At 63.7% G+C, this 55511-nt stretch carries 57 protein-coding genes, 5 tRNA genes and 2 pseudogenes (1 of these 64 cut by a window edge); 32 read left to right on the top strand and 32 right to left on the bottom strand.

Annotated features, from left to right (window positions below; translation table 11 throughout):
- Positions 1-448, top strand: partial view of a chorismate mutase gene (locus tag G5S42_RS02170; RefSeq protein ID WP_176105330.1) — the 3' portion only. 149 nt of this gene lie to the left of the window's left edge; the window shows 448 of its 597 coding nt (coding positions 150-597); its start codon lies beyond the left edge, outside the window; it ends in the stop codon at positions 446-448.
- A 38-nt stretch (positions 449-486) separates the two neighbouring features.
- Here G5S42_RS02170 and G5S42_RS02165 read toward each other — a convergent pair whose 3' ends face one another.
- Positions 487-1635 (bottom strand): exonuclease domain-containing protein, encoded by a 1149-nt coding sequence (locus G5S42_RS02165; RefSeq protein ID WP_176105329.1) that lies wholly within the window; start codon positions 1633-1635, stop codon positions 487-489.
- A gap of 312 nt (positions 1636-1947) precedes the next feature.
- Positions 1948-2151: a cold-shock protein gene (locus G5S42_RS02160; RefSeq protein ID WP_176105328.1), complete on the bottom strand. Its 204-nt coding sequence runs from the start codon at positions 2149-2151 to the stop codon at positions 1948-1950.
- Positions 2152-2549: 398 nt separating this feature from the next.
- Here G5S42_RS02160 and G5S42_RS02155 point away from each other — a divergent pair, with 398 nt between their 5' ends.
- The gene (locus G5S42_RS02155) at positions 2550-2792 is read left to right on the top strand and encodes a hypothetical protein (protein ID WP_246391779.1); all 243 of its coding nucleotides are present in this window, start codon (positions 2550-2552) and stop codon (positions 2790-2792) included.
- A 524-nt stretch (positions 2793-3316) separates the two neighbouring features.
- A complete protein-coding gene (locus G5S42_RS02150; RefSeq protein WP_176105326.1) occupies positions 3317-4480 on the top strand; it encodes a porin in 1164 nt (387 codons plus the stop codon).
- A 108-nt stretch (positions 4481-4588) separates the two neighbouring features.
- Here G5S42_RS02150 and greB read toward each other — a convergent pair whose 3' ends face one another.
- The gene (gene greB / locus G5S42_RS02145; protein ID WP_176105325.1) at positions 4589-5158 is read right to left on the bottom strand and encodes a transcription elongation factor GreB; all 570 of its coding nucleotides are present in this window, start codon (positions 5156-5158) and stop codon (positions 4589-4591) included.
- Positions 5159-5281: 123 nt separating this feature from the next.
- Between greB and G5S42_RS02140 the strand changes: the two genes are divergently transcribed.
- Together G5S42_RS02140 and G5S42_RS02135 are read left to right on the top strand one after the other, a co-directional pair.
- Positions 5282-5358 (top strand) — tRNA-Arg (locus G5S42_RS02140).
- 75 nt (positions 5359-5433) lie between these two features.
- Positions 5434-5510: transfer RNA gene (locus tag G5S42_RS02135), tRNA-Arg, on the top strand.
- 67 nt (positions 5511-5577) lie between these two features.
- Here the strand turns inward: G5S42_RS02135 and G5S42_RS02130 are convergent.
- The 5 genes from G5S42_RS02130 to G5S42_RS02110 all read right to left on the bottom strand — a co-directional run bounded on the left by G5S42_RS02130 (position 5578) and on the right by G5S42_RS02110 (position 10534).
- On the bottom strand, positions 5578-6063 hold the full coding sequence (locus G5S42_RS02130; protein WP_176105324.1) for a phage protein NinX family protein: 486 nt from the start codon (positions 6061-6063) through the stop codon (positions 5578-5580).
- Positions 6064-6183: 120 nt separating this feature from the next.
- On the bottom strand, positions 6184-8544 hold the full coding sequence (locus G5S42_RS02125) for a RelA/SpoT family protein (protein WP_176105323.1): 2361 nt from the start codon (positions 8542-8544) through the stop codon (positions 6184-6186).
- Positions 8545-8643: 99 nt separating this feature from the next.
- The gene (gene rpoZ / locus G5S42_RS02120; RefSeq protein WP_008921215.1) at positions 8644-8847 is read right to left on the bottom strand and encodes a DNA-directed RNA polymerase subunit omega; all 204 of its coding nucleotides are present in this window, start codon (positions 8845-8847) and stop codon (positions 8644-8646) included.
- 60 nt (positions 8848-8907) lie between these two features.
- Positions 8908-9591 (bottom strand): guanylate kinase, encoded by a 684-nt coding sequence (gene gmk, locus G5S42_RS02115; protein ID WP_176105322.1) that lies wholly within the window; start codon positions 9589-9591, stop codon positions 8908-8910.
- A 19-nt stretch (positions 9592-9610) separates the two neighbouring features.
- Positions 9611-10534, bottom strand: a complete 924-nt coding sequence (locus G5S42_RS02110; protein WP_176105321.1) for a YicC/YloC family endoribonuclease — start codon at positions 10532-10534, stop codon at positions 9611-9613.
- A 337-nt stretch (positions 10535-10871) separates the two neighbouring features.
- Between G5S42_RS02110 and rph the strand changes: the two genes are divergently transcribed.
- From rph to G5S42_RS02085, 5 genes are all read left to right on the top strand, one after another.
- Positions 10872-11609, top strand: coding sequence for a ribonuclease PH (rph, locus tag G5S42_RS02105; protein WP_176105320.1), 738 nt, complete (start codon positions 10872-10874; stop codon positions 11607-11609).
- Positions 11606-12268 (top strand): RdgB/HAM1 family non-canonical purine NTP pyrophosphatase, encoded by a 663-nt coding sequence (gene rdgB, locus G5S42_RS02100; protein WP_376776860.1) that lies wholly within the window; start codon positions 11606-11608, stop codon positions 12266-12268. The genes rph and rdgB overlap by 4 nt, the downstream gene beginning before the upstream one ends.
- Complete coding sequence (gene hemW, locus G5S42_RS02095) at positions 12265-13494, top strand: radical SAM family heme chaperone HemW (RefSeq protein ID WP_176105319.1); 1230 nt, start codon at positions 12265-12267, stop codon at positions 13492-13494. Before rdgB ends, hemW begins: the two co-directional genes overlap by 4 nt.
- A gap of 55 nt (positions 13495-13549) precedes the next feature.
- Positions 13550-13639, top strand: a tRNA-Ser gene (locus G5S42_RS02090).
- A gap of 451 nt (positions 13640-14090) precedes the next feature.
- A complete protein-coding gene (locus G5S42_RS02085) occupies positions 14091-14510 on the top strand; it encodes a DUF4279 domain-containing protein (RefSeq protein WP_176105318.1) in 420 nt (139 codons plus the stop codon).
- A 185-nt stretch (positions 14511-14695) separates the two neighbouring features.
- Here the strand turns inward: G5S42_RS02085 and G5S42_RS02080 are convergent, their stop codons facing one another.
- The 3 genes from G5S42_RS02080 to G5S42_RS02070 form a co-directional block, all read right to left on the bottom strand.
- Positions 14696-15100 (bottom strand): RidA family protein, encoded by a 405-nt coding sequence (locus G5S42_RS02080; RefSeq protein WP_176105317.1) that lies wholly within the window; start codon positions 15098-15100, stop codon positions 14696-14698.
- A gap of 68 nt (positions 15101-15168) precedes the next feature.
- Positions 15169-15399 (bottom strand): hypothetical protein, encoded by a 231-nt coding sequence (locus tag G5S42_RS02075; protein ID WP_176105316.1) that lies wholly within the window; start codon positions 15397-15399, stop codon positions 15169-15171.
- Positions 15400-15614: 215 nt separating this feature from the next.
- A complete protein-coding gene (locus tag G5S42_RS02070) occupies positions 15615-16835 on the bottom strand; it encodes a Bcr/CflA family multidrug efflux MFS transporter (protein ID WP_176105315.1) in 1221 nt (406 codons plus the stop codon).
- Positions 16836-17038: 203 nt separating this feature from the next.
- Between G5S42_RS02070 and G5S42_RS02065 the strand changes: the two genes are divergently transcribed.
- The 4 genes from G5S42_RS02065 to G5S42_RS02050 all read left to right on the top strand — a co-directional run bounded on the left by G5S42_RS02065 (position 17039) and on the right by G5S42_RS02050 (position 20822).
- Positions 17039-17515: a hypothetical protein gene (locus tag G5S42_RS02065; RefSeq protein WP_176105314.1), complete on the top strand. Its 477-nt coding sequence runs from the start codon at positions 17039-17041 to the stop codon at positions 17513-17515.
- A gap of 157 nt (positions 17516-17672) precedes the next feature.
- Positions 17673-18956: a glutamate-1-semialdehyde 2,1-aminomutase gene (hemL, locus tag G5S42_RS02060; protein WP_176105313.1), complete on the top strand. Its 1284-nt coding sequence runs from the start codon at positions 17673-17675 to the stop codon at positions 18954-18956.
- A 63-nt stretch (positions 18957-19019) separates the two neighbouring features.
- Positions 19020-20171: a bifunctional diaminohydroxyphosphoribosylaminopyrimidine deaminase/5-amino-6-(5-phosphoribosylamino)uracil reductase RibD gene (ribD, locus tag G5S42_RS02055; protein ID WP_176105312.1), complete on the top strand. Its 1152-nt coding sequence runs from the start codon at positions 19020-19022 to the stop codon at positions 20169-20171.
- Positions 20172-20186: 15 nt separating this feature from the next.
- Positions 20187-20822 (top strand): riboflavin synthase, encoded by a 636-nt coding sequence (locus G5S42_RS02050; RefSeq protein WP_176105311.1) that lies wholly within the window; start codon positions 20187-20189, stop codon positions 20820-20822.
- An 81-nt stretch (positions 20823-20903) separates the two neighbouring features.
- Here the strand turns inward: G5S42_RS02050 and G5S42_RS44015 are convergent, their stop codons facing one another.
- From G5S42_RS44015 to G5S42_RS02000, 11 genes are all read right to left on the bottom strand, one after another.
- Positions 20904-21287 (bottom strand): hypothetical protein, encoded by a 384-nt coding sequence (locus tag G5S42_RS44015; protein WP_246391778.1) that lies wholly within the window; start codon positions 21285-21287, stop codon positions 20904-20906.
- Positions 21215-22483 carry a GTPase gene (locus G5S42_RS02045; protein WP_246391777.1) on the bottom strand — a complete coding sequence of 423 codons (1269 nt, stop codon included), beginning with the start codon at positions 22481-22483 and terminating at the stop codon, positions 21215-21217. The genes G5S42_RS44015 and G5S42_RS02045 overlap by 73 nt, the downstream gene beginning before the upstream one ends.
- On the bottom strand, positions 22480-23736 hold the full coding sequence (locus G5S42_RS02040) for a GTPase (protein WP_176105310.1): 1257 nt from the start codon (positions 23734-23736) through the stop codon (positions 22480-22482). Before G5S42_RS02040 ends, G5S42_RS02045 begins: the two co-directional genes overlap by 4 nt.
- A gap of 103 nt (positions 23737-23839) precedes the next feature.
- Positions 23840-24775 (bottom strand): catechol 1,2-dioxygenase, encoded by a 936-nt coding sequence (catA, locus tag G5S42_RS02035; RefSeq protein WP_176105309.1) that lies wholly within the window; start codon positions 24773-24775, stop codon positions 23840-23842.
- 79 nt (positions 24776-24854) lie between these two features.
- Positions 24855-25145: a muconolactone Delta-isomerase gene (gene catC, locus G5S42_RS02030; protein ID WP_176105308.1), complete on the bottom strand. Its 291-nt coding sequence runs from the start codon at positions 25143-25145 to the stop codon at positions 24855-24857.
- Between the two features lie 27 nt (positions 25146-25172).
- Positions 25173-26309 carry a muconate/chloromuconate family cycloisomerase gene (locus tag G5S42_RS02025; RefSeq protein WP_176105307.1) on the bottom strand — a complete coding sequence of 379 codons (1137 nt, stop codon included), beginning with the start codon at positions 26307-26309 and terminating at the stop codon, positions 25173-25175.
- Positions 26310-26571: 262 nt separating this feature from the next.
- Positions 26572-26961: a VOC family protein gene (locus G5S42_RS02020; RefSeq protein WP_176105306.1), complete on the bottom strand. Its 390-nt coding sequence runs from the start codon at positions 26959-26961 to the stop codon at positions 26572-26574.
- Between the two features lie 31 nt (positions 26962-26992).
- Positions 26993-28636, bottom strand: a complete 1644-nt coding sequence (locus tag G5S42_RS02015; RefSeq protein ID WP_176105305.1) for a GMC family oxidoreductase — start codon at positions 28634-28636, stop codon at positions 26993-26995.
- Positions 28626-29291: a gluconate 2-dehydrogenase subunit 3 family protein gene (locus tag G5S42_RS02010; RefSeq protein WP_176105304.1), complete on the bottom strand. Its 666-nt coding sequence runs from the start codon at positions 29289-29291 to the stop codon at positions 28626-28628. The genes G5S42_RS02015 and G5S42_RS02010 overlap by 11 nt, the downstream gene beginning before the upstream one ends.
- Complete coding sequence (locus G5S42_RS02005) at positions 29288-30292, bottom strand: hypothetical protein (RefSeq protein ID WP_176105303.1); 1005 nt, start codon at positions 30290-30292, stop codon at positions 29288-29290. The genes G5S42_RS02010 and G5S42_RS02005 overlap by 4 nt, the downstream gene beginning before the upstream one ends.
- A gap of 28 nt (positions 30293-30320) precedes the next feature.
- Entirely contained in the window at positions 30321-31442 is a 1122-nt protein-coding gene (locus G5S42_RS02000; protein WP_176105302.1) for an enolase C-terminal domain-like protein, read from the bottom strand.
- Positions 31443-31709: 267 nt separating this feature from the next.
- Here G5S42_RS02000 and ribBA point away from each other — a divergent pair, with 267 nt between their 5' ends.
- From ribBA to G5S42_RS01980, 4 genes are all read left to right on the top strand, one after another.
- Positions 31710-32843, top strand: coding sequence for a bifunctional 3,4-dihydroxy-2-butanone-4-phosphate synthase/GTP cyclohydrolase II (ribBA, locus tag G5S42_RS01995; protein WP_176105301.1), 1134 nt, complete (start codon positions 31710-31712; stop codon positions 32841-32843).
- A 48-nt stretch (positions 32844-32891) separates the two neighbouring features.
- Positions 32892-33404, top strand: a complete 513-nt coding sequence (gene ribH, locus G5S42_RS01990; protein WP_013090228.1) for a 6,7-dimethyl-8-ribityllumazine synthase — start codon at positions 32892-32894, stop codon at positions 33402-33404.
- Positions 33401-33835: a transcription antitermination factor NusB gene (gene nusB, locus G5S42_RS01985; RefSeq protein WP_176105300.1), complete on the top strand. Its 435-nt coding sequence runs from the start codon at positions 33401-33403 to the stop codon at positions 33833-33835. Before ribH ends, nusB begins: the two co-directional genes overlap by 4 nt.
- Positions 33836-33968: 133 nt before the next feature.
- Positions 33969-35165 (top strand): pyridoxal phosphate-dependent aminotransferase, encoded by a 1197-nt coding sequence (locus tag G5S42_RS01980; protein WP_176105299.1) that lies wholly within the window; start codon positions 33969-33971, stop codon positions 35163-35165.
- 95 nt (positions 35166-35260) lie between these two features.
- On the opposite strand, the gene G5S42_RS01975 is transcribed toward G5S42_RS01980, so the two are convergent.
- Entirely contained in the window at positions 35261-36478 is a 1218-nt protein-coding gene (locus tag G5S42_RS01975; protein ID WP_176105298.1) for a transglycosylase SLT domain-containing protein, read from the bottom strand.
- 617 nt (positions 36479-37095) lie between these two features.
- On the opposite strand from G5S42_RS01975, the gene G5S42_RS01970 reads away from it, so the two are divergent.
- Together G5S42_RS01970 and G5S42_RS01965 are read left to right on the top strand one after the other, a co-directional pair.
- On the top strand, positions 37096-38670 hold the full coding sequence (locus G5S42_RS01970) for a UbiD family decarboxylase (protein ID WP_176105297.1): 1575 nt from the start codon (positions 37096-37098) through the stop codon (positions 38668-38670).
- A gap of 47 nt (positions 38671-38717) precedes the next feature.
- Complete coding sequence (locus tag G5S42_RS01965; protein ID WP_176105296.1) at positions 38718-39395, top strand: LysE family translocator; 678 nt, start codon at positions 38718-38720, stop codon at positions 39393-39395.
- A 69-nt stretch (positions 39396-39464) separates the two neighbouring features.
- Here G5S42_RS01965 and G5S42_RS01960 read toward each other — a convergent pair whose 3' ends face one another.
- From G5S42_RS01960 to G5S42_RS01950, 3 genes are all read right to left on the bottom strand, one after another.
- Positions 39465-40430, bottom strand: coding sequence for a threo-3-hydroxy-L-aspartate ammonia-lyase (locus G5S42_RS01960; RefSeq protein ID WP_176105295.1), 966 nt, complete (start codon positions 40428-40430; stop codon positions 39465-39467).
- Positions 40431-40636: 206 nt separating this feature from the next.
- Complete coding sequence (locus G5S42_RS01955) at positions 40637-40951, bottom strand: hypothetical protein (protein WP_176105294.1); 315 nt, start codon at positions 40949-40951, stop codon at positions 40637-40639.
- 387 nt (positions 40952-41338) lie between these two features.
- Complete coding sequence (locus G5S42_RS01950; protein WP_013090236.1) at positions 41339-41500, bottom strand: hypothetical protein; 162 nt, start codon at positions 41498-41500, stop codon at positions 41339-41341.
- Between the two features lie 275 nt (positions 41501-41775).
- On the opposite strand from G5S42_RS01950, the gene G5S42_RS01945 reads away from it, so the two are divergent.
- The 3 genes from G5S42_RS01945 to G5S42_RS01935 all read left to right on the top strand — a co-directional run bounded on the left by G5S42_RS01945 (position 41776) and on the right by G5S42_RS01935 (position 43849).
- Positions 41776-42711 carry a Rossmann-like and DUF2520 domain-containing protein gene (locus tag G5S42_RS01945; RefSeq protein ID WP_176105293.1) on the top strand — a complete coding sequence of 312 codons (936 nt, stop codon included), beginning with the start codon at positions 41776-41778 and terminating at the stop codon, positions 42709-42711.
- A 96-nt stretch (positions 42712-42807) separates the two neighbouring features.
- On the top strand, positions 42808-43128 hold the full coding sequence (locus tag G5S42_RS01940) for an EthD family reductase (RefSeq protein ID WP_176105292.1): 321 nt from the start codon (positions 42808-42810) through the stop codon (positions 43126-43128).
- A 157-nt stretch (positions 43129-43285) separates the two neighbouring features.
- Entirely contained in the window at positions 43286-43849 is a 564-nt protein-coding gene (locus G5S42_RS01935) for a YggT family protein (RefSeq protein ID WP_176105291.1), read from the top strand.
- Positions 43850-43982: 133 nt separating this feature from the next.
- Here G5S42_RS01935 and G5S42_RS01930 read toward each other — a convergent pair whose 3' ends face one another.
- A complete protein-coding gene (locus tag G5S42_RS01930) occupies positions 43983-45701 on the bottom strand; it encodes a methyl-accepting chemotaxis protein (protein ID WP_176105290.1) in 1719 nt (572 codons plus the stop codon).
- Between the two features lie 224 nt (positions 45702-45925).
- On the opposite strand from G5S42_RS01930, the gene G5S42_RS01925 reads away from it, so the two are divergent.
- Positions 45926-45999 (top strand) — tRNA-Gly (locus G5S42_RS01925).
- Positions 46000-46125: 126 nt separating this feature from the next.
- Complete coding sequence (gene trmB, locus G5S42_RS01920; protein ID WP_176105289.1) at positions 46126-46932, top strand: tRNA (guanosine(46)-N7)-methyltransferase TrmB; 807 nt, start codon at positions 46126-46128, stop codon at positions 46930-46932.
- Positions 46933-47001: 69 nt separating this feature from the next.
- Here trmB and G5S42_RS01915 read toward each other — a convergent pair whose 3' ends face one another.
- The 3 genes from G5S42_RS01915 to G5S42_RS01905 form a co-directional block, all read right to left on the bottom strand.
- Positions 47002-47838 (bottom strand): undecaprenyl-diphosphate phosphatase, encoded by an 837-nt coding sequence (locus tag G5S42_RS01915; protein WP_176105288.1) that lies wholly within the window; start codon positions 47836-47838, stop codon positions 47002-47004.
- A 90-nt stretch (positions 47839-47928) separates the two neighbouring features.
- Positions 47929-48522: a DUF1439 domain-containing protein gene (locus G5S42_RS01910; RefSeq protein ID WP_176105287.1), complete on the bottom strand. Its 594-nt coding sequence runs from the start codon at positions 48520-48522 to the stop codon at positions 47929-47931.
- Positions 48523-48605: 83 nt separating this feature from the next.
- Positions 48606-48908 carry a YkgJ family cysteine cluster protein gene (locus tag G5S42_RS01905; protein ID WP_176105286.1) on the bottom strand — a complete coding sequence of 101 codons (303 nt, stop codon included), beginning with the start codon at positions 48906-48908 and terminating at the stop codon, positions 48606-48608.
- A gap of 179 nt (positions 48909-49087) precedes the next feature.
- Between G5S42_RS01905 and hemN the strand changes: the two genes are divergently transcribed.
- The 3 genes and pseudogenes from hemN to G5S42_RS01890 all read left to right on the top strand — a co-directional run bounded on the left by hemN (position 49088) and on the right by G5S42_RS01890 (position 52052).
- Positions 49088-50473: an oxygen-independent coproporphyrinogen III oxidase gene (gene hemN, locus G5S42_RS01900; protein WP_176105285.1), complete on the top strand. Its 1386-nt coding sequence runs from the start codon at positions 49088-49090 to the stop codon at positions 50471-50473.
- Positions 50474-50594: 121 nt separating this feature from the next.
- Positions 50595-50679 (top strand) — tRNA-Leu (locus tag G5S42_RS01895).
- Between the two features lie 169 nt (positions 50680-50848).
- A pseudogene (locus tag G5S42_RS01890) lies at positions 50849-52052 on the top strand (tyrosine-type recombinase/integrase).
- A gap of 534 nt (positions 52053-52586) precedes the next feature.
- On the opposite strand, the pseudogene G5S42_RS45660 reads toward G5S42_RS01890, so the two are convergent.
- Positions 52587-52729: pseudogene (locus G5S42_RS45660) on the bottom strand (IS256 family transposase); the annotation flags it as partial.
- 284 nt (positions 52730-53013) lie between these two features.
- On the opposite strand from G5S42_RS45660, the gene G5S42_RS01885 reads away from it, so the two are divergent.
- The 4 genes from G5S42_RS01885 to rpsU all read left to right on the top strand — a co-directional run bounded on the left by G5S42_RS01885 (position 53014) and on the right by rpsU (position 54824).
- Positions 53014-53217: a cold-shock protein gene (locus tag G5S42_RS01885; protein ID WP_008919208.1), complete on the top strand. Its 204-nt coding sequence runs from the start codon at positions 53014-53016 to the stop codon at positions 53215-53217.
- A gap of 280 nt (positions 53218-53497) precedes the next feature.
- Positions 53498-53722: a hypothetical protein gene (locus G5S42_RS01880; protein WP_152853742.1), complete on the top strand. Its 225-nt coding sequence runs from the start codon at positions 53498-53500 to the stop codon at positions 53720-53722.
- A 513-nt stretch (positions 53723-54235) separates the two neighbouring features.
- Positions 54236-54502, top strand: a complete 267-nt coding sequence (infA, locus tag G5S42_RS01875) for a translation initiation factor IF-1 (RefSeq protein ID WP_129961077.1) — start codon at positions 54236-54238, stop codon at positions 54500-54502.
- 109 nt (positions 54503-54611) lie between these two features.
- On the top strand, positions 54612-54824 hold the full coding sequence (rpsU, locus tag G5S42_RS01870) for a 30S ribosomal protein S21 (RefSeq protein WP_013090247.1): 213 nt from the start codon (positions 54612-54614) through the stop codon (positions 54822-54824).
- Positions 54825-55003: 179 nt separating this feature from the next.
- Here rpsU and G5S42_RS01865 read toward each other — a convergent pair whose 3' ends face one another.
- Entirely contained in the window at positions 55004-55288 is a 285-nt protein-coding gene (locus G5S42_RS01865) for a hypothetical protein (RefSeq protein WP_176105284.1), read from the bottom strand.
- Positions 55289-55511: the final 223 nt, after the last annotated feature.

Genomic DNA, 55511 nt, shown 5'->3' with positions numbered 1-55511 from the left:
GCCGGTCGCGCGCTGGAAATGGGCGAACCACCAGCCGATCACCGATACGCCGCGTGAAAACGCGCTGCTCGCCGATGTGGAAAAGCGCGCTGCGGCGGCAAACGTCGACCCGGCGTTCGCGCGCGCGTTCTTCCAGGACCAGATCGATGCGAGCAAAGACGTGCAGAACGCGCTGTTCGCAAAATGGCGCAGCACGCAGCCACCGCAAGGTCCCGCACCCGATCTCGCAACCAGCACGCGACCACAGCTCGACAAGCTGACGCAATCGTTGATGTCGAGTCTGGCGCGCGTGCAGCCGCTGCGCGCAGCGGACGATTGCCCGTCGCGCATCGCGCAATCGCTGGCTAACTGGAAAACGCTGACGCGCTATGACTCCGCGCATTCGAGCGCGATGACGCGCGCGCTAGGTCACGTGTGCGAGACCGGTGGAGTTGGCGCGACCGGCTGATTCCGCCAACGCTACCACGAGCGCACGCTGCATAGGCGTCACACGACGATGCTCGACTCCGGCGTGTCACGCGATACGCTCAACGGCATCACGCGCAGACCACGAGCCAGATGGCTTTGCAGGATACGGTACGTCGAGAGTTCGAACGACCCCGCCAGTGTCGACGCATGCAGTTGCGCCGCCTGCACGAGCGACGGCGCGTGCCCGAGGTATCGCCAGCGATCGACCACGTGGAAGATGCGCTGCGCGTCCTCACGCTCCTCGAAAACGATCGGCCCCTCGAACGGCCACGGCGCGTTCGCGGGATCGCTCTTCGTCACGCGCGGCAAACGGTTGTGGCCCGGCCGCAGCGTCGCGATCCACTGCGCCTCCGCGAGCATCGCGCCGAGTTCGCCGCCAGTCGCGCGCCATTCGACGCGCCGCACCAGGTGCGCAAGCCGCATATCCTTCGACGAACGCCGCTCGCCGGTCAGATGTGAGCGCAGCCGCTGACGCACGCGCACGCTGCGGCCGACATAGAGCGGTGCATCTCCTTCGCCATAGAACGCATACACGCCACAGCCTGCCGGCGCGGTGTCGAGCAGGTCTTCGGTGATGTCGCCGGCGAGCCGGTAGCGACGCGTCGTGCGCTCGATCTGCGCGCGCAGCGCTTCGAGCGGTACGAGCGTCGGCAGACGCTGCCAGAACTGCCAGATCAGATCGGCGTCGGCGAGCGCGCGGTGACGGTCGGACGGCACCAGCGCATGACGTTCGACGAGCGCATCGAGACCATGGCGCTTTTCGCCGGGAAACAGCGCGCGCGACAGCCGCACCGTGCAAAGCACGTCCGGATCGAACGCAATTCCCGCGCGACGAAATTCGCTGCGTAAAAATCCGCGATCGAAACTCGCGTTGTGCGCGACGAACAGCTTGCCGTTCAGGCGCTCGAACAGCGCGGGCGCGATCGACTCGAACGTCGGTGCGCCGCGCACCATGTCGTTCGTGATACCGGTCAGTTGCTGGATGAACGACGGAATGGGCTGGCGCGGATCGATGAGGCTGCTCCAGCGCGATACGCCGGCCGGCCCGACTTCGACGACGCCCACCTCAGTAATGCGGTGCTCGCTCGTCGAGCCGCCGGTCGTTTCGAGGTCGACAAAAACGATGGGTGTATCGAGCGCCGGTTCCGGCGAAAGCAGTTCAGACATGGGGCAAGAGATTCGGATGCGTGAATTTGCGGCAAGTATGCACCAGCTGGACGGTGCGCATCCACACTGAGCGCCGTGCTGAGGCAGAAACTGGTCGGCGGCCCCTCAATTTTGCGCAGATATCCCACAGACGCTTAAATCATTAATCCGGACGTAGCCAATTTCGCTTCAGTGAATCATCTTCCGACAATAATTGTTGAACATGGAGTCACCGAAGCTCGGCTGGGATTCAATAACAATAAAAAACCCTCGCGCGACGGCGAGGGTTTTTCGCTCCCGACTGCGTGGGCCGGCACGCCTGGCGCAGCGCACTTACAGCGGCTGAATGTTGGACGCCTGCTTGCCCTTCGGGCTGGTCTTGACTTCAAAAGACACCCGCTGGTTTTCCTTCAACGACTTGAAGCCCTCGCTGCGGATCTCCGAAAAGTGGGCGAAAAGATCCTCGCCACCCGCGTCCGACGTAATGAAGCCAAAACCCTTAGCATCGTTGAACCATTTGACGACACCAGTTTCCATTTCCTGTTTTTCCTCGGTGATTTATCCAAAGCGGGCATTGCCCTTGAATCGATCCAACCCCGATTCAGTTGCCCATATCTGATCAAGACAAAAACCAGAAACAGCCAATCAAATTCGGCTTTGCCGTTATACGGGGAACAGAGAATCGCCGTCAAGTAAACTTTTCATATGCGTTTAGCGTATAAAAAGATAATGCTTCAAATCGCATCGATACAGGTCAACCCGTCAAACTTACCTGGAATGATTTAGCCCAGACTGGAAACGGAAAAATTTGCGAAAAATATGCAATGCGAATGTAACAAAATCCATCTTTGCGTAAGTGTTTGTCCGACTTGTTGCTGCGCAGTCCGACTCGCATGATGCAGATGAGTTGTAGCGATGTGCTTCAGGAGGTTGTCATGTTCCAGGAAATTCGCCGTCTGTTCGCCTGGCTAACTCATTCGCATGCAAAGGTCATACCAGATCAACCTGCAACCGCGGAATCATCCACGGTTTTCGACTTCGATCCGATGTGGCATGGAGACCATTGGCAGAACCTGCTCTCCTCGCCGATGGATGCGCGCCGTTATGTGATGGAAGACTGGAGCGTGTCCGCGCAGGGCGATTGGGACGACACGGAAGGCACCGCCCCCGCTCACTAGAGCAGTTCGAAGGTCGTCCGCCATAAAAAAAGCGCGACTTGAAGGTCGCGCTGACAAAGGTTTGGAGATCTTTTTCGTCAACGAAAAAGTCTGCTTCGGAAAGCAGAAACTAAAGTATAGCGGTCGTATGCGATTTCGATTATTCACACAATTGACAATCGTGTATTGCCGCAATAACAACAATGGTTTTTCCGCATTTCTTCCCGTTGTTTTTCCGCATCGTTTGGTGTCGCGAATCAGCAACGCGGTTTAGGAAAAATCAGACGCTGAATTCCGCCGAGTCGTCGCAAAGCCTTTATCCATAAGGCCCGAATGGCGAATCACGATCGTTTCTTGATGCGTAATACTTTATTGCGCAAATCGGAACATCAACTCATGGAAGTGTCTCTCTACACTCTGCGTAATCGGAAACCGGCGCGGATCTGGTCAGCGCGCTTCTCACGCGGATTCCGCTTCTCGCAGCGCTCGCGTGAAGGTCTCCTAAGCCAGGGTTTTATACCTCTCTCGCTCTTGGAGTTATATCAATGAAGAAGACACTCATGGTCGCTGCCCTGTCCGGCGTTTTCGTCACGGCAGCGCACGCGCAAAGTAGCGTCACCCTGTATGGCCTGATCGACGCCGGGATTACTTATACGAATAACCAGCGCGTCAGTGCTACCCAGCACGGCGCCAACGTTGCGATGACGAGCGGTTCGGTGAACGGTAGCCGCTGGGGCCTGCGTGGCGCTGAAGATCTCGGCGGTGGTCTGAAGGCCATCTTCACGTTGGAAAACGGCTTTGGAATCAACGACGGCACGCTCAAGCAGAACGGCCGTATGTTCGGCCGGCAGGCATTCGTCGGTCTGTCGAGCGACCAGTTCGGCGCTGTCACGCTCGGCCGTCAATATGACAGCATGGTCGACTTCGTCGGCCCGCTGGCGCTGACCGGCACGCAATACGGCGGCACCCAGTTCGCCCACCCGTTCGACAACGACAACCTGAACAACTCGTTCCGTATCAACAACTCGGCCAAGTACACGAGCGCGAACTACGGCGGCTTCAAGTTCGGCGCGTTGTACGGCTTTTCGAACCAGGCTAGCGGCTTCGCGAACAACCGCGCATACAGCGCGGGCGCATCGTACAACTGGGGCGGCCTGAACGTCGCAGCCGCTTACTTGCAACTAAACGCCAACGGCGCAACCGGCGCGGCCGCAGCGTTCAATTCGGGTGGCGCAGTATCGGGCGACAACACCTTCTTCGCGCAACGTCAGCAAACATGGGGCGCAGGCGCCAACTACGCGTTCGGCCCGGCAACCGTTGGCATCGTGTACTCGCAGACGAACCTGCATGGCCTCGTCGGCATCAGCCAGGGCTCATCGGGTGTCTCGGGCGGTATCGGCTTCCCGTCCAACAGCGCCCAGTTCCAGAATTTCGAGGGTAACGCTCGTTACGCTCTGACACCGGCGATCAGCATTGCCGCTGCGTACACGTACACCCGCGCTAACCTGTCCAGCCAGCACGTGCACTGGAACCAGGTCGACCTGCAAACCGCATACGCGTTGTCCAAGCGTACCGACGTGTATCTGCAAGGCGTGTATCAGGCGGCAAACGAAGACTCGATCGTCCCCGCCTTCATCAATGGCGTGGGTAACGCTTCGGGCAACAACAAGCAAGTCGCCGTGACGGCTGGTCTGCGTCACCGCTTCTAAGCACTGCGCAAAGGCTGACAGTAGAGAAGGCGCCGTTCGCGGCGCCTTTTTTTATGTTCGCGCCGAAGGGGTCTTTCGCCAGACTTTGCCTGCTCCTCCGCCAGCGCCCTAGCGGTCGGCATCAGGTGGCGGGTACTTGACGTCGAGAATGTCGATCGGCTGAGGGCCGGCCGGCGTGAACAGCGTGACCGTATCGCCGACCTTGGCCTTCAGCAGCGCACGCGCAATGGGCGAAATCCAGCTCACGTGCCCAATGTCCAGGTCGACCTCGTCGACGCCGACGATCGTCACCTTATGCTCTTCGCCGTCCTCGGTCGCATAGTCGACCGTCGCGCCGAAGAACACCTGGTCGAGGTTTTCCTGCTGGCTGCTATCGACGACCTCGGCCAGATCGAGCCGCTTGGTCAGGAAACGGATGCGCCGGTCGATTTCGCGCAAACGTCGTTTGCCATAGATGTAGTCGCCATTCTCCGAGCGGTCGCCGTTCGACGCCGCCCACGACACGAGCTTGACGACCTCGGGCCGCTCGACATCGATCAGATGCAGCAACTCATCGCGCATACGCCGATGACCGGCGGGAGTCATGTAATTTTTGGTGCCTGCGGGCACGTCGGGCTGGGTGACGTCGAGATCGTCGTCGTTGTCCTCGCTCGACTCTTTGACAAAGGCCTTGTTCATAATCATCCAATAACAGCAGCTAGCAACAACCTGATTAAAGGTTACACGATCGGGCCCGCGACACAAATCGCCGTGATGGGCTTCCATTTTTTAATTCCGTTGGCTATAATCTCGTTTCTGTGTGCGGCTGTAGCTCAGTTGGATAGAGTACTTGGCTACGAACCAAGGGGTCGTGGGTTCGAATCCTGCCAGCCGCGCCACTTTTTTGCGAGAGCTTCCTTGCCGGGAGCTCTCAGGTTTGACCGGTTTTTGCAACAAGCATCACCGTTTTGCGTGCGGCTGTAGCTCAGTTGGATAGAGTACTTGGCTACGAACCAAGGGGTCGTGGGTTCGAATCCTGCCAGCCGCGCCACCTATGAAGGGCCTTCCAGTCGGAAGGCCCTTTGTTTTTTCTGGCGCACCATACCCGGTGCGCCAGTTCAACGCGGCGGCGACTGGATATCCCCAATCTGCCCGTCCGGGTGCGGCAAGTCCTCGACGACCCCGCCTACCGTCTGCTCGCTGATCGTCTCGGCCCGCATGCCGGTCAGTGCCTGGCGCTCGCGCAGCACGTCGTCGACGGTATCGCCGAAATGGCTCGCGACGAACGCCCGCAGCAAAGCAATGCGCAGCGAGTCGCCGCTCCCCTCCGAGGCCCGCTGTCCGCCCTTGAACTCCGCGACGCACAACGCGCCTTTTTCGCTCTGCTCGCGCACATCGAGCCGTATCGCGCGCTCGAGCACAACGGCGGCCGTTTCCCATGACGCGCAAGGCGTGAAGCGCCCGTCCCACGGACGACCACGATCGTTGCCGCGGATCGCAACAGTCTCGCCACTATCGGTAAAGTAGATTTCGCGCACGAAGTCGTGCAGGCTGCGCGCCACCCAGTAATCGAGCGCCACGCCAGCGAGGTCGGATACGTTCATCTGCGTTCTCCCCGGGGTTCAGGTGAGACTTGCCTTCAGTTGTATCCTGAGCCGCACGAAAGATGCCAGACTGGCGTGAAGCGCCAGTCCAGGCCGCGCCGTCGCCCAGCCGGAAGCCGCTCAGTAATCCGCGCGCTCGCGGTCGATACGCATGCCGCCGTCGTGGCGGTGATGCCCTTCTTCGCTCGGCCGTTCACGCGCGATGCGCATCACGTCCGGATTGGTGCGCACGCGCCGCATCACATTGGCCAGGTGCACACGATCGCTGACCTGAATCACGAAGCGCAGAATTGTGGATTCCTGCGACAGATCTTCGTCCATCGCGATATGGACGATGTTCGCGTCCGCCGACGTGATGTCGGCCGCTACGCGGGCGAATACGCCCTTGGTATTCTTGACCAGCACCTTCACCGCGACATCGAACAGACGCCCCGGCTGCGGCGCCCACGCAACGTCGATCCAGCGCCCCGGATCGCGCCGGTGGATACGCTGCGCGACGCGGCAGTCGGTGGTGTGGATCGCCATGCCGAGGCCGATGCCGATATAGCCCATGATGTCGTCGCCCGGAATCGGACGGCAACACGCGGACAGCTGCACCGACATGCCCTCGGTACCAGTGATGACGACCGGCGGCGCATGCGGCGTCGAGCCGGACTCGGAGCGCGAGCCGTCGTCGTCGCCGTCGCGCCCGCTCATCAGCACTTCGATGCGCTTGGCCATCACCGCGGCGACCCGTCGGCCGAGACCAATGTCCGCGAAAATTTCCTGACGGTTCTTGTTGCCCGTCCACTGCACGAGCTTTTCCCACGCTTCCGGCGTCACGTCCGACAGCGCCAGGCCGTAGCCCTTCAACGCCTGATCGACAAGACGCTCGCCGAGCTGCACCGACTCGTTAAGGCGCATCGTCTTCAGATAATGACGGATCGCCGAGCGCGCCTTGCCGCTGCGCACGAAGCCGAGCCATGCGGGGTTCGGTTTCGAATACGGCGCCGTGATGACCTCGACGATGTCGCCGCTCTTCAGTTCGGTACGCAACGGCAGCAGCTCGTTGTTGATCTTCACCGCGACGCACTGGTTGCCGAGGTCGCTGTGGATCGAATACGCGAAGTCGAGCGCGGTGGCGCCGCGCGGCAGCGCCATGATCTTCGACTTCGGCGTGAACACGTAGACCGCGTCCGGGAACAAGTCGATCTTCACGTGCTCGAGGAATTCGCTCGAATCGCCCGCTTCGCTCTGAATGTCGAGCAGCGACTTCAGCCACTGGTGCGCGCGCTTTTGCACGTCGTTCAGGTCCGCGCTGCCGTTCTTGTAAAGCCAATGCGCGGCAACGCCCGCCTCGGCGATCTCGTGCATCTTGCGGGTGCGCACCTGAAACTCGATCGGCGCGCCGAACGGGCCGACGAGCGTGGTATGCAGCGACTGATAGCCGTTCACCTTGGGGATCGCGATGTAATCCTTGAACTTGCCCGGAACAGGCTTGAACAGCGCATGCAGCGCGCCGATGCAGGTATAGCACTCGAGCGCGCTGTCGACGACCACGCGAAAACCATACACGTCAAGCACCTGCGAGAACGACAGCTGCTTGTCGCGCATCTTCTTGTAAATGCTGAAGATGGTTTTCTCGCGACCGGTGACTTCGGCGTCGAGCTTTGCGTCGGCAATCGCGCGCTGCACCGATTCGAGAATCTTGCCGACCACTTCGCGACGATTACCGCGCGCCGCCTTCACGGCTTTTTCGAGCGTCGCGTAACGATGCGGGTTGAAATTCGCGAAGCTCAGGTCCTGCAACTCGCGATAGGTATTGTTCAGGCCGAGCCGGTGAGCGATCGGCGCGTAGATGTCGAGCGTTTCGCGCGCCACGCGGCGACGTTTCTCCGGCGGCACCGCGCCGAGCGTGCGCATGTTGTGCAGCCGGTCGGCGAGCTTCACGAGGATCACGCGCACGTCGCGCGCCATCGCGAGCAGCATCTTGCGGAAGTTCTCCGCCTGCGCTTCCTCGCGATTGCGAAACTCCATCTTGTCCAGCTTTGACAACCCGTCGACCAGTTCTGCGACCTTCGCGCCGAAGCGCTCGGCGAGCTCCGCTTTGGTCACGCCCTGGTCTTCCATCACGTCGTGCAACAGCGCGGCCATGATCGCCTGGGCGTCGAGATTCCAGCCCGCGCAGATTTCCGCGACCGCGACCGGATGGGTGATGTAGGGTTCGCCGCTCTGGCGATACTGGCCGAGGTGGGCTTCGTCGCTGAAGTGGAACGCCGCCTTGATGTCCTTGATTTCTTCCGGCGGCAGATAGCCGGACAACGCGGACGTCAGATTGGCGATGGAGACGACGTCATGCCGGCGCGGCTGCTCCGGCGTGGCGGTCGGCCCGAACAGATGACGAAACGATTGCTCGAGGACCGCGTCGATGTACTTGCGTGCAGACGACGGCGCGTCGGTGTCGTGTTCCGCTTCCGTGGCGGTGGGCGGGGTAGCACTCATGGTCGCCTCCGGTAGCGGTCAGGGTTGGACACAGTTCTGCACGTTGAGCAATCCGGTGTGGCGAATACCGGACAAGTCGAAAACGAAAATCCGTGCGCCTTAGACCGGCACCTTCTTCAGCATTTCGACGCCGACCTGACCCGATGCGATTTCACGCAGCGCGAGGACGGTGGGCTTGTCGCGGCTTTCGATCTTCGGCGTGTGGCCTTGAGCGAGCTGACGCGCGCGATAGGTCGCGGCAAGCGCGAGTTCGAAACGGTTCGGGATCTGTTTGAGGCAGTCTTCGACGGTAATGCGGGCCATGTTGGGTTCCTTCTCAGTATGTTGCTTATTCTACCTTATGTGCCTGACGGCACGCCGCGCTCACGCGTGCGGCAGGTGGATGCCGAGCTGCATGAAAAGCTGCGTGTGACGCGCGTACTGCGACGCAAAGCGCGAGCGCGTCGCGCCGACGAGGCACTGCAATTCAGCCAGCGCACGATCGAAGTTTTCGTTGATCACCACGTACTCCGCTTCGGCCGCGTGCGCGATCTCGCCGCCCGCCGCGAGCAGGCGTCGCGTGATCACGTTCGGTTCGTCCTGGCCGCGCTTTTTCAGACGCTCTTCGAGCGCTTCGAGCGACGGCGGCAGAATGAAAATCTCCACCGCGTTGTGGAATTGCTTCTTCACCTGCTGCGCGCCCTGCCAGTCGATTTCGAGCAGCACGTCATGGCCGTTTTTCATCTGCTCCTCGATCCACACGCGCGACGTGCCATAGTAGTTGCCGTGCACTTCCGCGCTTTCGAGAAACTCGCCCGCGTCGTGACGCCGCATGAAGTCTTCGACGGTCGTGAAGTGATAGTGCTCGCCGTCCTGCTCCTTCGGACGGGGCGGGCGCGTCGTGTACGAGATCGACAGACGGATCGCGTCGTCGCCCGCGAGCAGCGCGTTCACGAGCGTCGACTTGCCCGCGCCCGACGGCGCGACGACCATGAACAGATTGCCGGGATAGGCGCCGGCGTACGGATGGCGCGGCGCGCCGGCTTCGCGTGGATGGTGGTCAGTCATGATGTGTAGTGCTCCAGCCTTATTCGAGATTCTGTACCTGCTCGCGCATCTGTTCGATCAGTAGTTTCAGCGTCATCGACGAATCCGCGAGTTCCTTCGCCGCCGCCTTGGAACCGAGCGTGTTCGCTTCGCGGTTCAGCTCCTGCATCATGAAGTCGAGCCGCTTGCCGACCTTGCCGCCCTTCTCGATCACGTGGCGCGTTTCGTTCAGGTGCGCGGTGAGGCGCGACAGCTCTTCGGCGATGTCGATGCGAATGCCGTACATCGTCACTTCCTGGCGAATCCGCTCGTTGATCTCTTCGCGCGACACGATCGTCACAGCCGCATCCGGTGCGGCGATGCCGAGCGCTTCCTGCAGACGCTCGACGATCTTCTGCTGATGCCGCGCAATCAGCTCGGGCACGAGCGGCGTGATCTTCGTGACGATCGTTTCCATTTCGGTGACGTTGCCGAGCAGCATCGTCGCGAGTTGCGCGCCTTCGCGCGCACGCACGTCGATCAGATCCGCGATCGCCTGCTTGCCGCACGCGAGCACCGTGTCGCGCAACGTCTCGGGCGCGATGCCGCTTTCGGCGAGCACGCCCGGCCAGCGCAGAATTTCGCCAGTTCGCAGACGGCCGGCTTCCGGAAACGTGTCGAGCACCGCGCGTTCCAGCTGCGCGAGCTGCGAGAGCGCGTCGTGGTTGATCGCGCCCGCGTTCGCCGACTGCTCGCTGCGCTGCAGATTCACGCGAATGTCGACCTTGCCGCGCGACAGCTTGTTCATCAGCATTTCGCGCAGCGTCGGTTCGACGACGCGTACGTCTTCCGGCATGCGGAAGTTCAGGTCGAGAAAGCGCGAGTTCACCGTGCGTAATTCGACCGACACGCTGACGCCGCCAGTGCCCGAGGCCGCCACGAGTTCGCGCGTGGCGCTCGCATAGCCAGTCATGCTGTAGATCATCGTATATCTCGCGATTGCGGCCATGCGTTCGACGATGGCCTGAGAAGCGGATCGCCCGGCGTGTACGAGACGCGGGGCGGGGAACCGGCATTATCCCATTTTTGGCGGCGCCATCCGCTCGTGAGCGAGCCCGGATGCGGCCCGGCACGCGGCTGCTTTCACGGTACGGATTGCCGCTCGTCGTAACGATGACTCTCGCGTGCTCAAGCGGCGCTCATCGCCCGCAAGCTCGTGTGCCATGCGTATGGGCAACCGCCCGATTCGATCGGCGGTAAAATTAGAGTTTTTCCTCCGCCCCTCTTCCGGCCTTTCGGCACTCAACGCGACCCATTCCGACATGAGCAACGACACCCCACGCCCCAGCGGCCGCCAGCCCAACCAGTTGCGCGACGTGCGCATCACGCGTCACTACACGAAGCATGCGGAGGGCTCGGTGCTGGTCGAGTTCGGCGACACCAAGGTGATCTGCACCGCGAGCGTCAGCGAGAGCGTGCCGCCGTTCCTGCGTGATCGCGGCCAGGGCTGGCTCACCGCCGAATACGGCATGCTGCCGCGCGCCACGCATACGCGCAGCGATCGCGAAGCCGCGCGCGGCAAACAGACCGGCCGCACGCAGGAAATTCAGCGGCTGATCGGCCGCGCGCTGCGCTCGGTGTTCGATCTCGAGAAGCTCGGCGCGCGCACGATCAATCTCGACTGCGACGTGATCCAGGCCGACGGCGGCACGCGCACCGCGAGCATCACAGGCGCGTTCGTCGCCGCGCATGATGCGGTCGCCAGATTACTCGCCACGGGCCGCATCGAAAGCTCGCCGATCACGGATTACGTCGCCGCGATTTCGGTCGGCGTGTACGACGGCGTGCCGGTGCTCGACCTCGACTACGACGAAGACTCGCAGTGCGACACCGACATGAACGTCGTGATGACGGGCGCGGGCGGCTTCGTCGAAATTCAGGGCACCGCCGAAGGCGTGCCGTTCTCGCGCGAAGAAATGAATGCGCTTCTCGATCTCGCGAGCGACGGCATCAGCACGCTGATCGCGAAGCAGAAAGAAGCGCTGGGAGTGCAGCAGTGAATGAGGTTCGTCAGGACGGCGGCGGGAACGATGCTCTCGGCATCACGTCGGGCATGCCGCTGAAAAAAGTCGTGCTCGCGTCGAACAACGCGGGCAAGCTGCGCGAATTCGCGGCGCTGCTCGGCGCGGCCGGCATCGAGTTGATCCCGCAAGGCGCGCTCAATGTACCGGAAGCGGAAGAGCCGCACCCCACCTTCGTCGAAAACGCGCTCGCCAAGGCTCGTCACGCGGCGAAGCTGACCGGCCTGCCCGCGCTCGCCGACGACTCGGGCCTTTGCGTGCGTGCACTGCGCGGCGGGCCGGGCGTCTACTCGGCCCGCTTCGCGCAACTCGCCGGCGGCGAGAAAAGCGACGCGGCGAACAACGCGCGACTCGTCGAAGAACTGCGGAGCGTGAGCGATCGGCGCGGCTATTACTACTGCGTGCTCGCCCTCGTGCGTCACGCGGACGATCCCGAACCGCTGATCGCCGAAGGCCGCTGGCATGGCGAAATCCTCGACGCGCCGCGCGGCGAACATGGCTTCGGTTACGACCCGTACTTCTATCTGCCCTCGCTTAACGCGAGCGCCGCCGAGCTCGAGCCAGCAGTCAAGAACGCCAGCAGTCATCGCGCGATCGCGCTGCGGCAACTGCTCGCTCGCCTGTCGGAGGAAGCGTGATTCCGATCCGATCGACACCGGCGGACATCGGCAACGGCGTCGTCAAGGCATTCACGTCGCCAGGCGGCATCCGTTTGACGTCCCTGCCGCCGCTCGCGCTGTACGTGCATTTTCCGTGGTGCGTGCGCAAGTGCCCGTACTGCGACTTCAATTCGCATGAGTGGAAGGGCGAAGCGTTCCCGGAGAACGACTACCTCGACGCGCTGCGCGCCGATCTGGAAATGGCGTTGCCACTGATCTGGGGCCGCCAGGTGCATACGGTGTTCATCGGCGGGGGCACGCCGAGTTTGCTGTCGGCGGCGGGGCTCGATCGCATGCTGTCGGATATTCGCGCTTTGCTGCCCCTCGACGCCGACGCGGAAATCACGCTCGAAGCGAACCCCGGCACGTTCGAAGCCGACAAGTTCGCGCAGTTTCGCGCGAGCGGCGTGAACCGGCTGTCGGTGGGCATCCAGAGTTTCAACGAAACGCATCTGAAGGCGCTCGGCCGCATTCACGACGCGGCGCAGGCGCGCCACGCGGTCGAAGTCGCCGCGACCACGTTCGACAACTTCAACCTCGACCTGATGTTCGCGCTGCCCAGGCAAACGCTCGCCGAATGCCAGGCCGACGTGGAAACGGCGTTGTCGTTTGCACCGCCGCATCTGTCGCTGTATCACCTGACGCTCGAACCGAACACGCTGTTCGCCAAGTTCCCGCCCGCGCTGCCCGACGACGACGCGTCCGCGGACATGCAGGACTGGATTCATCAACGCACCGCCGAGGCCGGCTATGAGCGCTACGAGGTGTCCGCGTATGCGCGGCCGCATCGGCAAAGCAAACACAATCTGAACTACTGGCGTTTCGGCGACTATCTCGGCATCGGCGCGGGTGCGCATACGAAGCTGTCGTTTCCGAATCGCATCGTGCGTCAGGCGCGCTACAAACATCCCACCACGTTCATCGAACAGGCCAAGGCCGGGGCAAGCGTGCAGGAAGAGCACGAGGTCGGGCCGCGCGATCTGCCGTTCGAGTTCATGCTGAACGCGCTGCGCCTGGTGGAAGGGTTTCCGGTGCATCGGTTCATCGAGCGCACGGGTCTGTCGATCACGACGATCGAACCCGCGTTGCAGGAAGCGGAACGGCGCAAGCTGATTACGCGCGACCACGAACGGATCGCGCCGACGCCGCTTGGGCAGGCGTTCCTGAACGATCTGCAGGCGCTGTTTCTGAAAGATCCGCAGTGATGGCGACTCGCCTGGACTCGGCAGCGAAGTCTTTCCAGGTTACAATTCGCGGTTTGGAGGTGTGGCCGAGTGGTTTAAGGCACCGGTCTTGAAAACCGGCGAAGGAGCAATCCTTCCGTGAGTTCGAATCTCACCGCCTCCGCCAGTCTCCCAAGAAAAACCCCGTAAGTTCAGCAACTTACGGGGTTTTTGTTTTTCTTATCCCGATGATCCGCTGCGCGAGTGCCCTCAGCGACTGGAAAGATCATAGACGAGAGTTACGGTCGCTCCCCGCGAGCAACCGCACTACGGGCGCGAAAAATCGCAATGTTCTTGCGGGCGCTTTTATCTGTTTCGTCGAAACCCGTGGAGATTTTGGGCGGTCGCCCATGTACGGACTGCCTGTCGCACGGTACTTATCTGACTGCTGTCAACACCGGCAGCGGCTTCAGATAGACCATCGACACACCTATGTACGTTCAGCGACATGCTTCACGCTATGAAGCAGTACAACAAATTGCGCGGCGACAACAACGTGATCTGGCATGACGATGGAGACGTGGAATTTAACGGCGTGGTTATCGACAACATGCACAGTTGCACCCTGAAGGAATGTTATGGTAACGACCCATCAACTTGCACATGCTTCTTTCACTATCTATCAGGACGTGGAGCGGCCCGAATTCTGGACAAACTATTTTGGCGTTGAACCGGACATGCAGAGCGTTCGGGGGCAATTCCGCACTACACCGTCTGGGCGCACTAGCAAGTACCCCGCTCGAATTGGTGTATGGAGTGTGGATAGCAAGGGGCATGTTCAGAGTGATCTTCTCGCGCCTCACCTTCGCTATCTTGTCGAACGCTTGGCATTGCCCCGATTGGACCTGCCCGAATTGCTCAAGCGCACTGGCGCACAGATGCGTTTCTTCTGTTATTGGGACAACGAGAGCGGCGACCGCGTGCCTGATGTGGCCGACGATATCCGCACCCTGATGGAAGCCATGGGCGGCACCGTTGAGATTGACGAATATCGATAGAGCCTCGCTCGAATGCACAAGCCGATCCCTTGCTCGACACAGTATGCGCAAGCGCCCGTTCGGCAAGGGTCGCGCCAAGGCATCGCCGGTTGATGCTCGACCTTTGCCGCGTGCTTCGGCAGGATCTGATCGTGAAAACGAGAAAAGCCTGCGAAGCTTCAGGTACTCGCTTGCACCACCCCGAACTAAACCACCCCCACCGCCTCAACCTCGATCTTGAACCCATAGTGCAACTGCGGCACCGGCACAACCGCGCGCGCCGGTTTGGCCTCACCGGCCCAGCGCGCGTAGATCTGATTGAAGCTAGCCCAATGTTCGACATCGACGACATACACGCGCACCTGCACCAATTGCGCGACGCTGCTGCCGACGCTTTCGAGCGCCGCCTTCACATTGGCCAGAACCTGTTCGGCTTGCGCGTCGAATGACGCATCGGCAAGCTTGTCGCCTTGCGCATTGATCGGCAATTGCCCGGACACGAACACGAAGCCATTCGCGACCGCGACATGACTGTAGTGACCGCCGGGTTTGGCCAGCGCGGCTGGGTTGTCGGTGTGAGGCAAACGTGAGGCGCGCGTGCTATCGGTCATCAACCACTCCAGAAGTGAAATTCCCGGAGCGGTTCATCGCCGTGCTTCATTCAGCGCAAACCCGCGCATCACGCATCCGCGATCTCGAGCTTCTCGCGCGCATCGGCACAACGGCGATTCAGATCGCGATGCATCAGCTGGCTATCGAGCAGAGCCGATACATCCGTCAACCCGTGATCAAAGCGCAACACATATTCGATGTCGGTGTAATCGTAGTAAGCGCCGCTGTCGGCCAGCCGTTGTGCTTCGGCGAATGCGGCAAATTGCCGTTCGCCGTTTATCAGGTCTTTGATCGCCATGATTGCCGCTCCGAGGAACAGTGACTTCATCATAGCAATGCAAACCGCGACGCACGGTGGTGCGCGCGCAACACCAGGTGTTTTCCGGAGACGCGCCCGGTGAACTCACGCGTCGGTCGATACCGACAGCCCGTGTAGCTCGAGCGTCATATGGCTTTCACGCCGTTTTCACAGCGCCCGCGCAGTGCTCGACCTCAATACCCAAACAGCACACGCTACACAGCCGCAACCGGCGACTTCGTCCCGTTCCAGCGCATCACGAGCCTGCGTCCGACAAAGCACAGGCAGCCCGCCACGCCGACGACGATGCCCATGCCCTTCGGCGTGCCGTCCTGCCACAGTCCGACCGCGAGGCTCGACAACGCGCCCAGCGCGAGCTGCACCGCGCCGAATACGGCCGCCGCGGCACCTGCGTTGACCGGATAGCGATGCATCAGATCGGTCGTGCAGTTGGCGGACAACACGCCCACCACGCTGACGACGAAAAAGAGGCCAAACACGATCGACCACAAGCCGCCCCACCCAGTCAGCGACACGACGGACACGAACAGCGACGCGACGAAGCTCACGGTCGCCGCAAACGAGATGATCGGCACCGGCCCGAGCCGGCCGACGAACCGCGTATTCAGGTAATTGCCGAACATGATGCCGACGATATTCAGCGCGAACAGGAAGCCATAGTGCTGCGCGGACACGTGGAAATACTCGATGTAGACGAACGGCGTCGCCGTGATGTACGCGAACATCGACGCAAACGCCATGCCGCCGCACAACATATGTCCCCACGCGACCGGATCGCGCAGCAGCGTGCCATACGCGCCGAACGACTTCAGCAGCGCCGACTGCGCGCGCATCTCGCGCGGCCACGTCTCCGGTACCTTCAGGAATGCGGTCACCGCGCATACGGCCCCGAACAGCGTCAGCGCGACGAATACCGCGCGCCAGCCGCCCAGCAGCAGCAACTGTCCGCCGATCAGCGGTGCGAGCAGCGGACCGATCGCAGTGACGATCGCGATCATCGACAGTACGCGCGCCGCATCGCCGGGCTCGTGCGCGTCGCGCGCGATCGCGCGAGCCAGCACCGACGCCGCCCCCGCGCCCAACGCCTGCACGAAGCGAAAGCCGACCAGCGAGCCGATCGAGATCGACAGCGCGCAGGCGATGCTCGCGAGCGCATACATGATGATGCCGCCAAGCAGGATCGGCCGGCGGCCATACGTATCGGACAGCGGACCGTACAGCAGCATGCCGATCGAGAAGCCGAACATGAAGCTCGTCAACGTCGATTGCGCGGCGCCCGTGCCGACCGCGAAAGCCTGCGCGATGGTCGGCAGGCTCGGCAGATACATGTCGATGGAAATCGGCCCGCACGCGGCCAGCGCGCCGAGCAACAGGATCAGCCGGCCATCGGGCCGGCGTTTGACGACGTGAGACATGGGAAATCCGGATGGAACGCCGCGCCGGCATCGGCAGCGGAACGGGTGAGGCGGGAACGGCCATCAGCTGACCGCCTCGATTGTACGCGACGGTTAACCCGCTGACTGTGCGCGAGGCAGCACCGCGCGGCGCAAACACCGTCGATCGGTTAAGCTGCCGCCTGCATGCCCACCCCCTTCCCCCGCTCCCGTTCGAACCCGCGATGACCGCCTTTCTGCTGATCTGGAGCCCCAAAAAATGGCCGTGGCCCGAGCTGCCCGACATCGCGAAACGCGTGGCGGCCGGCGAAGCGGTGACCGACGCGTGGGGCTGCGGCTTCGCGCGCGGTATCCTGCCCGGCGATCGCGTGTTCCTGCATCGCGTCGCGCAGGAGCCGAAGGGTATCTTCGGTTCGGGCTACGTGACGCGCGCGCCGTACGAAGTCCCCGACGCGTCGACCAAACGCGGTTACCGGCTGTGCATCGACTTCGTCTACGACTGGCTCGTCGATGCGCATCACGCGCCGGTCATCCCGCGCGATCAGCTGCGTGTGCATCCGTTCTCGGTGCAGACGTGGGATGCGCAAAGCTCGGGCACGATCATCAAGCCGATCGCCGAAGGCGCGCTGGAGAAGCGCTGGGCCGAATTGACCGGCAAGCGCAAGCCGCCGGCGCTGCCCGCACCGGGCAGCCGGGCCTGAAATTCCCGCCGCCGCGGCCGCCCGCACGCACAGCCCGCCGGCGCCGAGTCCGGTACAATTTCTCGATCCATCCCAGCATCGCGCGAAGTGTCCGCGGGAATCGTCCGAGGCCCTTTGCGCCGCTGCGCAACCCTTGCTCCCTATTCCAGCCATCGCCATGTCCAGAAACGAAACCCTCTTCGAACGCGCGCAACGCACGATCCCCGGCGGCGTGAATTCGCCGGTGCGCGCTTTCCGTTCCGTCGGTGGCACGCCGCGCTTCATCGAGCGCGCGCAAGGCCCGTACTTCTGGGACGCGGACGGCCAGCGCTATACCGACTACATCGGCTCGTGGGGTCCCATGATCCTCGGCCACGTTCATCCCGAAGTGCTCGAAGCCGTGCAGCGCGTGCTCGTGAATGGCTTCTCGTTCGGCGCGCCGACCGAGTCGGAAGTCCAGATCGCCGAGGAAATCTGCAAGCTGGTGCCGTCGATCGAACAGGTGCGCATGGTGTCGAGCGGCACCGAGGCGACGATGAGCGCGCTGCGTCTCGCGCGCGGCTTCACGAACCGCAGCCGCATCGTCAAGTTCGAAGGCTGCTATCACGGCCATGCGGACAGCCTGCTCGTAAAGGCTGGCTCGGGCCTCCTGACCTTCGGCAATCCGACCTCGGCGGGCGTGCCGGTCGATATCGCGAAGCACACCACCGTGCTCGAATACAACAACGTCGCCGAGCTCGAAGAAGCGTTCGAGGCGTTCGGCAACGAGATCGCCTCGGTGATCGTCGAGCCGGTTGCGGGCAATATGAACCTCGTGCGCGCGACCCCCGAATTCCTGCAGGCGCTGCGGCGCCTGTGCACCGAGTACGGCTCGGTGCTGATCTTCGACGAAGTGATGTGCGGCTTCCGCGTTGCGCTCGGCGGCGCGCAGCAGCTCTACGGCATCACGCCGGACCTTACGTGCCTCGGCAAGGTGATCGGCGGCGGCATGCCGGCGGCGGTGTTCGGCGGACGGCGCGACATCATGGCTCACCTCGCGCCGCTCGGCGGCGTCTATCAGGCGGGCACGCTGTCGGGCAATCCGATCGCGGTCGCGGCCGGCCTGAAGACGCTGCAGCTGATCCAGGCGCCCGGCTTCTACGACACGCTCGCCGCACGCACCACGCGTCTCGCGCAAGGGCTCGCGCAGGTCGCCCGCGAAGCGGACGTGCCGTTCGCAGCCGATGCGCTCGGCGGCATGTTCGGCATCTACTTCCGCGAATCGATCCCGACGAGCTTCGCCGACGTCACGAAGAGCGACGTGCCGCGCTTCAACGCGTTCTTCCACAAGATGCTCGACGCGGGCGTGTACTTCGCGCCGTCCGCGTATGAGGCGGGCTTCGTGTCGAGCGCGCACGACGACGCAGTGATCGACGCGACGATCGACGCCGCGCGCGGCGCGTTCGCAGCGTTGAAGGGCTAAACCCGGACTTCAGGCAAAAGCCGCAACCCGCACGACCCAGACACCGCACCACAACGGACACCGATGTTCTCGCAAACCGATTTCGTCCATATGGAACGCGCGCTCGCGCTCGCGAAGCGCGGCATGTACACGACCGACCCGAATCCGCGCGTCGGCTGCGTGCTCGTCAGAAACGGCGAGGTGATCGGCGAAGGCTACACGCAGCCTGCCGGTCAGGATCACGCCGAGATTCGCGCGCTGAAGGACGCGCGCTCGCGCGGCCACGACCTGCGCGGCGCGACCGCCTACGTGACGCTCGAACCGTGCAGCCATTTCGGCCGCACGCCACCGTGCGCCAGCGCGCTGATCGAAGCACAGATCGGCCGCGTGATCGCGGCGATGGAAGATCCCAATCCACAGGTGTCCGGCCGCGGTCTCGCGATGCTGCGCGAAGCCGGTATCGAAGTGCGCTGCGGGCTGCTCGCAAACGAAGCGCGCGAGCTGAACATCGGCTTCGTGTCGCGCATGACGCGCGGCCGTCCGTGGGTGCGCATGAAGGTGGCGGCATCGCTCGATGGCCGCACCGGCTTGCCTTCGGGTGAGAGCCAGTGGATCACGAGCGCGGCCGCGCGCGCCGACGGTCATGCGTGGCGTGCGCGCGCGTCGGCGATCCTGACGGGCATCGGCACCGTGCGCGAAGACAATCCGCGCATGACCGTGCGGGCGGTCGATACGCCGCGCCAGCCGCACCGCGTGCTGATCGACAGCCAGCTCGACGTGCCGCTCGACGCGCAGATCCTGGCCGGCGCGCCGACGCTGATTTTCTGCGGCGAGCTCGATGCGCGTCTCGAAGAACGCGCGGTTGCGCTGCGCGAGCGCGGCGCCGAGATCGTGCCGCTGCCGAACGCGTTCGGCAAAGTGGATCTGCCGCGCATGCTGAGCGTGCTCGGCGAGCGCAACGTGAACGAATTGCACGTCGAAGCCGGCTACAAGCTGAACGGCTCGCTGCTGCGCGAAGGCTGCGTCGATGAACTGCTCGTCTATCTGGCGCCGAGCCTGCTCGGCGTGGACTCGATGAGCATGTTCAATCTGGACGCGCCCGACCTGCTCGAAGACCGTGTGAAGCTCAATTTCCACACGGTCGAGCGGATCGGCGACGATCTGCGGATTCTCGCGCGCTTTGCGCAGGCGCCCGTACCCGGGACCGACGCCGTGTCCCCCACCGTTTCGAAATGATCAAGGATTAGCACGATGTTTACAGGAATCGTCGCGGCAGTGGGCCGCATCGAATCAGTCAAGCCGCTCGGCGCGGGCGACGACGCGGGCGTACGCCTGAACGTCGAAGCCGGCGGCCTCGACCTCGCCGACGTGCAGCTCGGCGACAGCATCACGATCCAGGGCGCCTGCATGACGGTGGTCGCGAAGACCGCTCATTCGTTCGAAGTCGACGTATCGCGCGAAAGCCTGAACCGCACGGCCGGTCTCGGCGAAACCGGCGAGGTCAATCTCGAGAAAGCGCTGCGCGCGCATGACCGGCTCGGCGGACATATCGTGTCCGGACACGTCGACGGGCTCGGTACCGTCACGCGTTTCGCGCCGGTCGGCGAATCGCACGAGCTGCGCATCCTCGCGCCGCGCGACATCGGCCGCTATCTCGCGTACAAGGGTTCGATTACGGTCAACGGCGTGAGCCTGACCGTGAACTCCGTCGCTGATCGCGATGACGGCTGCGAGTTTTCGATCAATCTGATTCCGCATACCGTGCAGGTAACGGCGCTCAAGCATCTGCGCGATGGCGTGAAAGTGAATCTGGAAATCGATCTGATTGCGCGGTATGTGGAGCGAATGCTCAATGCGCCGCGCGATGGCGATCAATCGTTGAAGTAATCACGCGCCGTCGAGGCGGTCAAGCGCTCCAATCCGATGCCGCGCGATGAGAACGGTGAGACACGGCATTTGCGCGGCGCGTCAGACAGATTCCGATCGCACCTGCGACTTCAGATCGAGCAAGCCTTCCTCATGCGTCGCTAACGACGCTGCAAGACGCCGCGCGAGCTTCATCAACTGAGCGATCGACGCGCGGCACCGTTGCGCGGCATGGTTGGACAGATTCAGCACGCACTCGCGAATCGCGCGGCTGAGCGCGGCGTGAAGGCGGCCATAGTCGACGCCCGCGACCTCGGTCATCGGTCCATTTCCGCCCAAACGCTCGACGACGATATCGTCGAAACCGGCATCGTCAGCGAGTTCGATGCGTGCGAGCGAAGCGTCGGGCTCGATCAGATAATCGCCCAGCAGCCTGTCTGCCTCGTGCCGATACAGCTCGAAATCGATTGCGACAGCGCATTGCACAGCCCGATCACGTCACGCGTCGCCGCATGCGCATCGAGCAACGCGGGCAGCGTCGGCACGATGCCGCGCCACACCGCGTTGGCCAGCTGCTCCTGCTGTTGCTCGAGCCGCTCGAGCGCCGCCTGCGACGACTCGCCAAGTTCGGCAAGCAACGGCAGCACATCGCTTTGCAGGTTGCCGAGCACATTCTCTTCCAGATGATGCAGCAGCACCTCGGCCCGCTTGCGCCGTTTATACGCGAGCGCCGGTCCGGCGATGTCGAGCAACGCGGCGTACAGTCGCTCGAAGCCCGCGTCACTCATGGCCGCCGCGGTCTGCCCCGCCTCGCGCGCCACATACGCTGAGACCGACACCGGCGGTTTCAGCAGCGCCTTGTCGACGCCCATCGCGACGAGCTTGTGTTCCGCCCGCACGCTGACGTCGTGCTCCTGCAGCGCGCGACGCGACGCGCTCTTGTTGCGCAGACACTTGACGAGTTCGCCGTCGACTTCGTCTTCCTCGTACTCGTCGCTACGCGTCACGACCGGCAGCAGCGGCTTGTTCCGATGCAATTCGCGGCCGAGCTCGTCGAGCTCCTGCACCTGGCCGGGCGAGGTGGGGCTGGTCAGCCACAACACACCGTCGGCGCTATCGGTGAAGCGCTGCGTTAGCGCTGCGTTTTCCGGCGTCACCGAATGCAATCCCGGCGTGTCGAGCAGCACCAGCTTTGCGCCGAGACGCACGCCCTGCAGCCGCGAAGTCGTTTCGGTCGCGCCTTCGGTAAAGGGCTCCGATGTCTCGACGACGCGGCCCCCATCCACATGGAAATACTGCACGCTGCGCTCGTGCGCGGCGAAGCGCTCGGCGAGGAAATTGCAGAACGAGCTCTTGCCCGCGTTGAACTTGCCGAACACGAGCAGCAGTGCCTGATCGTCGAAATAATCGGCGAGGTTTCGGACTGCTTCGAGGCTCGACCACTGTTGCATCGATGCTTGCACGCTGTCACGCAGCAGCGTGCTGATCGTGTCGGCCTGAATGGCCAGTGCGTTGTTTGCGTGCAAGCCGTCGCACGTCAAACAGCCAGTCCGCCGTTCGGCGTTCAGCTTCGCGAGCCAGTCGTTCAGCGCATGCAGCAGCGCGTCGGTATCCTCGGCGATGAAGTCGAATGCATCGACCTCGGCGATGAATCGTTGCTCGTGGCTCGCGTCGGCTTTCATGCGCGCGCCTCCAGTATCCGCATCGCGGCCGTCGCGTCGTCCGATGCGACGAGCGCTGCTTGCGTATCGGCGATCTGCGCGGCCAGCGCCTTGCGGTCGGCGGACAACTCGTAGTAGTGCGTGAACTCGCGCTGCATGCGTTCGCGTCCCGTCGCTTCGCAGAACATGCGGCGCAGATCCTTGCGATACTTCACCGACACGCCCATCACCGCGATCATCACCGAGTTCAGGCTTTTCGCCGCGGTGTGCTGCTCCGCCGGCAGACCGATGACACCGTGCCCGGCCAGCATCGCATCGATCTCGATGCACCCGCGCGAGTACGCAATCTGGATGTGCGCGCGCTCCAGTTTGCCCGCGGTGATCGCGTAGGCGTCCTTCGCGGTATCGGGCACGATCGCGTGATCGGTGCCGAGCGCATTCAACATCGCGCCGATGTCCCCGCTGACTTTGTCGATGACGGCCGCGAGGCTCCGATCGAAGGCCTGCTTTTGTTGCTGCTGCGTGGTGCGCAGAATCTCCAGCGACGTCAGCCGTGCCGCGCGCAGCCGTTGCAGTTCGTCGCGGATTTCGCCGATCAGCAGCGTGGTTTCGTGAGCGCGCGCACCCGGCACACGCGCGAGTTCCGCGCGCAACGCGGTATGCAGCGCGGGGATGCCGCTCTTTTCAAGCAGCAGTTTCTTGCCGCCGTCGAGCCCCTTGCGATGCCGCATCGACGACACCGCGTTCAGCGTGATGCCCGGCATCTGCCGGTCGATCGCTGCGCCGATGTTCCGCAACGCGGCGTCGTCGGGCAGCTGGTCGACTTGTGACAGCACGAACAGCGTCTGCCGCCCGGTCCTGACGCGATCGGCGTCGAGCTCGGTCAGCAGCGTCCGTTCCTTCGCATCGAGCTCGCCCTCTTTCGCGGCGTGCACGAACAGGCGAATGTCGGACTTCAGCCACGCGGCGCGCAACGCTTCGCGGTCGTCTTCGCTGCCGACGTCGGCGTCGAGTCCCGGCGCGTCGAGCCAGCGCACGCCCTGGTGCACGCTGTCGGACAGGCGCACCGTTTCGCGCCGGTCGGACACCGCGAACGCATCGCGGCCCAACAGCTCGTTGAGCAGGCTGCTCTTGCCGTGGTTGTATTTGCCGACGACGGTGACGACCGGTTCACTATCGTCGATCAGAATCAGCAGGCGCGCCAGATCGTGGGCCCGCTCGGGCAGCACGGACGCGACATCGTGCGCTGCCTGCTCACGAAGTTTGCTCGACACCGTCGACTCCTCGACGCTTCAGGGGATTGGTCCGGCCGACAGGACTGCCGGCCGTTGGCAACGAAAGGCGGCGGCCGTGTCGCCACGGCGCCGCCTCGTGCGATCACGCTTCGGCCGAAGCGCGCAGACGATAGACGAGCTGGTTGTCCTTACCTTGAACCAGCGGCGTGATCGTGAAGTTGAACTCGATGTCCTTGTACGCATCGGCCTTCAGGCCCAGCGCCGCGCCACCGGTTTTCTCGACGACCGGCGGAATCAGCTCTTCGCGCGTTGCATACGCGAAGTCGTCCCAAATCAGCGGATCGCCTTCGATGTTGAACTGCGTAGTCAGCTTGCGATGACCGTCGCTGCTGACGAAAAAGTGCACGTGCGCCGGACGGTTGCCGTGACGGCCCAGCACGTTCAGCAGCTGCTGCGTCGCGCCGTGCGGCGGGCAGCCATAGCCCACCGGCATCAGCGTGCGGAACTCGTACTTGCCGTCGGCGCCGGTCTTCACCGCGCCGCGCAGGTTGAACTCGGTCTGTGCGCCGGTCGGATCGAAGTGCGAATAGAAGCCCTTCGAGTTCGCGTGCCAGCACTCGACGAGCGCGCCGGCGACCGGCTTGCCGTCCAGATCCTTGACCGTGCCGCGGATCACGAGCGGGCCCGCGTCTTCGTCGGCGTTGATGTCGATCTTCGACACGCCGTCGCGCACCGGCGCGCCGGCCACATACAGCGGGCCTTCGATCGTGCGCGGCGTGCCGCCTTCGAGACCGATCTTCTTGTCCTCGGCGTCCATGCGGATGTCGAGGTACTTCTCGAGACCGAGGCCGGCTGCGAGCAGCGCTGCTTCGCCGTCCTGGCCGAGCTTGTTCAGATAGTTGACGCCGGCCCAGACTTCGTCGGGCGTGATGTCGAGGTCATCGATTGCCTTGAACAGGTCACCCAGCAGACGGAAAACGATCTGCTGGAAACGTGCGTTGCCGTTACCGGCATCGACGTTGGAAGCGGCCTTCAGCAGATCCTGCACTTCTTTGGTTTCAAATACTTTGACGCTCACGATGACTGTCTCCAGTTGGTATAGGGGGAAAAGATGGCTTTGGATGCGCTCGCCTTCAAACAGCGCCTGGCCCCTGGGCTCAGATGTCGTCGTCCCGAATCGACGACGGGTGACGACACAGAGGCGTCACCGAAATCTTCATGTACGGGAACAGAGGCAAACCGAACAGAATGTCGTGAAGTTCGGCATTGCTCTCTACATCGAAGATGCTGTAATTCGCGTACTCGCCAACGAGGCGCCAGATATGACGCCACTTGCCGCTACGCTGGAGTTCCTGCGAGTAAGCCTTCTCGCGGGTCTTGATTTCGTTCGCCACTTCGGCCGGCATGTCGACCGGCAGGTTCACGTCCATTCGCACATGGAAAAGCATCGTTGACTCCTCTTGATCCGAATCCGTTTAGCGGGTGACCTTCATCAGCCCGTCTCGAGTGAATCGCTTGACCTTCGCCTCGTCGAGTTCGATGCCGAGACCCGGGCCATTCGGCACGGTCAGTTCGAAGTCGCTGTAATCAAGCGGCGTGGTCAGAATTTCTTCGGTGATCAGCAACGGCCCGAACAGTTCGGTGCCCCATTGCAGGTTCGCGAAGCTCGCGAACAGATGCGCCGACGCGACCGTGCTGAACGCGCCTTCGAGCATCGTGCCGCCGTACAGCTCGATGCCGGCGGCATCGGCGATCGTGGCCACGCGCTGCGCGGCGAACAGGCCGCCGCTCTGTTCGATCTTGATCGCGAACACATCGGCGCCGCCGTTCTTCGCGATCTCGAACGCGCTGTCCGGACCTTGCAGGACTTCGTCGGCCATCAGCGCGACCGGGAAGCGCCGCATCAGGCGCGCAAGCGCCGCGGCGGATGCAACCGGCTGCTCGACCAGATCGCAGCCCGCTTCGGCCAGCGCCGGAATCGCCCAGGCGGCCTGGGTCTCGCTCCACGCCATATTGACGTCGACACGCACCGCGGCGCGCTCGCCGACCGCTTTCTTGATGTCGGCGACGTGATTGATGTCGGCCTTCAGTTCCTTCGCGCCGATCTTCAGCTTGAAGACCTTGTGGCGGCGCACGTCGAGCATGTGCTCGGCTTCGGCGATGTCCTTCGCGGTATCGCCCGACGCGAGCGTCCACGCAACCGGCAGGCGCTCACGGCGACGTCCGCCGAGCAGCTCGCTCACCGGCACGCCAAGGCGCTTGCCTTGCGCGTCGAGCAGCGCGGTTTCGAGCGCGCTCTTCGAGAAATGATTGACCTTGACCGTCTTGCCGAGGTGCGCCATCAGCGCCTGGATCTGCGTCGCGTCCTTGCCGATCATCGCCGGGGCGAAGTAGGCGTCGATCGCGAGCTTCATCGCCTCGGGGCTTTCCGGGCCATAGGCCATGCCGGCGATCGTGGTGCCTTCGCCGATCCCGACGATGCCGTCGCTGCAGTACACCTTGACCAGCATCAGCGTCTGCCCGTACATCGTGGCGACCGACAGCTTGTGAGGGCGGATCGTCGGCAGATCGACGAGGCGGGTTTCGATACGTTCGATGGTCGCTTGGGTCATGGCGGCTGCGGCGGGAAGTGAGTTCATTGGATGTTTTTATACCCCTCGCCCATTTAGCCCGTCCAATACTTTTCCCGTCCTCTTTCATACCCTCAAGGTATGGTGAGGCCCACAACCCCGGCCCTTCTATGGATTTTGCGTCGCACCATGCATGCTGCGCATTGAAAAAGACGCCGTTTTCTCGCCGCGAACATGATCTGCGCCAAGCTTCGATGCTCGCAGAGCATGTTGTGCGCGGTAGGGTGTGACTGGCGACAAAGCCTCACGCCTCGGACAGCGCGCTGACCATCACGTAGTACCCGTCCGGATCGCGCAGCGCGAATTCCAGCGTGCCCGTGTGCGAATTGATGCGCGGCTCTTCTTCGAAACGATCGGCGAGCGCCCGGGCCCGCGCGACGCACGAATCGAAATCGTCCACCCGGAAAAACAGCAGCAGGCCGTTGCCGGGTAGACCATTGTCGCGGCTCGTCAACGTTGGGTGTTCATGCGCGCCCCACTGATGCAGACACAGCAACACGGTGCCGTCCGTGTCGCGGATCTGTCCGAAGTCGTCGTGAGCGGGCGACGTCGGCGGCTGACCGAACAGCTGCTGATACCAGCCGAAGCTGCGAGCCACGTCATCGACCCCGATGATCGTCCACGTACGCTTCATGCAAGCCTCCATCCGGCGAACGATGCGAAACCTATAGCTCACCGCGCGCGGCCAGCGCGGCGATGCGGTCGGCAGTGCGGAACGCGATCGCCTGGATCGTCAACGACGGATTCACGCCGCCGACGGTCGGAAACACCGAGCCGTCGCACACCCACAGGTTGCGGATGTCCCAGCTGCGGCAGTCCGCATCGACTACGCTCGTCGCCGGATCGTCGCCCATGCGGGCGGTGCCGTTCAGATGGCAGGTGTCGTCGGTCTCGCGCCAGATATCGTTGCCCCCCGCGGCTGCGAGCGCCTGCTCCATGAAGTCTAGCGAATGCGCGATGAGCCGCTTGTCGTTGTCGCACCATGAATAGGTGACGCGCGCGATCGGCAGCCCGTACTGGTCCTTTTCGTCTGCAAGCGTCACGCGGTTGCGCTGCTGCGGCAGCATCTCGCCGACGATCTTCAGCCCCGCCTGGTGGTTGTACTTGAGCATCTCCGCGCCGAGCGCGTCACCCCACAAGCCACGGCCGTTCTGCACCGCGACCCAGCCGTTCGGCAGCGGCCCCTGGCTCATGTAGCAGTAGCCGCCGAAGAAGTCCTTGCCCTTGTCTTCGTAGTTCCAGTGCTCGGTGAGCGCGAGCGACGGCGGGCCCTTGTACCAGCGGATGTCTTCGTCGAAGGTGCCGTAGACGGCCTGATTCGACTGCGCCATCAGGTTTTTGCCGACGAGTCCCGAGCTGTTCGCGAGTCCATCCGGAAAGCGGCTGTTGGCCGACATCAGCAACAGGCGCGGCGTTTCGATCGCGTAGCCGGCCACCACCACGTGCTTCGCGCGCTGGAATCGCCAATGCCCTTCGCGCAGATATTCGACGCCGGTGGCGAGCCCCGCGTCGTTGGTGACGACGCGGCCGACCATCGCCAGATCGCGCACTTCGGCGCCGGCACGCAGCGCACGCGGAATCCACGTGACGAGCGCGCTTTGCTTCGCGTTGGTCGCGCAGCCGGACACGCAAAAGCCCCGGTACACGCACGGATGCGCGCGGCCGCGCGGCGCGGAGATGGTTGCGAGCGGCGTCGGGCACCAGCCGATGCCGAGCGCCTCGGCGCCGCGCGCGAGCACCAGCGCCGCCGCGTTCAGCTCATGCGCGCGATACGGATAGCGCGGCCGCTTCGGGCCCCACGGATAGTTGACCGGTCCGGAGATTTTCAGCGCGTCCTCGACCTCGCCGTAGTAGCGCCACATCTCGCGCCAGTCGAGCGGCCAGTCGGCGCCATAGCCGAGCACGCTGCGCGACTTGAACCACTCGGGCCGAAAACGCAGCGACACCATCGCGAAATGGACCGTGCTGCCGCCGACCGCCTTGCCGCTGTTGTTGTGGCCGAGCTTCAGCGGATTGTCGCCGTCGCAGATGCGCTCGTCGGTCCAGAACAGCTTTTCCTGATGCGCCTCGTCCGACGCGAACTCTTCGAGCGGACGCCACCACGCGCCGGCATCGAACGCGACTACCCTGAAGCCTTGCTCCGCGAGCCGGCACGCGAGCGTGCCCCCGCCGGCGCCAGTGCCGACGATCGCGAAATCTACTTCTTCGCCGTCGGAGTACGTGCGCATCGGCACCCAGCCGCCGCGCTGGAACACGTCGGGGGCGCGGCCGTCCTTGCCGCGCGGCCGTTGCTGCGCGTCATCGGACACGGCGGTTCTCCCTCGTGGCCTGCTCGTGCGTGTCGGGCGTCGCTTCGACCGCCTCCCACGGATCGCGCCGGTTCAGGTACATGCGCACGTAGCCGCGCGGATTCGCCGGGCCGCCGAAACCGATCTCGCTCCACGCGTGCGGATGCGAGTAGTAGAGCCCGCAGATGTCGTGCAGCACCCGCTCGCTGAAAAACAGCTTCGACGGCATGCCGCGCCACGCGGGGTTCGTCAGTTCGCCGCGCTGCATGTCGCCGAGCAGCGTGATCTGCGCGTCGTGCGCGAGGCTCGCGAACGGCAGGCCGCCGCGCTCGCGGGATTCGGCATCGAGCGCGGCGAGGCCGATGCGCCAGGCGTCGCGCATCGGCGGCAAACGGGCGTCGCGGTAGCCGTCGTTGCCGTTGCCGGCGAGGTGCGCGTCGAGCAGCGCGGCGAGCGGCACCACCGGATGCGCGTTCGCTTGTGGCACGATGCGCGCGCACAGCGACGTGACCGCGAGCCATTCGACGGCGCTGAAAAAGCGCGGCTCGAGCGGTGTCGCGAGGCGTTCGGCGATCACCGCGCGGGTGTGAGCGTCCCACGACGGCGTCGCGCGTTTGTCGAGCACGTCGTAGCCGGGATAGCGGGTGGCTCGGGTCGAGCGTGGTTGGTGGGTCATTTTTCAGTCTCCCGCAGACGCAGCGCGGCGAGCCCGGCGAGCGCCAGCGCGGAAAAGCTCGGCGGCGCGGGCAGCGGCGGCCCGTCGAACAGGTTCTGGCTCCAGTTGCGCCAGCCGCCCTGGCGACGCGCGATCCCGCGCGCGTGAAAACCCGCGCCGATAAAGCCGAGCGCGGTCGTGATGCGCAACCACAGCCGCGTGTACCAGCGCTCGCGCGGAGCGGCCAGCGCGGCATGCGCGAGCAGCGCCGCGGTGACGGGCGGAATGCTGACCGGCGCGTACATCGCGCGATGCTGGAACGCGCCGCGAAAATGCAGCAGTGCGGCCTCCCCCACGGTGCCGACGAGACCGGCCGCGACCAGCAGACCGAGCGCCTGACCGGCCGGCATGCCGAGCAGTCGAGGGTCGGCGGCGGGCTGGTCGCGCAGCCGTTCGGCGACGGCACCGAGCGCGCCCGACAGCAGCAACGCGATCGGCGCGCCGAGCGGTGCCGCGTGAAACAGGTTGTTCCAGCTCCAGCCGCCCGGGCGCTTCATCACGTTGTAGACATGGAACCCCGTGCCGGCGATGCCGGTCGCCGCCGCGCTCAGATAGATCGCATGGCGTGCGCGATGCGTTTGGCCGCGACGATCCGCCCCGCCATGCAGACCCGCGGCGAGCGACAGGCTCGCACTGACGAGCGGCGCGAACATCGCGGGATTGTCGAACGAGCCGCGATAGTGCTCCATCGCGCTGTCGGCGAGCACCGACAGCGCGAGCAGCGCGGAGCTATGGTTGAAGGTGCGGGCCGCTTCGACGTGTGCCTGGACCTCGTCAGTGGGTTTTCTCGTGTGCACACGCGCCGGGAACGTCACGGAGGCTCCACGCTCGCGGTGTCGCAGGCCGCTCCCGCGTGGTTCGGGATGCGGCTCGGGTCCTCGCGCGCCGCGCGCGGCCAACGTCGCGACGGCAGCAATGGCCGCCGCCGTGTACAGCAATCCGGGTACGCTTGAGGAGCTCATCGATATCGCTTCCTTGTTCTGGCTTGCTTTATTTGATGAGGTAGCGCGCGGCGTCGCCATGCTTGAACTCGAGCCCGCAACCGGGCCGCGACAGGTCCGGCTCCATCTGGCCATCGCGCAAACGCGGCGCGCCGTCGAACAGCATCGCTTCGATCCGGGCGTGGTCGTGGAACCACTCCTGGTGGCGCAAGCGCGGCGCCGCGCACGCGACGTGCAGATGCAGCGCCGGCGCGCAGTGGGCGGACAGCGGCACGTGATACGCGTCGCACAGCGCGGCGGCCTGCAGAAAGCCGGTGATGCCCCCGCACCGGCTCGCGTCGGCCTGCAGCACGTCGACGGCACCGGTCGCGAGCAGGTGGCGGAAATCGTCGAGCGTATAGCCGTATTCGCCGGCGGCGATCTCCATGCCGGCCGGCGCGTGCTCGCGCACGGTGCGCAGGCCCGCTTCGTCGTCCGACGACACGGGCTCCTCGAACCAGCTTACCTGGTGCTCGGCGAAGCGTTGCGCGTAGTACAGCGCCCGCTGCGGCGTGAACGCGCCGTTCGCGTCGACGAACAGGCCCGCGCCGCCGATCGCCTCGCGCGCCGCCGCGACGCGCACAGGGTCCTTGTCGGGCTCGCTGCCGATTTTCATCTTGACCCACCGGCAGCCGTCCTGCGCGACCCAGCCAGCGAACTGCTGCTGCAAGCGCTGGTTCGTGTACGTGGTGAAGCCGCCGCTGCCGTAGACCGGCACGGTCGGGCGCAGCGCGCCGAGTACCCCCACGAGCGGCACGCCGAGCAGCTTCGCCTTCAGGTCCCACAGTGCGCAGTCGATCGCGGAAATGGCGGTGGCGGCCAGTCCCGCGCGGCCGAGATTGCGCACCTGGCGTTGTAGCCGTTGCCAATGCGCGCCGACGTCCAGGCCGTCGTGATTCAGCACGCAGGCGGCGAGCGCGCCCTGGATCAGCGCGACGATGCAGGCGTCGCTGTACGTGTAGCCGATGCCGGTGTCGCCGCCCGCGTCGACCTCGACGACGACCAGCGTGGTCGCCTCCCACGCGAACGTGCCGTCGGCTTCCGGCGCGTCGGTCGGAATCCGGTACGCGTTCGCGCGCAGCGCGGTGACGGGCGCCTGCGACGAGCCCCCGCTCGTGACGCCGCGCCTCATGGCCGCGCTCCTTGGACGTGCGCGTGACGCCTTACAGTGATGCAATCGCCGACGGTCCTCGACATTGCAGTCTCCGGATGGTAGTGAGACGAAGCTGCCTGCTGCGGCGCAAGTACCGTTCCGCACTATTGCAGTCCGTAAAGCGGGCCGCGATGGCAACCACGCCCCGCTCTTCGTCAATCGGCCAAACCGCCTATGTCGTCTGGCGGAGGCGACTTGGGCCCGCGCGTGGCGTAAAATACGCGCTTTCCCGAAAAACTCGCCAACATGACGCTCGCCTCCACCCAAGAGATCATCGCCGAACTGAAAGCCGGCCGGATGGTGATCCTCGTCGACGAAGAAGACCGCGAAAACGAGGGCGACCTCGTGATCGCCGCCGAGTTTGTCACTCCGGAAGCGATCAATTTCATGGCTCGCTACGGCCGCGGCCTGATCTGCCTGACGCTGACCCAGGACCGCTGCAAACAGCTGAACCTGCCGCTGATGACCTACCGCAACGGCACGCAGTACGGCACCGCGTTCACCGTCAGCATCGAAGCGGCCGAAGGCGTGACGACCGGCATCTCGGCAGCCGACCGCGCCCGCACGATCGCAGCCGCGGTGGCGCCGGACGCAAAGGCCGAACACATCGTGCAGCCCGGCCATATCTTCCCGATCATGGCCCAGCCGGGCGGCGTGCTGGTGCGCGCCGGCCATACCGAGGCCGGCTGCGACTTCACGAGGCTCGCGGGCCTCACGCCCGCCGCGGTGATCTGCGAAGTGATCAAGGACGACGGCACGATGGCGCGTCTGCCGGACTTGCTCGAGTTCGGCAAGGAGCATGGCCTGAAGACCGGCACGATCGCCGATCTGATCCACTATCGCAGCCGCACGGAATCGATCGTCGAGCGGATTAGCGAACGCACGATGCAAACCGCGCACGGCGCGTTTCGCGCGGTCATGTATCTCGACCAGCCGAGCGGCCAGCCGCATATCGCGCTGGTGCGCGGCACGCCATCGCCCGATCGCGACACGCCGGTGCGCGTGCACGAGCCGCTGTCGGTGCTGGATCTGCTCGAAGTCGGCGAATCCACGCACTCGTGGACGCTGGATGCGGCGATGAAAGAAATCGCGGAACGCGATCTCGGCGTGGTCGTGCTGCTGAACTGCGGCGACTCGAAAGACCATCTGATCGACGTCTTCAAGGCGTTCGACTCGAAGGAAAAAGCGGACGCCCTGAAGCGCCGCCCGGTCGACTTCAAGACCTACGGCGTCGGCGCACAGATTCTGCGCGAACTCGGCGTCGGCAAGATGCAGGTGCTGTCGAACCCTCGTAAGCTCGGCAGCATGTCGGGTTATGGTCTCGAAGTCACGGGCTTCATTCCGATGCCCGGCAGCAAAACGCAAGCCCCGCAAGTCTGATCCGGCCACTCACGCGCCTCGCGCCCACTCAAACACTACGGAATTCACATGGAAATCGGACAATATCAACCGAATCTCGACGGCGACGGACTGCGCATCGGCATCGTCCAGGCGCGCTTTAACGAACCCGTCTGCAACGGCCTCGCCGACTCCTGCATCGAAGAACTCGAACGCCTCGGCGTGACCGGCGAAGACGTGCTGCTCGTCACGGTGCCGGGCGCGCTGGAAATCCCGCTTGCGCTGCAAAAGCTCGCTGAAAGCGCGCAATTCGACGCGCTGATCGCGCTCGGCGCGGTGATCCGCGGTGAGACGTACCACTTCGAACTCGTGTCGAACGAAAGCGGCGCGGGCATCACGCGCATCGGCCTCGACTTCGGCATTCCGGTCGCGAACGCGGTGCTGACCACCGAGAACGACGAGCAGGCCGTCGCGCGCATGACCGAGAAGGGTCGCGACGCCGCGCGCGTGGCTGTCGAGATGGCGAACCTCGCGGTTGCGCTCGAACAGCTCGGCGGCGATGACGACGAAGATGAAGACGAAGACGACGAGGAAGAGGCATGAAGAGCGCACGCCGACGCTCCCGCGAACTGGCCACGCAGGGGCTTTACCAGTGGCTGCTGTCGGGCTCGCCCGGCGGTGAGATCGACGCCCAACTGCGCGGCGCGCAAGGTTACGACAAGGCCGACCACGAGCATCTGGACGCAATCCTGCATGGCGTGATGCGCGACTCCGAGGAATTGTCCGCCGCGATCGCGCCGTGCCTCGATCGTCCGATCGATCAGCTGTCGCCGGTCGAACGCGCGGTGCTGTTGGTCGCCGCGTTCGAACTGAAGAATCACGTCGACATTCCGTATCGCGTGGTCATCAACGAAGCGGTCGAGCTGACCAAGACGTTCGGCGGCTCGGATGGCTACAAGTACGTGAACGGCGTGCTCGACAAGCTCTCGGCGCAACTGCGCGCCGCCGAAACGCAGGCGGCTCGTAAGAGCTGAGCGCTGCGCGGGCGGGGCCATGCCGTGCATCGCCCCCCCACGCCGCGCCCGCAAGGACGCCGCCGCGCGCATCGATGAGCGCATCATTCGATGAGTGGGCGCCGTTCCCTGCTTCTGAATTGGATCCGACCGTATGAACTCCGTGACCGAACCTCTCGTGCGGCTTGCCGCGCGCGTCGATGCCATCCAGCCTTTCTACGTGATGGAACTGGCCAAAGAGGCCGCGATGCTCGAACGAGCCGGGCGCGACATCATTCACATGGGCATCGGCGAGCCGGATTTCACCGCGCCCGAACCGGTCATCGAGGCGGCCGCGAGCGCGCTGCGCCGCGGCGTCACGCAATACACGAACGCGCTCGGCGTGCACGAGCTGCGCGATGCGATTTCCGCGCATTACGCCGAGTTCTACGGCATCGACGTCGATCCGGCGCGGATCGTGGTCACGGCGGGCGCGTCGGCAGCGCTGCTGCTCGCGTGCGCGGCGCTCGTCGATCGCGACGACGAAGTGCTGATGCCCGACCCGTGCTATCCCTGCAACCGCCATTTCGTGATCGCCGCCGAAGGCAGGCCTGTAATGGTGCCGAGCGGGCCGGCCGAGCGCTTCCAGCTGACCGCCGCCGACGTCGAACGCCTGTGGGGCGAGCGCACCCGCGGCGTGCTGCTCGCGTCGCCCTCGAATCCGACCGGCACGTCGATCGAGCCGGCCGAACTCGAGCGGATCGTCAAGGCCGTGCGCGCGCGCGGCGGCTTCACGATCGTCGACGAGATCTACCAGGGCCTCAGCTACGACGCGAAGCCCGTGTCGGCGCTGTCGTTCGGCGACGACGTGGTCACCGTCAACAGCTTCTCGAAGTACTTCAACATGACCGGCTGGCGACTCGGCTGGCTCGTCGTGCCGCCCGCGATGGTCAGCGCGTTCGAAAAGCTCGCGCAAAACCTGTTCATCTGCGCGTCGGCGCTCGCGCAGCACGCGGCGCTCGCCTGCTTCGAGCCGGAGACGATCGCGATCTACGAAGCGCGGCGCCTCGAATTCAAGCGCCGCCGCGACTTCATCGCGCCGGCGCTCGAATCGCTCGGCTTCTCGGTGCCCGTCATGCCCGACGGCGCGTTCTATGTGTACGCCGACTGCCGCGGTGTCGCGCATCCCGCGGCCGGCGACAGCGCGGCGCTCACGAAGGCGATGCTGCACGATGCCGGCGTCGTGCTGGTGCCGGGCATGGACTTCGGCACGCACGCGCCGAGGGACTACATCCGGCTGTCGTATGCGACCGCGTATCCGAAGCTCGAAGAGGCTGTCGAGCGGCTGGCGAAGCTGTTCGGGCGGCATTGATGTTGAGGCACTGAGCCGGCGGCTACCGGCCTGCCAGACGCAAAAAAGGACAACCTCGGGTGTCCTTTTTTTCATGCGGCTAGCAAATGTCTAACTCAAGCCCCCAGCTCCGACGCCGACGCCACATGGCGCGTTGCCGAATTGGCGCTGGCGTCGTCCTGCTGATCGGCCGGCTGCGAGTGCGCCGCCGGAGTCGCCGAGCTCAGCGCGTGGCCGCCCTGCAATGTCACCTGGATGCGCTTGCCGTTGCCGCCGCTCGTCGAGGCGGCTGGCGCCGGCGTCGTCGACGCGCTCAGCACCGGAGCCTGCGGCGCATTGATCGGCACCTTGCGGCCGCGCGCGACATCGCGCAGCCGACCGCGCTCGGCCATCACCTTCGCGCCGTAGCCACCGTCGTCCGGCGTGCTCGAGCCGACGTACAGACGCAGGCCGCCCGGCAGCGAGCCGCCGCGCGCGATGCAATCCTTCAGCACGAGCGCGCCGACCTTGATGTTCGCGAGCGGTTCGAGCGCAGCGCTCTGGCCGCCGAAATACTGAAATTTGTCCGAATGCACCTTCGACATCACCTGCATCAGGCCCTGTGCGCCGACGCCGCTCTCGGCGTAGGGATTGAAGCCCGATTCGATCGCCATCACTGAGAGCAGCAGCAGCGGATCGAGGCCGACTTCGCGGCCGGTGTCGAACGCGGCCTTCACGAGCTCGCTGACGGGCTCCTGAGCGACGCGATAGCGCCGCGCAAGGTACGACGCGACCAGGTCCTGCTCGTGGCTCGACACGAGCACACGGTCGTCCCGCGCATCGGCGGACACGCGTTGCTGCGGAATCAGACGCGCGAGCGCGCTGACGCCCTGCATCGTGCGCGGATCGAGGCCGTTGAGCGCGACGGTGCTGGTGCCCTGCGTGGCAGCGTTGTCGAACGCGCCGTCGAAGCTGGTGGTCGCCGAGGTCAGGGTCATGCTGCCGTCGCTCGACCCATCGGCGGGGCTCGGCGTGTTCGGCGCGCTCGATGAATTGGCCAACAGCGATTCGTCGGAGGATGCACCGGCGTTTCTGGTCGGTCCGATGGCCGGCAGCGGGTTGCCTTGCAGCAGGCGGGCGGGACCCGCTTGCACGGCGGCGGAAATGACCGGCATCAGACGCGCAGCCAGCGCGCCGCGCCAGGTCGGCATCAGCCACAGTGCGAGAGCCAGCACCACGGCGATCCCGCCGACAATGCTGAACAGGTGATGACTCAGTCGCGTCCCGCGGCGCAGCGCACCGCGCACAACCTGCGCAATACGCTCATCAGGACGCCACGATAACCAGGCGTTCATTCAGATCTCCCATCTTGCATGATCCGCGAACTCCGCCGGGTCAAATCAGGCGGTACAGCGCGCTCGCAGAGTCAAGACATCGCGTGCTCTCTGGTTGGGCAGCAGCGACGTCGGGAAAACGGCAACAAATACCGTTTCGGGGAGCCATCTCAAAAACAGCCCACATAACTCAATGTGTACGGGCTTGGCTCCCACGCGAAAAACCAGCGTTGGTGGACGCTGGTGAGGGACTTCAATAATGCCGTTCTACCCTGCAGGGAAGCAAAACGGTGACGCGTTGCGTCTGAGGACCGGGGGCGACGGTAAAAAGGTTAACGCCCTGCAACCAATGTCGACGGATTCTATGCACGGTTTTATAGATCGTCAACACTATAGAATGCAATATCTATAACTATTTGTAATTATAAACAGTGTTCAGTCCGCCGGAAGCCCTGTTCTATGTGCGTTTTAGGCGACCCGACCCTGACTGTTCGGGATAGATCATTTGGTTGATCTACGTGCGGTGGCTAACGCAGGTAAAATCGACAATCGTTTTTTTGCGCCACGCAGATACCACCGCCGGTACTGCTGCGCCCTCAGTCCTATGCGCCGTTCATGCGGCCCTGAACCCGTCACAGATGAAATACAAAGACTTGCGCGATTTCATCGGCCGCCTCGAGGCGATCGGTGAATTGCGCCGAATTTCGCAAAAGGTGTCGCCGAATCTCGAAATGACCGAACTGTGCGACCGTGTACTGCGCGCGGGCGGTCCGGCTCTGCTGTTCGAGAACACCGAGCGCCATGCGTTCCCGGTGCTCGGCAATCTGTTCGGCACGCCGCGCCGCGTCGCGCTCGGCATGGGCATCGATGCCGAAGCGGGCGCGGGCGACCAGGCGGCGCTCGAATCGCTGCGCGACGTCGGCCGGCTCCTCTCCGCGCTGAAGGAACCCGAACCGCCGAAAGGGCTCAAGGACGCCGGCAAGCTGCTCTCGCTAGCGAAGGCCGTGTGGGACATGGCGCCGAAGACGATCAGCGCGCCGCCCTGCCAGGAAATCGTCTGGGAAGGCCACGACGTCGACCTCGGAAAATTGCCCATCCAGACGTGCTGGCCCGGTGACGCCGGGCCGCTAATCACCTGGGGTCTGACCGTCACGAAAGGGCCGAACAAGAGCCGACAAAACCTGGGTATCTATCGACAGCAACTGATTGGCCGCAACAAACTGATCATGCGCTGGCTCGCGCATCGCGGCGGCGCGCTCGATTTCCGCGAGTTCGCGCTGAAAAATCCCGGCAAGCCGTATCCAGTGGCCGTCGTGCTCGGCGCGGACCCGGCGACGACCCTCGGCGCGGTCACGCCGGTGCCCGACACGCTGTCCGAATACCAGTTCGCCGGCCTGCTGCGCGGCGGGCGCACCGAGCTCGCGAAATGCATCACGCCGGGCGTGGACGGTCTGCAAGTGCCCGCGCGCGCCGAGATCGTGCTCGAAGGCTTCATCTATCCGCAGGAAGGCGCGCCCTCGTCCGCTCCGGCCGGCGCGCCGCCGCGTCCGTCGAAGGGTGCGTCGGCCATGTACGAACACGCGCTCGAAGGCCCGTATGGCGATCACACCGGCTACTACAACGAACAGGAGTGGTTCCCGGTCTTCACGGTCGAGCGGATCACGATGCGCCGCGACGCGATCTATCACTCCACCTACACCGGCAAACCGCCCGACGAGCCCGCGGTCCTCGGCGTCGCGCTGAACGAAGTTTTCGTGCCGCTGCTGCAGAAGCAGTTCACCGAGATCACCGACTTTTATTTGCCGCCCGAAGGCTGCAGCTACCGCATGGCGATCGTGCAGATGAAGAAGAGCTACCCCGGCCATGCGAAGCGCGTGATGTTCGGGGTGTGGAGCTTCCTGCGGCAGTTCATGTATACGAAGTTCATCGTCGTCGTCGATGAGGACGTCAATATCCGCGACTGGAACGAAGTGATCTGGGCGATCACCACGCGAGTGGACCCGACGCGCGACACGGTGCTAGTCGACCGCACGCCGATCGACTATCTCGATTTCGCGTCGCCGGTAGCCGGCCTCGGTTCGAAGATGGGGCTCGACGCGACCAACAAGTGGCCGGGCGAAACCGACCGCGAATGGGGCCGCCCGATCGTGATGGACGAGGCGGTCAAGCAGCGTATCGACAGCTTGTGGAACGAGTTGGGCCTCGGTCTGTAAACGCGCGCCAAACAACACAACTAATAACGGATGGAGCGCTCGCGCGGATGCACGCTTTTTCAATGATGTCGGACGGCTTTTTTCTGTCCTTGTCGCTATGCCTCGATATCGGTCTCGTCAACGTCGCGATTATTTCGCTGACGCTGTCGCACGGCTTCCGGCCGGGCTTCTGGCTCGGCCTCGGCTCGTGCGTCGGCGATCTCATTTACGCGGCGCTCGCGCTCGCGGGCATGGCTGCGCTGCTGCAGTTCGAATCGGTGCGCTGGGTCGTGTGGATCGGCGGCGCGGCGATCCTGCTGTTTCTCACCTGGAAGATGGCGCGTGAAGCGATGTTCCCGGCCACGGCACCCGCTGTTGCCGGCGAAGGCGACGCTACTGCGCATCAGTCGCCATGGCGCGGCTTCCTGCGCGGCGTGCTGCTCGCGGTGTCGTCGCCTTCGGCGATCCTGTGGTTCGCGGCGGTCGGCGGCGCGCTGATCGCGAAAGCCGGCGCAACGAGCCCGACGACCGCGCTGATCTTCCTCGGCGGCTTCTTTCTCGGCGGCCTGTGCTGGACACTTTTTATCTGCGGGCTCGGCAGCCACGGACGCAAGCGCGCGGGCGCCGGTCTGCTGCGGGCGTGTCACGTTCTGTCGGCGCTGCTGTTCGCCTATTTCTCGTACAGCGTGATCGTCAACGGGTATCGCGACCTGATCGTACAAAGCACTGCACAAGTAGCAAGCTGAAGCGGTTCACGCATAAGAAAGCGGCTCGCATCGGCGAGCCGTTTCTTCATGCGGCTCGACGTGAGTCGCTCATGCGAGGTACTGCGCGAGCTTCGGCAAATCGACGTTGCCGCCGCTCACCACCACGCCGACGCGCTTGCCCTTCACCGGCACGATGCCATTCAGCACCGCCGCCGCCGCGAGGCAACCGGTCGGTTCGACGACGATCTTCATGCGCTGCGCGAAAAAGCGCATCGTCTCGATCAGTTGCGCATCGCTGACCGTTTCGATTCGCGCGACCAGCCGACGGATGACCGCGAACGTGTAATGGCCCAGATGCGTCGAGGCCGCGCCATCGGCGATCGTGCGCGGGGTATCGATATGCACGATCTCGCCGCGCGCGAGCGACTGCTGGCCGTCGTTGCCCGCTTCGGGCTCGATGCCGATCACCGTGCAAGCAGGGCTCAGCGCGGCCGCCGACAACGCGCTGCCGCTGATCAACCCACCGCCTCCAAGGCACACGAACAACAAGTCGAGCGGGCCGGTTTCGTCGATCAGTTCTTTGACCGCGGTACCCTGCCCGGCAATCACGTGCGGATGATCGTACGGCGGAATCAGCGTCATGCCACGCTCCTCGGCCAGGCGCCGGCCGATCTCCTCGCGATTTTCCTTGTAGCGATCGTACGTGATCACTTCGCCGCCGTAGCCTTTGGTCGCGGCGACCTTGGCCTCGGGCGCGTCGTGGGGCATCACGATCGTCGCGCGAATGCCGGCGAGGCGCGCCGACAACGCGATGGCCTGCGCGTGATTGCCCGACGAATAGGTCAGCACTCCGGCCTTGCGCTGCTCTGCGTCGAAATGCGAAATCGCGTTGTACGCGCCGCGGAACTTGAACGCGCCCATGCGCTGGAAGTTTTCGCACTTGAAGAACACCGACGCGCCGGTGCGCTCGTCGAACGTGCTCGACGTCAGAACGGGGGTACGGTGCGCGACGCCTTCGAGACGCGTGGCGGCGTCGAGGACGTCATCGAAGGTGGGAGCGGGAAGCGCTTGCATCGGCGAAACTCTCCTGGAGCGATGGCGAAGCAGCCATTCTCCCAGCTTCATCCACGCTTTGGAACAGTGCTCGCGCGAGCGCGCGACACCTGCGAGGAAACACGGCGGAAAGCAAAACCAGCGATACAAATGGAAGCGGCGTAACCCGGCACAAGCCGGTGTTACGCCGTCGAGGTTCCCGCGCGCGTCACACGCGCCCGCGCTTCTTAATGACGATAGTACGGGTGCCCGTACCAGCCGCGATAGTAGCCACGGTAGCCGTGGTAGTAGCCACGATAATAAGGATGGCCATAGCCGTAATAGCCTCCGACCACTACTGGAGCGGGGGCGACGACAACCGGCGGCGCATACACCGGCGGAGGCGGCGGCGCGTAATAGACGGGCGGCGGCGCCGCGTACACCGGATAGGCCGGCGCGATCGGCACCCCAAGGCCGATACCAACGGAAACACCTGCCTCCGCAGCCCCGGCAAGTCCCAAGCCGAGTGCGGCTGCAACGACGAATGGAACGATCTTTTTCACTTCTATTCTCCTAGCGCGGCCTGCCAAGGTCGCCGACTGCGCATGCCTCGCATGCTGTGGACTCAATGTATCTAAAAAGCCCCGGCCGAACTGTTCGCATTTGTTGCAAATTGCAAGGGCAAGCCGAAGCGTTTTGCCGGGCGCCGCACGTGCGCGCCCACGCCCCGCCGCGGCGACAGCCAAAGGAGCCGTGAATCAAGGGGTTGCACGCGAGCGACGGGCCGCGGGTGATAGGTCTGATCGAACGCGAGGGGCTAGAGTTCGCGCATCGGTAAACTTTAATTACAAATTCGCTTCAATCCTGACAGCCGGGAGGAATTTCCCAATAAAAAATGCCCGGCTCAATGGCTCGAGCCGGGCACTTTCTCACCTGCGAAGACCGCGCGACTAGCCGACCTTCACGTACACGAATTCGCGGGACACATTGGGCGGCACGTACGCGCCGCTGATCCGCACGCGCGGCGTCAGGCGCTTTTTCTGATCCCACCAGCGACGGCGCTGGGCGTGCGTCAGGAACCGCAAGTGTTTTCGGTAAGAAAAAATACTCATCGCTACCCCTCCCGATTTTCTGACTACGAACGAAGTACGAAAATACGACCGTCAAAACCGGCTCATCGACCACTGTTCCTGTCACTACGATTGTGAGCAGTTTTCACACCCGTGGGCGTCGCGCCGCCCGATGACCAACCGGTGGCGCCATATCGCCCGCAAACTCATCCGACGACAGCTGTCGAGCCGCGCAAGGGGCAGGATCGCGCCCGCGCTTTGCGGATGCGAGATACTGCTGCTTTCCCATTCACACGATCCGTCTGGAGCAGGTGACCATGTCCCAGTCTTCCTTGCCGCGCGTCGGCTTCATCGGCGCGGGCCGGCTTGCGCGCTGTCTCGCGCTCGCGTTCGCGCGCGCCGGCTACCCGGTCACCGCGGTGGCGAGCCGCTCGGCCGATTCCGCGCGCCGGCTCGCCGCCCAGATCGCACACTGCATGGCCTCTGACGACCCGCAACAAGTCGTCGACGCGGCCGATATCGTTTTTTTAGCCGTTCCCGACGACAGCATCGGTACGACAGCGCACACACTCCGCTTTGGCGGCGATGCGGCAAGCCACCCCGGCAAGGCGCTCGTGCACTGCAGCGGCGCGTCGCCGGTCGAATTGCTGGCGCCGGCGCGCGATCAGGGTGCGGCGATCGGCGGCTTTCATCCGCTGTATCTATTTAGCGGCGAGCTCGCGGATCTCGAGCGGATCGACGGCTGTTCGGTGACGATCGAAGCCGACGGCGAACTGAAGGAGACACTGACCGCGCTCGCGCTCGCGCTGCGCTGCCATCCGCTGTCGATTCCGCCGGGCGGCCGCATGCTGTATCACGCCGCCGCGCACTACGCGGCGAGCTTTGCGCTTTGCAGCCTCGCCGAATGCGTCGCGTTGTGGCGCACGCTCGGCTTCGCCGAGGACGATGCGCTGCGCGCGCTTCTGCCGATGCTCGCCGGCACGATCGAAACGGCGCGCGACAAGGGCCTGCCGAACGCGCTCGCGGGGCCGGTATCGCGCGGCGACGCAGGTGTCGTCGAGAAGCAGCTGGCGCTGCTCGAAAGCTTCGACGGCGACCATGCCGCGCTCTACGGTCTGCTGACGCGCCGCGCGGTCAACCTCGCCCGACGGCGTGCCGCGCCGCCCGCGACGATTGAAGCGATCTCCGAAGCTGTGGAAGAATCGCTGGGCCGCTCGCTGAATCAGGCGGCAGCAGGTGCAAGCGTCAAGTAAGCCGTGATAATGTGACGTCCGGCGCCCCGGGCGAAGCAGATGCGAACCACGCGACGACCCGCGCCGCGCCTCGGGATCAACAGACGAGAACGCACAATGATCAAGGTCAGCATCCTCTACCCGTACCGGGAAAATGGCCGCTTCGACATGGACTACTACTGCGCGACCCATATGCCGCTCGCGGCGAAGCTGTTCGGGCCGGCGCTGAAAGGCTGGTCGGTCGACGCGGGCCTGAACGCCGGGCCGCCCGGCACGCCGCCTCCTTACGTGGCCGCGGGTCACTTCCTGTTCGACAGCGCGGACGATTTCTATGAAGTGTTCAAGCCCGCGTCCGAGCAACTATTGGCGGATATCCCGAACTACACGGACGGCGGCAATGGCACGATCCTGATCAGCGAGGTCCGGACTTCCGTGTGATGCCGGACAGACAACCACCGGCAGGCGGTGCGCAATGGCGTCGAACCTCCGGTTGGCTAACCAGGTAAATCCAGAAAACCGCCGGCGCGCACCGATCTTGCGACGCCGGCAGCCCGCGGCCCGCCGATGGCCGTTATCAGAAGCATAAGGACCCGAGATGTTTGGCGATATCGCCCGTTTTCTGCTCAATACCATTTTCACGCTGTTCGGCGCCGCGCTGCTGTTACGCGCGTGGCTGCAGGTCGTGCGCCTGCCGCCGTACAACCCGGTCTCGAACGCCGTGCTGCAGGCGACCAACTGGATCGTGCTGCCGCTGCGGCACATTCTGCCGAGCACGCGCAGGATCGACTGGGCGAGCGTGGCCGCGACGCTGATCGCCGCGATTATCTACGTCGTGCTGATGATCGTGATGACCGGCGCCGATCCGCTGACGCTCGTGCCGACGCTGCTGATCGTCGCGGTGCTGACCGCGATCAAGTGGGCGCTCAATCTGGTCATCTGGATGACGATCCTGATGGCGCTGCTGTCGTGGCTCAATCCGCGCTCGCCGGCGATGCCGATTCTGTATCAGCTGACGGCGCCGTTTCTGAATCCGCTGCGCCGCGTGCTGCCGAAATTCGGCGGTATCGATCTGTCGCCGATCCTGCTGTTCGTGATCGTGCAGGTGCTGCAGATGGTCGTCACGCGCGCGGCGGTTCAGCTGACTTATTTTGTGATCTGAGCTGATCGCGCTCGAGACGCCGCCGCTTGCGACTGCATGCGGCGGCGTTTTCGTGTCTGCTGATCGCCGTGGCGGCTTCGACCGCCTCAGGCGGTCAATTTCCGGATCGCCAGGCTCGGTCGCGAGCCGTGGATCAGAACGTACTCCAGTCACTCTGCGCTGCCGGGGTCGCCGCCACGCGCTCGCGCGCAGGCAAGGCCGCCGCGGCCTGAGGCAACGCCGGCTGGTCGACACGCACGCGCGCCGACGCTTGAGTGGGCGCCGGCTTTGGCAAGGCCGCCGCAAAGGCCCGGCTCTCCGCCGTCCGGAACACCGACACCGTCTGCTTCATCTTGCGCGCCTGCGCTTCGAGCGATTGCGCAGCCGCCGCGGCCTGTTCGACGAGGGCCGCGTTCTGCTGCGTGGTCTCGTCCATCTGCGTGACGGCCTGGCCGACTTGGTGAATGCTGCGGTTCTGCTCTTCGGAGGCCGTCGCTATCTCGCCGACGATATTCGACACGCGATGAATCGCGTCCTTGATATCCGCCATCGTCGTGCTGACTTCGGCCGCCTGTTGCGTGCCGCCCTCGATGATCGCGACCGACGTCGTGATCATCTCCTTGATCTCCTTCGCCGCGCTGGCCGAGCGCTGCGCGAGGTTACGCACCTCGCTCGCGACCACCGCGAAACCGCGCCCCTGCTCGCCCGCGCGCGCCGCCTCGACCGCCGCGTTCAACGCAAGAATATTCGTCTGGAACGCGATGCCTTCGATCACGCCGGTAATCTCCGAGATCTTCGTCGAGCTGCCGCTGATCTCGCCGATCGTGCGCACCATGCCCTCGACCGCCGTGTTGCCGGTGTTGACGACCTGTGCGGCCTGAGTCGCGAGCGCGCTCGCGTTTCGTGCGTTGTCGCTGTTGCGGCCGACGGTCTGCGTCAACTCCGACATGCTCGCCGCGGTCTGTTCGAGCGAAGCGGCCTGCTCTTCGGTGCGCGCGGACAGATCGATGTTGCCGCTCGCGATCTGCTGCGAAGCGATGCTGACCGACTCGGCGCTTTCGCGGATCGAGCCGATCGTCGACGCGAGACGCTCCTGCATGTGCGCGACCGCGCGCAGGATGCTGCGCTCATCGGCCGCGCCGGTGTTCAGGCGCTGGCTCAAGTCGCCGCCCGCGATCTGCTCGACGACCTTCGCGACTTCGGCCGGTTCGCCGCCGATCTGCCGCACGACCGCCCGCGTCACCAGCAGCCCCAAGCCGATCGCAATCGCGACGCCGACGAGCGCGCAGCTCGCGATCCACCAAGTCACCGAGCGAACCATGTCGACGCCGTTCGCGACGCGCTGTCTGGCCAACTCATCCCGGACGTCCGACAGCTTGATCATCAATGTGCGCAGCTTGACGTGCAGCGGGTCGGTGGTCGATTTGAGCTCGGCGAGCGCGCCGGTCTGATCGCCCTGGTCGGCCAGCGCCATCACCTTCGAGACCGAGCTCATATAGGCCGGATAGGCGGCGTCGAAGTCGCTCAGCAATTGCTTTTGCGCGTCGGTGGTCGCGTGCTTGCGCTCGTAGTCGAACGCGGCCAGGATCGCCGCTTCACCGCCGTGATTCAGGCGCACCGTATCGGCGCGACCCGCCGGCTCCGGATTCAGGATGTACGAATAGAGGCGGCGGAAGTGCGAGGCCGCCTGCCACGCGGCGGTGCCGTCGTCGCGCACCGGCACGAATTCGCGGTCGTACATTTCGGTTTGCATCGTCGCGACTTCGCGCACCTTCAGAACACCGACCGTGCCGACGATGGCCGTCACCAACGCGCACAGCATCAACGAGCCGACAAGCTTGTGGCTCAGTTTCAGATTGGAAAACCACTGCATCTTGGGAAAGTCTCTTGAACAGGATGGGGAGCGCCGGGGGCGTGCCGGCTTGCGGGTGTGCAAGCGCACGGTGTTGGGCAGCACACGGGTTAACGGCAGGCGCAGACGCCATCTGAAGACGCGCGCTGTTCTGGCCGTCAACGCGAACAGGCGGGCGGGCTGTTCGTGCGCGCGAACCATACCCCTGCCCAAACCGCCCAAAAGCCTGTAAAATCGCGAGTTCCGCGGGCGTCGTATAATGGTAATACCCTAGCTTCCCAAGCTAGAGCCGTGGGTTCGATTCCCATCGCCCGCTCCACTTTCCTGCTGACTATTCAGCGGAAGCTAGCAAGAGCCGCCTCCCTGAAGGCGGCTTTTTTGTAGTGGCAACGGCCCGGCACAGCGCGCAAGCCGCGCAGCCCTCACCCTTGCAGCAGCATCGACGATGATCCACGATCCAAACGACTCCGGTCTCCCGAACGACTCCCCGACTCCCACGAGCGCAGCAGACCAGTCCACCCGCGACGAGACGAACGACTTCGACGGCACGCCCGGTGCGACACCGGCAGACACGCTTCATCACCGCCGCATCCGCAGCTTCGTCACGCGCGCGGGTCGCGTGTCGACCGGCCAGCGCCGCGCGCTCGATGAGTTCGGCCCGCGCTTCGTCGTGCCCTACGCGCCGCAGCAGCCCGACTGGACCGGCGTGTTCGGCCGCGAAGCGCCGCGCGTGCTGGAGATCGGCTTCGGCATGGGCGCCACCACCGCGGAGATCGCCGCACAGCGTCCCGGCGACGACTTCCTCGGCGTCGAAGTCCACGAGCCCGGCGTCGGCGCGCTGCTGAAGCTGATCGGCGAGCAGTCGCTGACGAACATCCGCATCATCCAGCACGACGCGGTCGAAGTGCTCGAACACATGATCGCGCCCGACAGCCTGGACGGCGTGCACATCTTCTTCCCCGATCCGTGGCACAAGGCGCGCCACCACAAACGCCGGCTGATCCAGCCGAAGTTCGTCGCGCTGCTCGTGTCGCGTCTGAAGCCGGGTGCGTATCTGCATTGCGCGACCGACTGGCAGAACTACGCCGAACAGATGCTCGAAGTGCTCGGTGCCAATCCGCTGCTCGAAAACACCGCCGACACCTACGCACCGCGGCCCGACTATCGTCCGGTGACGAAGTTCGAGCGGCGCGGCCTGCGGCTCGGCCACGGCGTGTGGGACCTGGTATTCCGCAAGCGCGCCGCCGCGTAACGCGACGAAACGGCAAGCCAACGAAAAAAGGTCCGCATTCGCGGACTTTTTTTCATCGCACGGCCAGCCTCAATCGGCCCAGCTCAACCCGCCGCTATAACCGATCAGCAGGATCAGCAGACCGAAGCCGATCCGATACCACGCGAACACCGTGAAGTCGTGCGACGCGACGTAGCGCAGCAGCCAGCGAATGCAAATGAACGCACTGACGAACGCAGCCGCGAAGCCGAGCGCGAAGCTGCCGAGCGCGTCGGTGGTAAGCAGATGCCAGTCCTTGTACAACTCGTAGGCGGTCGCGCCGAAGATGATCGGGATCGCGAGAAAGAAGGAAAACTCGGTCGCGGCGCGGCGCTCGATGCCGAACAGCATGCCGCCGATGATCGTCGAGCCCGAGCGCGAGGTCCCCGGAATCAGCGCGAAGCACTGCGCGAGGCCGACTTTCAGCGCATCGAGCGGGCTCAGGTCGTCGATGCTGCGCACTCGCACCGCCGCGTCGCCGCGCGCACGTTGACGCGCCTCCGCCCACAGGATCACAACGCCGCCCGCAACCAGCGCGAACGCCACCGGCACCGGCGCGAACAGCGCCTCCTTGATCGACTTTTCGAACAGCAGGCCCAGCACGACCGCCGGAATCGTCGCGATGATGACGTTCAGCGCGAAGCGGCGCGCTTCGGGCCGGTCCGGCAGACCCACGATCACGTTGCCGATGCGACGGCGAAACTCCCAGCACACCGCGAGAATCGCGCCGAGCTGGATCACGACATCGAAGGTCTTCGCGTGCTCGTCGGAGAAATCGATAAGACTGCCGACGACGATCAGATGCCCGGTGCTCGACACCGGCAGGAACTCCGTCAAACCCTCGATCACGCCGAGAATCAGCGCTTTGCAAGCCAGTAGCCAGTCCATCCGTGCCCCTTATCGCAGTTGGTTGTCGCAACGAAATGGGCCGGCACGGTCATGACTGGCACGCGCGGCCCTCGTGGCCGCGCGTGCGCGTCATCTTTCGACGATCTGCACGCGTATGCCGTTTGTAAGGATGGTGATTGTACCGGGTTCGTAATGGACGCCGGCAAATTGCAGTTGCTCGGGCTTGAACGTGTAGATCGGATAGTTGGTCAGCAATTGGGTCGCGAGCAGCGCCGCAGCCGCGTTGATCTGCTGCGTGTACATCTGCGCCTGGCCGTTCACGCTGACGTTATCGACACTCGGCGACTTGAGGATTACCGAACGGCTCGCCGCGTCGTAGGCAAGTTCGCTCGACAGCGTGAACACGCCATCGACCGGCTCTTGCAGGAACGGGCTGGCGAAACGCGCGTCGAGCTTCACCTGCACGCGGTTCGCATCGGGCAGCATGCCCACCACCGGATTGCTCAGCGCGACGTCGAACACCTGCGACACCGTGCGCTGATACGGGAATTTGCGCTGCACGGCCTCCTGTACCTGCTTCTGCGAGAACGTGTATTGCGACGGCATGAACGGAAACGTCGGGCTCGCGCAAGCCGCGAGCGACACGGTGATGCCAAGCACGCTGCAGCCGGTCAGCGCGGCGCGCAGAAAGCGGCGCCGGGCCGGCGCTGCGGGTCGAGTCATGCGAAATCTCCTGTGGAAGCCCTTGCGGACATCGGCTTGCGTTGGCTTTGAGGTGGGTGATGGCGCTTATCGCGTGCCGCGCATCATGGATGCGATGCCGGTTGCGTTTGCACTTCGAGTTGCGTGAGCCATGCGAGCGCTTCACCGCGATTCGCGCCGCACATCTCCTGTTGCGGCTGCAGACCCGAGCAGCATGCGGGCCGCTCCGGCCGGCCGAAGATCGCGCAGCGCAGATCGTCGCCGAGTTGCACGCAGCGAACGCCCGCCGGCTTGCCGTTGGGCATGCCCGGAATCGGACTCGAAATCGACGGCGCGATACAGCACGCGCCGCAATCTGGACGGCACGCGTGATCGTCCACTCGTGCGCTCTTCAACCTTTGATCCACGTCATCTTTCCTGAACTCAAATCTTGGCAACGCGTTGCCAGACCCGCATTGTGCCACTGCCTGTCTCTGCGACCTTTTTACACAAACGGAGCCCGCAGGCGCGCATTCAAACTGAAAACTCCCGAATGGCCTTGCACACGCGATACGCCGCGAGAGCCGCCCACCGTCCGATACCGCTCATGTCCCTAGCCGACACCCTGTTCCGCCCCGACCTGCTCGCGCGCTACAGCGCGAATGGTCCCCGGTATACGTCCTATCCGACCGCGCCGCAGTTCCGCGAATCGTTCGACACCGCCGACTACCGCCGCGCCGCCGCCGATCCGGGTTCCGCGTCGACCGATCTGTCGCTGTACTTCCATATTCCGTTTTGCGACACCGTGTGCTTCTACTGCGGCTGCAACAAGGTCGTGACAAAAAACCGCGCGCACGCGCGGCCGTACCTCGAACGGCTCAAACGCGAAATCGGCTTGCAGGCTGCGTGTTTCGATACCCAGCGGCCCGTGTCGCAACTGCATTGGGGCGGCGGCACGCCGACGTTTTTGTCGCATGACGAGATGACGGAATTGATGGCCGCAACGCGCGAGCACTTCAATCTGCTGCCCGACGATCAAGCCGAATATTCGATCGAGGTCGATCCGCGCGAGGCGTCGCCCGACACGATCGCGCTGCTGCGCCATCTCGGCTTCAACCGGCTGAGCCTCGGCGTGCAGGACTTCGATCCGCGCGTGCAGCAGGCGATCAATCGCATCCAGCCGTTCGAGATGACCGCGTCGGTGATGCAAGCGGCGCGCGCGCACGGTTTTCATTCGATCGGCGTCGATCTGATTTACGGCCTGCCGCATCAAACGGTCGCGAGCTTCAGCCGCACGCTCGACGCGATCCTCGAACTCGCGCCGGACCGGCTGTCGGTGTTCGCGTACGCGCACATGCCGCAGCTCTTCAAGATGCAGCGCCAGATGGATGCCGCGACGCTGCCGTCGAGCGAGGCGCGGCTCGCGCTGCTGCAACGGGTGGTCGAGCGCCTGACGCAGGCGGGTTATGTGTACATCGGCATGGATCACTTCGCGCTGCCCACCGACGAGCTCGCGCGCGCGCAGGCACAGCGCACGCTGCATCGCAATTTCCAGGGCTATAGCACGCGGGCCGAGTGCGATCTGATCGGCTTCGGCGCCTCGTCGATCGGCAAGGTCGGCGACGTGTACGCGCAGAACGCGCGACAGCTGCCCGCCTACACCGACGCGATCGACGCAAGCCGGCTCGCGATCGCGCGCGGCATCCGCCTGTCCGCCGACGACCGTCTGCGGCGCGACGTGATCACGCAACTGATGTGCAACCTCGAACTGCGTTTCGACGAATTCGAGGCGGCGTACGGCATCCACTTCGCCGACGCGTTCGCGCCGGAGCTCGCGCGTCTGCGTGCATTCGAGGACCACGGGCTGATCTCGCTCGGCACGCGCAAGCTCGAAGTGCGGATGGCTGGTCGCATGCTCGTACGCAATCTCGCGATGGTATTCGACCGCTATCTCGGCGAGCAGACGCTCACACGGTTCTCGCGCACGGTCTGAGGACCCCTCGTTGCGAACGCACTGTGGCGGGTGAAGGCAATCGGCTTGCCCGTCGACCGATTTTCGGCCATAATCTGCGTCTTCCTCGCGCGCTGAACTTCTGATGCGCGCTGCAGTATCTGCCCAGGTGGTGAAATTGGTAGACGCAGGGGACTCAAAATCCCCCGCCGCAAGGCGTGCCGGTTCGATTCCGGCCCTGGGCACCACAAGCTGTTCCGGCGAGAGCCGATAAATTCCGAAAAACCCCGCAAGATCAAGGCCTTGCGGGGTTTTTTATTCCCCAGCGATCGGTTTCGATTCGTCGACGGCCGGTGGTATCTGGTGGTATTTTTGGTATCTGGCTCGTTTCTGGTCTTTCCAGAGGGAGCTACCACCATGTCGCTGACCGATGTGCAGGTTAGGAACGCACGCTACAACGCCGAGGGAACCGGCAATCGTCTCGCGGACAGCGGTCGCATATATCTCCAGCTCGACAAGTCCGGCGCGAAATACTGGCGGATGAACTATCGGTTCGCCGGGAGAGGATAAAACGCTCGCGCTCGGCGTCTATCCGGACGTGTCGCTCGCAGTGGCGCGGAAGAAACGAGACGATGCCCGCGAAAAGTTGGCGGCGGGATTGGACCCAAGTAACGTCAAGCGCCTTGAAAAACGAGCCGCCAGGCTTGCAGCGGCTAACTCTTTCGAGGCAGTCGCGCGCGGCTGGATGGATGAGCGCAAGAGCGGCGTCGAGCTCGCCCAGCATGTGAAAACCCTCGCCCGTATGGAAAACGATGTGTTCCCGTGGCTTGGCAAACGTCCAATCACAGAGATCGATGCGCCCGACATTCTGGTCGTTCTGAAGCGCGTTGATAGCCGCGGCGCCCGCTTCACGTCTCATCGTGTGCGCAGCGAAATCAGCAGAGTATTCCGGTACGGTATCAAAGAGGGACATTGCAAGGCCAACCCCGCACGGGATCTGGTCGGCGCCATTCCACCGGCACAAACGACCCACTTCGCTTCGATCACCGAACCGACCAGGGTCGGCGAAATGCTGCGCGCGTTCGACGGGTTCGCCGGCACCTTCCCTGTCCTCTGCGCGCTCAGACTTGCGCCGCTACTTTTTGTTCGGCCCGGAGCGCTTCGTCAGGCCGAATGGCCCCAATTCGATCTGGACAAAGGCGAATGGCGCTACCACGTCACCAAGACTGGGACTGAGCATCCGGTGCCGCTTTCCAGGCAGTCGGTCGGCATTCTGCGTGAACTGCACGCGCTCACCGATGCCGGCCGCTATGTGTTCCCTGGCGCGCGCGATCGCAAGCGGCCGATGAGCGAAGCTACGATCAATGCGGCACTTCGTAGATTGGGCTACAACACACGCACGGAGATCACCGGGCACGGCTTTCGCGCGATGGCACGCACGAATCTGCACGAGGAACTCGAACAGAAGCCGGAAGGGATCGAACATCAACTCGCTCACACGGTAGCGGACAGCCTCGGCACAGCCTATAACCGCACGAAGCAGAAATGGGCCGACTATCTGGATCGGCTGCGGTCGGGCGCGGAGGTCATTCGTATTGGAAGCGGGAAAGCGGCGACTTAACGAGCGCCCAGTGACACTTCAGGCGTGCCAATAGGTGCGCATTGGTGATGACCTCGCTCCGCTGAGTCAACTTTCAAATGGTCGAAGCAATCTGATTTACGGCAACCCTCTCTATTGCTCTCGCGTTCAAAGATTGACCGTATCCGGTCTAATGGGGAAACTGAACGCGTCCTGAACGATCATCGATCCGGGTGTGATGTCGCCGGGTTCTGTCTTAGTTCGCGACCGCGTACCGGATTGATGACCGGACCTCCTCGGGTCTGAACGGGTGACAAGCGGGTTTGCTTTGTCTGGTGACTGCTGCGAGCCGCGTATCCGGCGAGTGTGCGGTCGTCGTTTCGTCGTATCCTGGAGCGCGTAGCGAAGCGCAGTGGCCGTTAAATCCATACCTGCCTCCTTCGCCTAATAACGTCGATAGTACCGGGAGAGACAGTCGCTTTCGTCGCCGGATGCAAACGCGAGTCGATCTCGACGGGTTTGCGCTTTCGGCCGAACCTGTCCGCAATTTAGTGTGCGAGACGGTTTTCGGAGTGGTCCGCGTGCGTGCGTGAAGCGCTCGCCAAAAGAATAGCAATTTAGTTCATGGCGGATGGCCAGTCGAATGCGGCTCGCACGGACTTGGCCATCACATCACGAAGCGGCAGCCACAGCAGCTTGATTGCCGCCTTGTTCGCTGGCTGCGGCGTAAATCGGGCGCAGCGCGGTGGCAACCGCCTTACGGTCCTTGTAGCTGGTGGCCGCATCGCTTCGCCTGCAAAACAGGCCGCTTGGTGAAACAGTTACAAGATAAGTATTGACGCTGGTCCATCCGGCGGGTACTGTTCACTCCGAAGTTCAAGAAGTTCGATTGCTGTTCATCAATTCCTCGCTCCTCCGCGGTATTCGTTGTCCTCTCCCTCCTTGAAGCTTCACGCGCTCTTTAATGGAGCAAACTTTCGCATTTTTTTCTCAAGGATTCTGTATGGATACCGGCACCGTTAAGTGGTTCAACGACAGCAAAGGCTTTGGCTTCATCACCCCAGACAAGGGCGGCGACGACCTGTTTGCTCACTTCTCCGAAATCAGGGGCGACGGTTTCAAGACGCTGGCTGAAAATCAGAAGGTGAGCTTCGAAACGAAGCAAGGCCCGAAGGGGCTGCAAGCGGCTAATATCAAGCCGCTGTAAAGTTCAAGAGCCCGGCCTCCCGCAACGGACGCCGGGTTGCAGCGACACCCTCGCGGAGCTTCGTCTCCCTCGGCTGGAGCAATCGCGCCTGATTGGCATCTGCTTATTGAGCAGTTTGCCAAGAGCGTCATACGCCTTCTTGCACCTCAATCTCCCCTCAGGCTTCGACGCCATTTTTCACTGTTCGACTGCTTCAGAAGTCGGCTCGAATGGCTTTGAATCAGCGCGCCCGTGCACTTTTCGCACGGCATGTGCGCACTCAAATATCATTAAAATTAAAATGCAAAACAGACGAATTCAACATTACAACGGCTATGCCGTCCAATCCTCGGCGCATCGTTTGTCCGACGGTAGCTTCTCATCTAACTTGCTGCTCGAACGCATCGATAGCGCGCGAGCCGAAGGCCGCTACCGGTTCTATTCGCTCGACTACTTCAAAAGTGAAGAGCAGGCCTTGCAGCACTCAACCCAATGGGCACTCAACTGGATCGATACGCGCGGTTAAAGACGACGCCACGGTTCAAAACACCCAGCGCATCTGAGTCACCAGGGGGTGCAACAAAACCCGCCCAAACATCACGCAGGATCCCGAACTGTGCATCACCGGCACGCATGGCTGACAACACTTCTGGCCCCGCCGGTAGTGGCAGGGCACATGACGTCTTCGGCTACAATGCGGGGCTAGTGCGCTTCGCACAGCACCTAAAACACGCGGGTTGGTTGGTCGCGACACTTCCTTTAATTGATAGTCCAGTGAGCAAGCGATAGCAGCGGTCGCTGGACTGCACGCCCCGACTCGCATCCGGCCGGCATTGCGAGCCGCAGTGTCTGACCGGTCGGCCTCGCGTACCTAATTCTCGGCCGGGCCACGCGGTGCCTATGACTTCCAGGACGCAAGGGCTGCCCAGCGATTTCATGCCTTCCACTTCCGCGCGAGCGTATATCCAACAACGCTCGCGGCCTCTTCCTCAATGCGGCATCTGAGCCCATGTCACGCCAATTGATCAGGAGCCTTTGAATGGCCAAAGAAGAACTGCTGGAACTCGACGGTATCGTCGACGAAGTGCTACCAGACAGCCGCTACCGAGTCACGCTCGACAATGGCGTGGTGGTAGGGGCGTACGCGTCCGGTCGGATTCGCAAGAATCATATTCGCATCCTTGCAGGCGATCGGGTAACGCTTGAACTCTCGGTGTACGACCTGACGAAAGGCCGAATCAATTTTCGGCATAAGGATGAACGGAGCGGCGGCGCAACGCAAAGAGCCGCATTTCGTCGTCGTTGATAGCGCGATATGCGACTGTCGGCTGTGTCCCGTTCCTGTTCCACGACGCTGCGTGCACATCCGCATCACCATTCGCAATTGCTTGCGGATCTCAACCAAGGAAAAAAAATTGACTACCGTAATTCTGAAACCCGACGAGCCCGTGGAAGTTGCATTGCGCCGTTTCCGTCGCGCGATCGAGCGCACAGGCCTGATTCCGGAACTTCGTGTCCGGACAGCCTATGAAAAACCTACCGCAGAACGCAAACGCAAAAAGGCTGCTGCAGTGGCACGCCTGCGCAAGCAGATCAAACGGTCGTTGCCGCCGAAAAAGCGGTACTGACCGGGAACTGCCGGGCGGCCATGCTGAGGCGGCCGTCTATGCGGACTGTGCGTGGCATCTCCCTGGCAGGCAGGGCCACTGGCACGGGCCCCCTCAAAAGGCGGGTCAATGTGAACACGGCCGCGTGCTACGGTTGCTCACGGTTATCGTGCCGCACCGAATTGCTGTGGCTGGAGCACTCAGGCCGCTTCCCAGATAGTGCGTTCAGATCCGTCACCGTCAATCAGCATTTCGGCGTAGGCCACCGACGCGCGCCTTGCGTCGCCGGCACTCTCGAAAGGCCGCTTGCCGGGCACACGGAATAAGCGGCTTCGGGGGCTGCCCGTCACGGCATCCGGGTCGCTGATGCGAATCGAAGCATCGAATCCTTCCTCGTAATTGTGACCATATCCCGGTTGAGTCGTGCAATGCGGATACACGAGCAGGGAAATATCGAAACCTCGATAGTGGCGAGTGGTTGTCATCAAGTAACTCCTTTGGACCGCAGCACGCAGCCGGTTTTTTTATCGTTCTACAGATCTGACTGAAGGCGATATACCAACCGCCAGACGAGCCGCACCGACGGCGGCGAAGTGACCGGAAGGAAGTTTGTCGGCTGGATATCCGGTACACGAGCTTCGAGTCTCATATCGGCAAGGGCTCGCTCAGGCGGCATTCCGTTTTCGTTTGCTCGATAGCGCCGCGCTG

The organism is Paraburkholderia youngii (assembly GCF_013366925.1).
Lineage (GTDB): Bacteria > Pseudomonadota > Gammaproteobacteria > Burkholderiales > Burkholderiaceae > Paraburkholderia > Paraburkholderia youngii.
The sequence above is the reverse complement of the archived record's forward strand: the minus strand, read 5'-3'. Positions and strand labels throughout refer to the sequence as shown.

Coding starts and splice junctions, on each gene's coding strand:
- ribH (WP_013090228.1), top strand. CDS start 32,892: ATGGAAATCGGACAATATCAACCGAATCTCGACGGCGACGGACTGCGC.
- ribD (WP_176105312.1), top strand. CDS start 19,020: ATGTTCTCGCAAACCGATTTCGTCCATATGGAACGCGCGCTCGCGCTC.
- G5S42_RS01940 (WP_176105292.1), top strand. CDS start 42,808: ATGATCAAGGTCAGCATCCTCTACCCGTACCGGGAAAATGGCCGCTTC.
- G5S42_RS02130 (WP_176105324.1), bottom strand. CDS start 6,063: ATGAACGTATCCGACCTCGCTGGCGTGGCGCTCGATTACTGGGTGGCG.
- G5S42_RS01965 (WP_176105296.1), top strand. CDS start 38,718: ATGCACGCTTTTTCAATGATGTCGGACGGCTTTTTTCTGTCCTTGTCG.
- G5S42_RS01975 (WP_176105298.1), bottom strand. CDS start 36,478: ATGAACGCCTGGTTATCGTGGCGTCCTGATGAGCGTATTGCGCAGGTT.
- G5S42_RS02165 (WP_176105329.1), bottom strand. CDS start 1,635: ATGTCTGAACTGCTTTCGCCGGAACCGGCGCTCGATACACCCATCGTT.
- G5S42_RS01910 (WP_176105287.1), bottom strand. CDS start 48,522: ATGACTCGACCCGCAGCGCCGGCCCGGCGCCGCTTTCTGCGCGCCGCG.
- G5S42_RS01960 (WP_176105295.1), bottom strand. CDS start 40,430: ATGCAAGCGCTTCCCGCTCCCACCTTCGATGACGTCCTCGACGCCGCC.
- G5S42_RS02065 (WP_176105314.1), top strand. CDS start 17,039: ATGACCGCCTTTCTGCTGATCTGGAGCCCCAAAAAATGGCCGTGGCCC.
- G5S42_RS01980 (WP_176105299.1), top strand. CDS start 33,969: ATGAACTCCGTGACCGAACCTCTCGTGCGGCTTGCCGCGCGCGTCGAT.
- gmk (WP_176105322.1), bottom strand. CDS start 9,591: ATGACTGACCACCATCCACGCGAAGCCGGCGCGCCGCGCCATCCGTAC.
- G5S42_RS02075 (WP_176105316.1), bottom strand. CDS start 15,399: ATGGCGATCAAAGACCTGATAAACGGCGAACGGCAATTTGCCGCATTC.
- G5S42_RS02125 (WP_176105323.1), bottom strand. CDS start 8,544: ATGAGTGCTACCCCGCCCACCGCCACGGAAGCGGAACACGACACCGAC.
- rph (WP_176105320.1), top strand. CDS start 10,872: ATGAGCAACGACACCCCACGCCCCAGCGGCCGCCAGCCCAACCAGTTG.
- G5S42_RS02050 (WP_176105311.1), top strand. CDS start 20,187: ATGTTTACAGGAATCGTCGCGGCAGTGGGCCGCATCGAATCAGTCAAG.
- G5S42_RS01970 (WP_176105297.1), top strand. CDS start 37,096: ATGAAATACAAAGACTTGCGCGATTTCATCGGCCGCCTCGAGGCGATC.
- greB (WP_176105325.1), bottom strand. CDS start 5,158: ATGAACAAGGCCTTTGTCAAAGAGTCGAGCGAGGACAACGACGACGAT.
- G5S42_RS01930 (WP_176105290.1), bottom strand. CDS start 45,701: ATGCAGTGGTTTTCCAATCTGAAACTGAGCCACAAGCTTGTCGGCTCG.
- G5S42_RS01935 (WP_176105291.1), top strand. CDS start 43,286: ATGTTTGGCGATATCGCCCGTTTTCTGCTCAATACCATTTTCACGCTG.
- hemL (WP_176105313.1), top strand. CDS start 17,673: ATGTCCAGAAACGAAACCCTCTTCGAACGCGCGCAACGCACGATCCCC.
- G5S42_RS02000 (WP_176105302.1), bottom strand. CDS start 31,442: ATGAGGCGCGGCGTCACGAGCGGGGGCTCGTCGCAGGCGCCCGTCACC.
- G5S42_RS02085 (WP_176105318.1), top strand. CDS start 14,091: ATGGTAACGACCCATCAACTTGCACATGCTTCTTTCACTATCTATCAG.
- G5S42_RS02070 (WP_176105315.1), bottom strand. CDS start 16,835: ATGTCTCACGTCGTCAAACGCCGGCCCGATGGCCGGCTGATCCTGTTG.
- catC (WP_176105308.1), bottom strand. CDS start 25,145: ATGCTTTTCCATGTGCGAATGGACGTGAACCTGCCGGTCGACATGCCG.
- G5S42_RS02150 (WP_176105326.1), top strand. CDS start 3,317: ATGAAGAAGACACTCATGGTCGCTGCCCTGTCCGGCGTTTTCGTCACG.
- G5S42_RS02160 (WP_176105328.1), bottom strand. CDS start 2,151: ATGGAAACTGGTGTCGTCAAATGGTTCAACGATGCTAAGGGTTTTGGC.
- infA (WP_129961077.1), top strand. CDS start 54,236: ATGGCCAAAGAAGAACTGCTGGAACTCGACGGTATCGTCGACGAAGTG.
- G5S42_RS02020 (WP_176105306.1), bottom strand. CDS start 26,961: ATGAAGCGTACGTGGACGATCATCGGGGTCGATGACGTGGCTCGCAGC.
- G5S42_RS02045 (WP_246391777.1), bottom strand. CDS start 22,483: ATGAAAGCCGACGCGAGCCACGAGCAACGATTCATCGCCGAGGTCGAT.
- G5S42_RS02005 (WP_176105303.1), bottom strand. CDS start 30,292: ATGAGCTCCTCAAGCGTACCCGGATTGCTGTACACGGCGGCGGCCATT.
- G5S42_RS02025 (WP_176105307.1), bottom strand. CDS start 26,309: ATGACCCAAGCGACCATCGAACGTATCGAAACCCGCCTCGTCGATCTG.
- trmB (WP_176105289.1), top strand. CDS start 46,126: ATGATCCACGATCCAAACGACTCCGGTCTCCCGAACGACTCCCCGACT.
- rpoZ (WP_008921215.1), bottom strand. CDS start 8,847: ATGGCCCGCATTACCGTCGAAGACTGCCTCAAACAGATCCCGAACCGT.
- G5S42_RS02110 (WP_176105321.1), bottom strand. CDS start 10,534: ATGATCTACAGCATGACTGGCTATGCGAGCGCCACGCGCGAACTCGTG.
- G5S42_RS01945 (WP_176105293.1), top strand. CDS start 41,776: ATGTCCCAGTCTTCCTTGCCGCGCGTCGGCTTCATCGGCGCGGGCCGG.
- G5S42_RS01950 (WP_013090236.1), bottom strand. CDS start 41,500: ATGAGTATTTTTTCTTACCGAAAACACTTGCGGTTCCTGACGCACGCC.
- G5S42_RS01885 (WP_008919208.1), top strand. CDS start 53,014: ATGGATACCGGCACCGTTAAGTGGTTCAACGACAGCAAAGGCTTTGGC.
- G5S42_RS01915 (WP_176105288.1), bottom strand. CDS start 47,838: ATGGACTGGCTACTGGCTTGCAAAGCGCTGATTCTCGGCGTGATCGAG.
- G5S42_RS02080 (WP_176105317.1), bottom strand. CDS start 15,100: ATGACCGATAGCACGCGCGCCTCACGTTTGCCTCACACCGACAACCCA.
- hemN (WP_176105285.1), top strand. CDS start 49,088: ATGTCCCTAGCCGACACCCTGTTCCGCCCCGACCTGCTCGCGCGCTAC.
- G5S42_RS02010 (WP_176105304.1), bottom strand. CDS start 29,291: ATGACCCACCAACCACGCTCGACCCGAGCCACCCGCTATCCCGGCTAC.
- G5S42_RS01865 (WP_176105284.1), bottom strand. CDS start 55,288: ATGACAACCACTCGCCACTATCGAGGTTTCGATATTTCCCTGCTCGTG.
- G5S42_RS02155 (WP_246391779.1), top strand. CDS start 2,550: ATGTTCCAGGAAATTCGCCGTCTGTTCGCCTGGCTAACTCATTCGCAT.
- G5S42_RS01880 (WP_152853742.1), top strand. CDS start 53,498: ATGCAAAACAGACGAATTCAACATTACAACGGCTATGCCGTCCAATCC.
- nusB (WP_176105300.1), top strand. CDS start 33,401: ATGAAGAGCGCACGCCGACGCTCCCGCGAACTGGCCACGCAGGGGCTT.
- ribBA (WP_176105301.1), top strand. CDS start 31,710: ATGACGCTCGCCTCCACCCAAGAGATCATCGCCGAACTGAAAGCCGGC.